At 38.8% G+C, this 57671-nt stretch carries 44 protein-coding genes and 1 riboswitch (1 of these 45 only partly in view); of the genes, 14 read left to right on the plus strand and 30 right to left on the minus strand.

The genetic code is table 11. The features are described 5' to 3' along the window. Positions 1 to 144: 144 nt before the first annotated feature. From ACPF7B_RS06745 to ACPF7B_RS06765, 5 genes are all read right to left on the minus strand, one after another. Positions 145 to 933, minus strand: coding sequence for an ankyrin repeat domain-containing protein (locus ACPF7B_RS06745; protein WP_490505057.1), 789 nt, complete (start codon positions 931 to 933; stop codon positions 145 to 147). 325 nt (positions 934 to 1258) lie between these two features. Then, the gene (locus ACPF7B_RS06750) at positions 1259 to 2290 is read right to left on the minus strand and encodes a ThiF family adenylyltransferase (protein ID WP_490505058.1); all 1032 of its coding nucleotides are present in this window, start codon (positions 2288 to 2290) and stop codon (positions 1259 to 1261) included. A gap of 58 nt (positions 2291 to 2348) precedes the next feature. Continuing rightward, positions 2349 to 3119, minus strand: coding sequence for a thiazole synthase (locus ACPF7B_RS06755; protein WP_490505059.1), 771 nt, complete (start codon positions 3117 to 3119; stop codon positions 2349 to 2351). Then, entirely contained in the window at positions 3120 to 3329 is a 210-nt protein-coding gene (gene thiS / locus ACPF7B_RS06760; RefSeq protein WP_490505060.1) for a sulfur carrier protein ThiS, read from the minus strand. A 25-nt stretch (positions 3330 to 3354) separates the two neighbouring features. Continuing rightward, the gene (locus tag ACPF7B_RS06765; RefSeq protein WP_490505061.1) at positions 3355 to 3984 is read right to left on the minus strand and encodes a thiamine phosphate synthase; all 630 of its coding nucleotides are present in this window, start codon (positions 3982 to 3984) and stop codon (positions 3355 to 3357) included. A 74-nt stretch (positions 3985 to 4058) separates the two neighbouring features. Then, positions 4059 to 4167: riboswitch (TPP riboswitch) on the minus strand. Between the two features lie 182 nt (positions 4168 to 4349). Here ACPF7B_RS06765 and ACPF7B_RS06770 point away from each other — a divergent pair. Genes ACPF7B_RS06770 through ACPF7B_RS06780 form a run of 3 tightly spaced genes read left to right on the plus strand, consistent with a single transcriptional unit; the run spans position 4350 to position 7943 of the window. Then, entirely contained in the window at positions 4350 to 4862 is a 513-nt protein-coding gene (locus ACPF7B_RS06770) for a sugar dehydrogenase complex small subunit (protein WP_490505062.1), read from the plus strand. Positions 4863 to 4886: 24 nt separating this feature from the next. Further along, positions 4887 to 6482: a GMC family oxidoreductase gene (locus ACPF7B_RS06775; protein ID WP_490505063.1), complete on the plus strand. Its 1596-nt coding sequence runs from the start codon at positions 4887 to 4889 to the stop codon at positions 6480 to 6482. 3 nt (positions 6483 to 6485) lie between these two features. Continuing rightward, the gene (locus tag ACPF7B_RS06780; RefSeq protein WP_490505064.1) at positions 6486 to 7943 is read left to right on the plus strand and encodes a c-type cytochrome; all 1458 of its coding nucleotides are present in this window, start codon (positions 6486 to 6488) and stop codon (positions 7941 to 7943) included. A 65-nt stretch (positions 7944 to 8008) separates the two neighbouring features. On the opposite strand, the gene ACPF7B_RS06785 is transcribed toward ACPF7B_RS06780, so the two are convergent. Beyond that, the gene (locus ACPF7B_RS06785; RefSeq protein ID WP_490505065.1) at positions 8009 to 9454 is read right to left on the minus strand and encodes a helix-turn-helix domain-containing protein; all 1446 of its coding nucleotides are present in this window, start codon (positions 9452 to 9454) and stop codon (positions 8009 to 8011) included. Positions 9455 to 9592: 138 nt separating this feature from the next. Here ACPF7B_RS06785 and ACPF7B_RS06790 point away from each other — a divergent pair, with 138 nt between their 5' ends. The 4 genes from ACPF7B_RS06790 to ACPF7B_RS06805 all read left to right on the plus strand — a co-directional run bounded on the left by ACPF7B_RS06790 (position 9593) and on the right by ACPF7B_RS06805 (position 14413). Then, the gene (locus ACPF7B_RS06790; protein WP_490505066.1) at positions 9593 to 10984 is read left to right on the plus strand and encodes an NAD(P)/FAD-dependent oxidoreductase; all 1392 of its coding nucleotides are present in this window, start codon (positions 9593 to 9595) and stop codon (positions 10982 to 10984) included. Positions 10985 to 11014: 30 nt separating this feature from the next. Further along, positions 11015 to 11365 carry a cupin domain-containing protein gene (locus ACPF7B_RS06795; RefSeq protein WP_490505067.1) on the plus strand — a complete coding sequence of 117 codons (351 nt, stop codon included), beginning with the start codon at positions 11015 to 11017 and terminating at the stop codon, positions 11363 to 11365. Positions 11366 to 11423: 58 nt separating this feature from the next. Next, positions 11424 to 12926 (plus strand): CoA-acylating methylmalonate-semialdehyde dehydrogenase, encoded by a 1503-nt coding sequence (locus tag ACPF7B_RS06800; RefSeq protein ID WP_490505068.1) that lies wholly within the window; start codon positions 11424 to 11426, stop codon positions 12924 to 12926. A 98-nt stretch (positions 12927 to 13024) separates the two neighbouring features. Continuing rightward, positions 13025 to 14413 (plus strand): NAD(P)/FAD-dependent oxidoreductase, encoded by a 1389-nt coding sequence (locus tag ACPF7B_RS06805; RefSeq protein WP_490505069.1) that lies wholly within the window; start codon positions 13025 to 13027, stop codon positions 14411 to 14413. A 93-nt stretch (positions 14414 to 14506) separates the two neighbouring features. On the opposite strand, the gene ACPF7B_RS06810 is transcribed toward ACPF7B_RS06805, so the two are convergent. From ACPF7B_RS06810 to ACPF7B_RS06855, 10 genes are all read right to left on the minus strand, one after another. Further along, positions 14507 to 15757: an aromatic amino acid transport family protein gene (locus ACPF7B_RS06810; RefSeq protein WP_490505070.1), complete on the minus strand. Its 1251-nt coding sequence runs from the start codon at positions 15755 to 15757 to the stop codon at positions 14507 to 14509. Between the two features lie 549 nt (positions 15758 to 16306). Further along, positions 16307 to 17434: a calcium:cation antiporter family protein gene (locus tag ACPF7B_RS06815; RefSeq protein WP_490505071.1), complete on the minus strand. Its 1128-nt coding sequence runs from the start codon at positions 17432 to 17434 to the stop codon at positions 16307 to 16309. A 192-nt stretch (positions 17435 to 17626) separates the two neighbouring features. Beyond that, on the minus strand, positions 17627 to 18679 hold the full coding sequence (locus tag ACPF7B_RS06820; RefSeq protein WP_490505072.1) for a double zinc ribbon domain-containing protein: 1053 nt from the start codon (positions 18677 to 18679) through the stop codon (positions 17627 to 17629). 115 nt (positions 18680 to 18794) lie between these two features. Next, positions 18795 to 19769, minus strand: coding sequence for an octaprenyl diphosphate synthase (ispB, locus tag ACPF7B_RS06825; RefSeq protein WP_490505073.1), 975 nt, complete (start codon positions 19767 to 19769; stop codon positions 18795 to 18797). Positions 19770 to 19904: 135 nt separating this feature from the next. After that, positions 19905 to 21284 (minus strand): c-type cytochrome, encoded by a 1380-nt coding sequence (locus ACPF7B_RS06830; RefSeq protein WP_490505074.1) that lies wholly within the window; start codon positions 21282 to 21284, stop codon positions 19905 to 19907. Between the two features lies 1 nt (position 21285). Then, positions 21286 to 22875, minus strand: a complete 1590-nt coding sequence (locus ACPF7B_RS06835; RefSeq protein ID WP_490505075.1) for a GMC family oxidoreductase — start codon at positions 22873 to 22875, stop codon at positions 21286 to 21288. A gap of 1 nt (position 22876) precedes the next feature. After that, positions 22877 to 23581 (minus strand): sugar dehydrogenase complex small subunit, encoded by a 705-nt coding sequence (locus ACPF7B_RS06840; protein ID WP_490505076.1) that lies wholly within the window; start codon positions 23579 to 23581, stop codon positions 22877 to 22879. Between the two features lie 219 nt (positions 23582 to 23800). Next, the gene (gene ypfJ / locus ACPF7B_RS06845) at positions 23801 to 24685 is read right to left on the minus strand and encodes a KPN_02809 family neutral zinc metallopeptidase (protein ID WP_490505077.1); all 885 of its coding nucleotides are present in this window, start codon (positions 24683 to 24685) and stop codon (positions 23801 to 23803) included. A gap of 138 nt (positions 24686 to 24823) precedes the next feature. Next, a complete protein-coding gene (locus ACPF7B_RS06850; RefSeq protein WP_490505078.1) occupies positions 24824 to 28294 on the minus strand; it encodes a YadA-like family protein in 3471 nt (1156 codons plus the stop codon). 152 nt (positions 28295 to 28446) lie between these two features. Further along, on the minus strand, positions 28447 to 29130 hold the full coding sequence (locus ACPF7B_RS06855) for an ankyrin repeat domain-containing protein (protein WP_490505079.1): 684 nt from the start codon (positions 29128 to 29130) through the stop codon (positions 28447 to 28449). Positions 29131 to 29431: 301 nt separating this feature from the next. On the opposite strand from ACPF7B_RS06855, the gene ACPF7B_RS06860 reads away from it, so the two are divergent. Further along, the gene (locus tag ACPF7B_RS06860; RefSeq protein ID WP_490505080.1) at positions 29432 to 30820 is read left to right on the plus strand and encodes an NAD-dependent succinate-semialdehyde dehydrogenase; all 1389 of its coding nucleotides are present in this window, start codon (positions 29432 to 29434) and stop codon (positions 30818 to 30820) included. Between the two features lie 76 nt (positions 30821 to 30896). Here ACPF7B_RS06860 and ACPF7B_RS06865 read toward each other — a convergent pair whose 3' ends face one another. The 5 genes from ACPF7B_RS06865 to nhaC all read right to left on the minus strand — a co-directional run bounded on the left by ACPF7B_RS06865 (position 30897) and on the right by nhaC (position 37981). Next, the gene (locus tag ACPF7B_RS06865) at positions 30897 to 32270 is read right to left on the minus strand and encodes an APC family permease (RefSeq protein WP_490505081.1); all 1374 of its coding nucleotides are present in this window, start codon (positions 32268 to 32270) and stop codon (positions 30897 to 30899) included. A gap of 87 nt (positions 32271 to 32357) precedes the next feature. After that, positions 32358 to 33227: an N-carbamoylputrescine amidase gene (aguB, locus tag ACPF7B_RS06870; protein WP_490505082.1), complete on the minus strand. Its 870-nt coding sequence runs from the start codon at positions 33225 to 33227 to the stop codon at positions 32358 to 32360. Positions 33228 to 33395: 168 nt separating this feature from the next. Next, positions 33396 to 34874, minus strand: coding sequence for an aldehyde dehydrogenase family protein (locus tag ACPF7B_RS06875; protein ID WP_490505083.1), 1479 nt, complete (start codon positions 34872 to 34874; stop codon positions 33396 to 33398). Between the two features lie 76 nt (positions 34875 to 34950). After that, positions 34951 to 36300 carry a putrescine aminotransferase gene (locus tag ACPF7B_RS06880; RefSeq protein ID WP_490505084.1) on the minus strand — a complete coding sequence of 450 codons (1350 nt, stop codon included), beginning with the start codon at positions 36298 to 36300 and terminating at the stop codon, positions 34951 to 34953. Between the two features lie 163 nt (positions 36301 to 36463). Further along, positions 36464 to 37981 carry a Na+/H+ antiporter NhaC gene (nhaC, locus tag ACPF7B_RS06885; protein WP_490505085.1) on the minus strand — a complete coding sequence of 506 codons (1518 nt, stop codon included), beginning with the start codon at positions 37979 to 37981 and terminating at the stop codon, positions 36464 to 36466. 564 nt (positions 37982 to 38545) lie between these two features. Between nhaC and recG the strand changes: the two genes are divergently transcribed. Continuing rightward, on the plus strand, positions 38546 to 40597 hold the full coding sequence (gene recG / locus ACPF7B_RS06890; RefSeq protein ID WP_490505086.1) for an ATP-dependent DNA helicase RecG: 2052 nt from the start codon (positions 38546 to 38548) through the stop codon (positions 40595 to 40597). 22 nt (positions 40598 to 40619) lie between these two features. Here recG and ACPF7B_RS06895 read toward each other — a convergent pair whose 3' ends face one another. The 7 genes from ACPF7B_RS06895 to ACPF7B_RS06925 all read right to left on the minus strand — a co-directional run bounded on the left by ACPF7B_RS06895 (position 40620) and on the right by ACPF7B_RS06925 (position 50607). Further along, a complete protein-coding gene (locus ACPF7B_RS06895) occupies positions 40620 to 41591 on the minus strand; it encodes a hypothetical protein (protein ID WP_490505087.1) in 972 nt (323 codons plus the stop codon). A 95-nt stretch (positions 41592 to 41686) separates the two neighbouring features. Further along, positions 41687 to 44773 (minus strand): type I restriction endonuclease subunit R, encoded by a 3087-nt coding sequence (locus ACPF7B_RS06900; RefSeq protein ID WP_490505088.1) that lies wholly within the window; start codon positions 44771 to 44773, stop codon positions 41687 to 41689. 78 nt (positions 44774 to 44851) lie between these two features. Next, positions 44852 to 46006, minus strand: coding sequence for a hypothetical protein (locus ACPF7B_RS06905; protein ID WP_490505089.1), 1155 nt, complete (start codon positions 46004 to 46006; stop codon positions 44852 to 44854). 59 nt (positions 46007 to 46065) lie between these two features. Next, positions 46066 to 46734: a restriction endonuclease gene (locus tag ACPF7B_RS06910; RefSeq protein ID WP_490505090.1), complete on the minus strand. Its 669-nt coding sequence runs from the start codon at positions 46732 to 46734 to the stop codon at positions 46066 to 46068. A gap of 67 nt (positions 46735 to 46801) precedes the next feature. Next, on the minus strand, positions 46802 to 48007 hold the full coding sequence (locus tag ACPF7B_RS06915; RefSeq protein ID WP_490505091.1) for a restriction endonuclease subunit S: 1206 nt from the start codon (positions 48005 to 48007) through the stop codon (positions 46802 to 46804). Position 48008: 1 nt separating this feature from the next. After that, on the minus strand, positions 48009 to 49658 hold the full coding sequence (locus tag ACPF7B_RS06920; RefSeq protein ID WP_490505092.1) for a type I restriction-modification system subunit M: 1650 nt from the start codon (positions 49656 to 49658) through the stop codon (positions 48009 to 48011). 142 nt (positions 49659 to 49800) lie between these two features. Next, complete coding sequence (locus tag ACPF7B_RS06925; RefSeq protein WP_490505093.1) at positions 49801 to 50607, minus strand: putative hydro-lyase; 807 nt, start codon at positions 50605 to 50607, stop codon at positions 49801 to 49803. A gap of 265 nt (positions 50608 to 50872) precedes the next feature. Between ACPF7B_RS06925 and ACPF7B_RS06930 the strand changes: the two genes are divergently transcribed. Next, positions 50873 to 51607 (plus strand): ion channel, encoded by a 735-nt coding sequence (locus ACPF7B_RS06930; RefSeq protein WP_490505094.1) that lies wholly within the window; start codon positions 50873 to 50875, stop codon positions 51605 to 51607. Between the two features lie 237 nt (positions 51608 to 51844). Beyond that, entirely contained in the window at positions 51845 to 52993 is a 1149-nt protein-coding gene (yiaY, locus tag ACPF7B_RS06935) for an L-threonine dehydrogenase (protein ID WP_490505095.1), read from the plus strand. 257 nt (positions 52994 to 53250) lie between these two features. Here the strand turns inward: yiaY and ACPF7B_RS06940 are convergent, their stop codons facing one another. Both ACPF7B_RS06940 and ACPF7B_RS06945 read right to left on the minus strand, forming a co-directional pair. Beyond that, positions 53251 to 54363, minus strand: coding sequence for a glycerol dehydrogenase (locus tag ACPF7B_RS06940; RefSeq protein WP_490505096.1), 1113 nt, complete (start codon positions 54361 to 54363; stop codon positions 53251 to 53253). 188 nt (positions 54364 to 54551) lie between these two features. Next, entirely contained in the window at positions 54552 to 55472 is a 921-nt protein-coding gene (locus ACPF7B_RS06945; RefSeq protein WP_490505097.1) for a Dyp-type peroxidase, read from the minus strand. Between the two features lie 248 nt (positions 55473 to 55720). Here ACPF7B_RS06945 and ACPF7B_RS06950 point away from each other — a divergent pair, with 248 nt between their 5' ends. The 3 genes in view from ACPF7B_RS06950 to ACPF7B_RS06960 are tightly spaced (at most 38 nt apart) and all read left to right on the plus strand, a layout consistent with a single transcriptional unit that may run on beyond the window. Further along, a complete protein-coding gene (locus ACPF7B_RS06950) occupies positions 55721 to 56185 on the plus strand; it encodes an NUDIX hydrolase (RefSeq protein WP_490505098.1) in 465 nt (154 codons plus the stop codon). Positions 56186 to 56223: 38 nt separating this feature from the next. Then, positions 56224 to 56892 (plus strand): alpha/beta hydrolase, encoded by a 669-nt coding sequence (locus tag ACPF7B_RS06955; protein ID WP_490505099.1) that lies wholly within the window; start codon positions 56224 to 56226, stop codon positions 56890 to 56892. Positions 56893 to 56926: 34 nt separating this feature from the next. After that, positions 56927 to 57671: the 5' portion of a CoA-disulfide reductase gene (locus tag ACPF7B_RS06960; protein WP_490505100.1), read on the plus strand. 605 nt of this gene lie beyond the right edge of the window; 745 of the gene's 1350 nt are visible here — the first part of the coding sequence; its start codon is at positions 56927 to 56929; its stop codon lies beyond the right edge, outside the window.

Here is a 57671-nt window from a genome sequence, read left to right on the forward strand (position 1 = left end):
CAATACTTTACATTATTATTTAATATAAATAACCATTTAGTAATATTTTTTAAATAAGAGTAGTTATTATATGAATGCAAAAAACGCCTATCGATGATAGACGTTTTATTAAAATAGACTTTATTAAAAATTGGTAACTTTAAATTAATGAGCAACCTGACACGATGCATCACCTGTTCGATGATTAATTGCTCCATTTTTAATTAATAGATCTTGCATCTCTTTATAACCATTTTGACATGCATAGCTCAGTGCACTTTGATTATAAGACGGACGTTCAGAATCTTGCACCGTTGTAACCTTATTAAGATCAGCTCCTTGATCGATCAGATATTGCACCACATCTAAACGATTATTACTCGCTGCAACCATTACAAGTGATTCACCATCATCTTCATATGATGTATCGTTAATATCATATTGATCTTTCAAGGCTTCATGTAATTTTTTCACAATATTGACATTTTTACCCAAAACGGCAGATTTTAGCGCATGATAAACATCACCTTTATCCGTTGCCCACAGATCCGCACCTTGATCAATTAAGAAATCAACCATATCTTCATAGCCGATGAATGCAGCCCAACCCAGCGCTGTTTGATCAAGACTACCGACATCTTTCACTTCAATATTTTGACCATTGGCAACCATCGCTTTTACTTTCTCAAGATTTCCCTGTTTAACTGCATCAAACCATTCAGCATCAGGGCCTGTTGAAGGAGTCGTATAAAAAATACGATGTTTTAATTTAGAGTCACTCGCAATATCTTGCATCTCTTCTAGCGTAAAACGGAATGAGCCTGCTTGTGCCTCAAGCGTTGTTGGAGCAACTTCAACAACTTGAATCTCTGTTGTTGTTTCTTGTGCATTTACTACTGATATTAACGACATTACGGCTGTAACAAAAATTGTTTTTACCCCAAACTTCTTCATAGCAATTCTCCCATCAATAGTTTTTATGGAACATTAAATTCTCAAATAGAATATATATGGCAACAATAACATAACTCTTTAAATCTCAAAAATAGCCTTTAGGAATATCTTTTATTCCTCAATGGAATAAATTAAATAAAACGATATAAACAATCATCAATCAAGCCTTTATAGATAATCTTGATTATAATTTCGAATAATAGATAATCCCCTTTTAAATCACTCTATTATTCATCCACTTCAAAGATTAGTTTCGCAATAAATCACCCCAGAATTTTTCCTCACCCCCTATATGTGAATCAATTAATTTTCAAGAATTAAAAAACTAATCTTCGATACACTTTATAAGATCTTGATATATCGCTAATGCTTCCTTAACTTCGTTAACACCATGTACAATCCCTCGACCATCGGCAAATAAAATGACTCTATTCTGGGGAAAATGAATATTAAGGAAATAATTATTAAATTGATGAGGAATATCCGCTATTTCGAGTTTCGATTTAATCTGCATAAGATCAAGTGGAATCACTTCTCGAATCATGATTGAGTCATCACCACAGAGCCTATGTGCTTCCCTATTATTCTCTATTAATGAGGGGTACTGCCGATTTGCGCCACATGTTGGACAATTAGGATCTTTCAACGTATCTAGCTCAATCTTCTGTGTATGATTTCGCCAAAGATCCATAGTAAAAAGTGATCTCCTCAAGGCTAATGGATCGGCAAAAAATTTCATCGCTTCAGTAGTTTGAATACTAGAAATCATCTGCAAAATGGGTTGAATCACTCCCACCGAGCTACACGTATCATCTCTTTCTAAAGGAAGACTGTGTAGTAGGCAACGCAAACAAGGGGCAGTATGATTATTTGGCATATTAAAGTTAAAACTCATGCCATAACTCTCTAACGCCGAACCAAAAATCCATGGGATTTTCAACTTATAACAAGCATCATTGATCAACATTCGTAAAGCAAGATTATCTGTTCCATCGAGTAACAAATCATGACCTACAATTAAAGATTCAATATTATCACCGGAAACATCTGCAATATGGGTCGTAAGAGAAATCGCTTGAGCAATCTGCAAAAGATGATTTTTCAGTGCGACAACTTTTGGTAAGGCAAGCTTTGCATCCTCTTCAGTAAAGAGTGTCTGTCGCTGAAGATTCGAGTATTCAACAAAGTCACGATCAATCAATGTAAGATGACCAAATCCCGAGCGAGCCAGTGTTTCTGCATGTTGAGATCCAAGAGCTCCACAACCTATGATCACTATTTTTGCTTGATGAAATTGAGTAAGACCTTGCTCACCAATTTTATGGAAACGTGCCAAGCGGCTATATCGCCCTTGCATAATGACTCTCCCTCATATTCGATTACTTTAAACAGTCTAGATCTATAAACAGGATTAATTATGATGTAATTATTCCGGTCACTGGACTGCTTGCCGTTGGTGTCAGTTTCATTGGCATTCGTTTGGCTTCATACCCTAAACGCCCTGCTTCTACGGCAAGTCTCATCGCTCTACTCATTTTGATTGGATCTTCACTATAAGCGACTGCACTATTCATTAATACACCATCTGCACCGAGCTCCATCGCATAAGCAACATCCTTGGGGCTTCCTAATCCCGCATCAACAATCACCGGCACAGTTGCTTGCTCGATAATATATTGTAGATTCACAGGATTCATAATTCCCAATCCACTTCCAATCGGCGAAGCCCCCGGCATAATGGCATGACACCCCATCTCTTGCAGTCGTCTTGCTAAAACAACATCATCAGAGGTATAAACTAAAACAGTCATTCCTTCTGCTAATAACATTTCAGTCGCTTTCAACGTTTCAATTGGATCGGGAAGCAATGTCTTTTTACAACCAATCACTTCAACCTTTATCATGTCACAAAGTCCCGATGCATAGGCAAGTTTAGCTGTCCTTACTGCTTCTTCTGCGGTATAAGCGCCAGCAGTATTTGGCAATAATTTATACTTTGAGAGATCAAGCGACTCTAACAAATCTGGCTGCTTGTCATCAAAAATATTCATACGGCGAACTGCAAATGTTAAGACTTCTGTCCCACTCTCTTCCACAGCCCCTTTTTGCTCTTCAAAATTACGATATTTGCCTGTTCCTAAAAATAGACGTGAATTAAACGCAAAATTTCCAATATTTAAAGTCATTTAACCTCCTCCCACAAAATGTACAATTTCAAATTGATCACCCTCGCAAACGGATATCTGCGAATAATCTTCTTTTTTCACCACTTCTCGATTACGCTCAACAATAAAAAAACGACGTTTATCGAGTTTTAAAAATTCGATTAGCTGATGGACTGTTCCAATGGAATCATTAACTATTAGCTCATCACCATTAATAATAATTTTTTTCAAAATATCCTCACTTACAAGCCTAAAACTAGGGGGAGCTCACCATTTTTCGAATATAACGCGCCCGCTCCTGCGCTAAAGATGGATCTAAACGATGACCGACGAGGGGGAAAAAGGCAGACATTATCGCTAACCCCGATACAATAGATGAAACTTTTAACGCTGTTTCTGCATTCATTCCGCCAATTGCAATTAATCGTCCTCTTTTTTCTTTAGCAATACGATATGCTTCCTCCAGACGCTCTATTCCTAATGCGGGATAACTCTTTTCACCCGTTGGAAAAATATGACCTAAATAGAGATAATCATACATAGCGATATTACGTTCAACAGCGCTTACCGAATGTATTGAACGACCAAATTTCATGTCTGGAAATGCCGATTGTAACAGTGCTAAAGAGAGGCTTTTCTCAGTCAGATGTGTTCGAGGTATTTTAAAAGCATGCGCAATATCCGCACGATCATTCACAATTAATTTATCTTTATCAATACCCTGATCTATCATTCCTTCAATTAAACGAGCAAGAGATTTTGCTGAACGTGACTTTTCACGCAATTGGATAAAATCGACAAATGGTAAAATCGCGATAATTGTCTCAATCAGATTCTCATCAGAAATCGCAGATAGGTTAGGAGTGACAGCATGTAACAACACCATATTTACTCAATTCTCCATTGCAGAGAAAAGGGTAATAGAACCATGAAAGTTGCTTCAGCACATTAGAAAAACTCTCCTGTCATTCACCGCTTTCCTCCGCTAGTATTAACTAGATCAGGTTATAAGAGTCCCGAAGTTTCACTTCAATCTCAGCTGTTAACAACAGCACCTCTAGGGGAATATTAATTTCATCAAAGTATAGAAGATCTCCCTAATTAGAGCAACTCTCTTTTCAAGAGTGCTTGATATCTCAGTCACTAAAAATACCTAAATTTACCAAATATTGACAAATGTCAATATTTCTATTGCTAATGTGTAGTGTCAAAGATTTTTTATTTTATCAATTAAACGGAGACTTATAGAATATGGATAAGTATATTCCTAGCGATCCTTCCCGTCGGAAATTTCTGATTGGAAGTTGCGCTATATCAGCATTTATGTTGATGAGCCCCTATACCTTTGCGGCAAACTTTACTGAACAAAATGATGAGGTGAAGTTAGCTAGATTCCTCACAAATAAACAGCTTGATCCTCTACTTGTTGAAAGAGCCTTTGATGCCCTTGCGAAAGTAAATAGTAACTTTCAAGCAGAAGCAAAAGAGCTTTTAACATTTATCAATAATGGTCAGTATTCAAATATCGATACGCTAAAAAATAATCCTATCTTTAAAGAGAAATATCAAAATACGGCAAAAGATATTATTGCCGTATTCTATCTCGGCTACGCTGGTACTCCTCTCCCTCAACGTGCGCATGATGGTGTTCAATTTGTAACTTATACCGAAATTGAAACCTACAAGCTCACTCAGAAATATACCCCAATCCCTGGTTATTCTCGATGGACAACCAATTATTGGGCAACTCTTCCAAAAGCGTAATAGATTTCAATAGAGGACAAAATAATGAGTACAAAAACATATGATGCTGATGTTATCGTCATCGGCTCCGGAGCAGTCGGATCAAATGTCGCCAACGAGCTCGCAATGAAAGGAAAGTCAGTTATTTTATTAGAAGCAGGACCTAGTGTTCCGCGTTGGAAATTATTGGAAAACTTTAAGAACTCCGGCCGTCACTATGACCGTAATAATGCTTATCCCAATAATCCTTGGGCACCAACGAGTAACCAAGAAGGATATTTAGAGAATGAAGGTTCATTTAAAATGATGCCGGGAATGCTCAAACTTGTTGGCGGAACAACTGCTCACTGGGGGGGAGCTACATGGCGTTATACCCCAAGTGACTTTAAAATAAAATCACTCTACGGTGTCGGTCGCGATTGGCCAATGACCTATGAAGATTTAGAACCATATTATGTACGTGCAGAATATGCTATTGGCGTTGCAGGTAATGATGCAGAGGATCAATCAGGTGTCAATCCTGGAAAAGCCTTCCCTCCACGCTCAAAACCATATCCAATTGAGCCTGAAGCAGATATTTATATGACAAAAAAGATCAAAGAAGCTCTTCAGCCCGCAGGTATTGCTGTAATTCATGAGCCAACTGTCCGTATCCCTAAATCATACGATGGGCGACCTGGCTGTCAAGGTAATAATAACTGTGATCAGATCTGCCCGATTGGTACACTCTATAATGGATCCGTTCATGCAATGCGATCTGTACGTAATGGCGCACAACTCATTACAGAAGCAGTTGCCCATAAAATTATTGTTGGAAAAGATAAAAAGATCGAAGCAATCAAATATCTTAAACCTGATGGGAGCGAACATACTTTAACGGCAAAAGCATTTGTTATTGCAGCTCATAGTTTTGAGTCTGCAAAATTACTCATGATGAATGACGTAGCAAACTCATCAGATATGGTAGGACGTAATCTTATGGATCACGTTGGAATCTCTATGAACTTCTTAGCTAAAGAACCAATGTGGATGGGACGAGGTCCTGTTCAACAAGCGACTATTAACCAATGGCGCGAAGGAGATTTTAGATCTCAATACTCTGCCAACAAACATAGCTTTGCAAATAACAATCCACAGGTTGATATTGCAGCAAAACTCATTGCTCAGGGTTATATGGGAACAGAACTCGATGAAAAAATTATGGACTGGTCATCTCGCTGGGTCTCTATTTATACATTCTTTGAACAATTACCTGACCCTCGTAACCGTATTATGCCAAATCCAAATTGGAAAGATAGTATTGGTCTACCAGGCATTAAGATCCATTATGACGTGGATAGTTATGTACAACGTGGCGCTGAAGCAGCAAAAGATCAATATCGCTTAATTACGCGCTTAATGGGCGGTGAATCTCTCACTATTAACACTGATTGGGAAAATCATGACCATCTGATGGGAACTCTGATTATGGGGGATAATCCTAAAGACTCAGTTACAAACCACGAAGGGCGTACATTTGATCATGACAATCTCTTTATTGCTTCTGTAGGATTAATTCCTGCCGGCGGTGTTGTTAACCCAACATTAACAGCGATTGCGCTTGGCATTCGTACTGCAGATATCATTGCAAGGGAGGTATAAGCGATGAAAATCATGAAACTTACACATTTGATAGCAAGTACAGCTCTAATCGGCTTATCAGCTTTTAGCATATCTTTTGCTCAAACAAATAATGGAACAGATGTTGCGCTCATCAAAAAAGGCGAATATCTCTCTATCGCGGGTGACTGCGCCGCCTGCCATACAACATCTCCCGATGAACCTTACGCTGGGGGCCTTGTATTTACAATGCCTATGGGTGAGATTATTTCCACTAACATTACACCTTCTAAAGAATTTGGTATTGGGAATTGGTCATTGGAAGAGTTTGCTGCTGCAGTTCGTAAAGGGGTTCGCCCTGATGGTAGTCATCTCTATCCTGCAATGCCATACACAGCATTTGCAACAGTAACGGACGAAGATATTAAAGCGCTTTATGCTTATTTTATGAATCAAGTAGCAGCTATTGATAAAGCGCCAGCAAAAGAGACTCAACTAAAATTCCCTTTTAATTTGCCCGGTGCAATGACGGTTTGGAATGGTCTTTTTGCAAAAAATCAACCTTTCACTCCGGACCCAAATCTTTCAGAGATTCAAAATCGAGGAAAATATCTCGTAGATGGCCTAATGCACTGTTCAACTTGCCATACTCCCCGTAATCAGATGTTAGCGGAGGATTATAATCAATATCTTTCAGGGGGTGACGCAGGAGGCTGGCATGCACCCAATATCACCGCTGATAAAACAGCGGGTATCGGTAATTGGAGTAAGCAAGAACTCTTTACGTACCTAAAAACAGGGAAAGCTGAAGGGAAATCATCTGCGGCAGGTCCAATGGCAGAAGCGATTGATAAAAGCTTTGCCTTTATGAGTGATAATGATCTTCGTGCAGTTGTAGAATATTTACAAACAACTCCAGCGATTGCGCAAAAATCACAAGAAGCACCCGCTTACTCTTTTGGAGGTAAAAAAGTAGCTACGGCAGATTATGAAATTTACCCTTCCTTTGACAATGTTTCTGATGATTTCCGCGATCACTCAACGCTTGATGGAGCCGTTTTATATAACCAAGCGTGTTCAAGCTGTCACGGTATTAATGGAGAAGGTTCACTCGACAAACACACGCCTGCTTTAACACATAACAGTACTGTTGGACGTGAAAATCGTACTAATTTGGTTATGAAAATCATGCATGGTGTCAGTCGTGAAAATGGAAAAACGCATGAGGTGACAACATTAATGCCTGCTTTTGCCGAAGAATATACAGAAATCTATTCATGGTTAGATAACGCCCAGATTGCTTCTGTTGCGAATTATGTTACCGAAAAATTTGGAGATGGAAAAGCGACTCTCTCTGAAAATGATGTAGCTGTAATTGCGCAAGGAGGTGAGTCACCATTTTTAATCCGACACGCATCTTTACTTGCTGTTATCGGATTCATTATCGGGGCTTTAGTTATTCTATATATCCTTAAGCTTCTTTTCTTCAGAAAGAAAAAATAAGTTGTAATCATTAATTAGTAATAAAAGCTCTTAAGCAGAACTCTTAAGAGCTTTTTTATTAACGGCTATTTTATCTTTTCTAATATACCTAATACTTGAGCCGCTTCGAGAGCAATCCAAAATTTAGCAATACCAATGCTGCTTGTAGGCTTTAATCCTGTTAATTCCTCTATTAATTTCAAGCGATAAACCAGTGTCTGTCGATGAATATTTAAATCGACTGCTGTTAATTTCCAATTACTATCATTTTTTAAAAAAACAAATAATGTCTGCAACAATGGAAGCGACTTTGTTTTTTCATATTCAATCAATACACTAAAATAATAATCAACCAAAGATCTTGCTTCTGCTAAAGTTTTAGGACCTAATGATAAAGCTGTATCTAAATAACGATAATAGGCGACTTTTATATCGCTCTCTATTGCTCTTGACAGCATTAAACTAGCTTGAAAAATACTCTCTTTGAAACCTACTGTGAGGGTTATTGTACTACTCACACCTATTCGAGTTTCTGCCCCGAAATAGTTCATAATATGTTCTAATAGCGCGGAATCCTCGGGCAATATAATTAAAATACGTTGATCATCTTTAAAAAATAATGGACTAATTGATTGTAATTGTGGGATATGATGCGCACTTGCATATTTTTGACTATTTTCAGGAAGACAATTGATAGCAACAGTAACTAATTTCCCATATAACCCTCTTCTCTCTAAAATCATTCGTGCAGCAGCATAATCAATTTCGCCATTTAATAGATCTTGAAATAATTGCTCCCCATCGGCTCTTAATACATCTCTTTCAATAATAAACCTTTCTAACTCAATACTTAAAAGCCCAGCTAACGTTTGGGAAAGCATAGTACTATCAAACTTTTTAGATTGATTATTAGAGACAATTAAAGCAGCCTTAACCCGCCCAGGAATAATCGTTCGAACGACACTTTCTGCATTCACAGGATGAAGATCAGAAGAGAGTATTACCTGTAATGTCTCGCTATTAACGACTTGTAACTTTACAAGCAATTTCTTTCCCAATATTTTGAGTCGCTCTTGTAAACTCGACGATTCCCACAATGTATCGGCATATATTTGAAAAAGTAGGGTATTTGAATTGTATTGATCTTTCTTAGATTGCAGGGCTTCTTCAATCACAATCTGGGCAAGATCTTTAAATTCCAATTCAAAACTCGCCCCTAGAATCGGAAAGTCAAGCTTAGTTGCAGCTGTTAGCATCTCATCCGAGAGTTCGAAGCTTGCATCTCTTGGCGCAAATAAAAGCGCCGCAGCTTCTGTTTGTGCAAGTTTTTTAATCCATACAACCTGCTCACTAGTCGTTTTAGGAACACCCACACCTGTTGTCATAACGAGGGTATCCTTTAGAGTACAGAGCCAAGGATCTGGTAATTCTACGGTATGAGCCCAAGAAATTTTACGATCACTCATTCCTTTCCCGGTTTTAAAAACAAGGCCTAAATCATACTCTTGAACCAATTTATTAACCGTAATCATTCCCTATCCTCTTATTTTTATTATTCATACATATGTACGAAACAAATAGCACATTGTGACAATCTCATCAATGGACTCTTTTGAAAAATCCGAGATATGATTATTCATCATTAAAGATCACTATAATCAAGGCACCCAATGGATAAGAATACTATCAATGCACTAAAAAAATTACCGAATCGTCCTTACTGGTATGAAAAGTCAGATGAGCGATCAACATTGGATAAAAATCTCAAAGTCGATGTCGCTATTATTGGAGCAGGATATACTGGACTTTGGGCGGCCTATTATCTGCTCAAATCTGCTCCGCATATGAATATCATCATTTTAGAAAAAGAGTATGCTGGATTCGGCGCATCAGGCCGTAATGGTGGATGGGCTTCTGCTATTTTTCCAGTGTCATTGAATAAAGTTTCTAAAGACTTTTCTCGAGAAACAGCAATCCACCTACAACAAACAATGAACGAATCAGTGGATGAAATTCAACGTGTGTTAGCAGAAGAAGACATTGATGCCGATTACAGTAAAGAAGGATATATTGCTGTCGCAAGAACACACCCTCAACTGATAAGAGCAAAAGCAGCAATCCAAGAAACAATAGATTTAGGCCTCACAAATCAATGGACCCTATTAGATAAACAAACATCGCTAAAAAAAATAAACATAAATCAATCGCTTGGCGCTATTTATACGCCTCACTGTGCAGTGATTCATCCCGGAAAACTTGTAAGAGCACTTGCTAAATGTGTTGAAAAAATGGGGGCAAAGATTTTTGAAAAAACAAATGTCATCAATATTGAAGATAAGAAAGCTTACACACAAGATTACTGCATAGAAGCTAATACTATTATTCGCGCAACTGAAAGTTATAGTTGTAAACTTGATAAATACAAAAGATACACGATTCCACTCTACTCTCTTGCTCTAGCAACGGAGCCATTAAATATCGATCAAAAGAATATATTAAATTTAAATCATCGAATAGCCTTCAATGATATGCGACATTTACTCGTATATGCTCAAATGACAAAAGATAATCGCTTAGTTATTGGTGGCCGAGGTGCACCGTATCATTTTGGCTCTAAAATTTCACCACAATATGATCTCGTAGATTCTGTTCACATCAAAATAAGAGAAACAATTAATGATTTTTTTCCTTCATTACAAGATCTCAAGATAACACATCGTTGGGGGGGCGCATTAGCGGTCTCAAGAGATTGGTATCCATCTGTTGGAATTACCAAAGATCGATCAATGGCTTGGGCGGGGCAATATACGGGGGATGGCGTCGCAATGAGTAATCTATCTGGACGAATTTTAAGAAACTTAATTCTCGATATCAAAGATGATCCTATCAATACTTTGCCATTTATCAATAATCCTACAAAATTATGGATGCCAGAACCACTCCGTTGGATAGGAGTTAACCTTGGCCTAACAGCAATGGGATTAGGTGATAAAGAAGAAAATATCACTCAACGCCCATCAAAAACGGTCTCGTTATTAGAAAAACTTACTGGAGCTCAATAAAAATAATCATCAATCAAAGGAGTTATCATCATGTCAACAATGACTATAATAAAAAATAATACTATACAAAATAGCACATTAGAACCTGCTGGAATACGTTCTGGAGCAGATAAAGGGTCCCCTGAAATGAGCCTTCTTGAATTCGCAAAAAATGCTAAAGGCGATATTGGTATTTGGGAGTGTGAACCGGGAGGCTGGCCTGTTATCGATCGTCCTAATACTGAGTTTTGCTACATTATTTCTGGAAAAGCGACACTCACAGACGAGCTTTCAAGAGAGATCATATCGGTATCAGCAGGCGACCTAATCATCTTACCGATAGGATGGACTGGTCGATGGGATATTGTTGAAAAAGTTAGAAAAATTTACACCATATACTAATCACTCAAAAATACGCACATCCATCATGTTTTCTATTTCATTACGCAAGGTATAAATTATGACTCAAACCATCGGCCATTTTATTAATGGTGAATTTACGCATCATAATACTCAAATAACTCAACCGATCTACAATCCTGCAACAGGAGATCAATCAAAACACGTGATTATAGGAAATGCTAAAACCGCCAATGAAGCAATTGCAGCGGCAAAATCAGCATTTCCTGCATGGAGCAAAACACCTCCCTTAAAACGTGCTCGAGTAATGTTTAAATTTAAAGAACTTCTCGAAAAAAATACAGAGATGATCTGTCAACTTATTGGAGAAGAGCACGGCAAAATAGGACACGATGCTGCTGGCGAATTACAAAGAGGAATCGAAAATGTTGAATTCGCCTGTGGTATCCCTGAATTACTCAAAGGAGAATATAGTCGTAATGTTGGGCCAAATATCGATAGTTGGAGTGATTTTCAACCTTTAGGTGTTGTTGCGGGTATCACACCTTTTAATTTCCCAGCCATGGTTCCACTTTGGATGTTTCCTATCGCGATTGCTTGTGGCAATACATTTATTTTAAAACCCTCAGAAAAAAACCCTAGTGCATCCTTATTGATGGCTAAACTACTGAAAGAAGCTGGTTTACCAGACGGTGTATTTAACGTGATTAATGGCGGTAAAGAAGTTGTTGATGCGATCTTAATCCATCAAGATATTGAGGCTGTAAGTTTTGTTGGCTCAACCCCTGTTGCTGAATATATTTATCAGACAGCAACTGCTCATGGCAAACGCTGTCAAGCACTTGGAGGAGCTAAAAATCATGCTGTGATTATGCCTGATGCGGATTTAGATAATGTTGTAAACTCCTTATTAGGAGCTGCATTTGGCTCTTCTGGGCAACGTTGTATGGCATTATCTGTCGCTGTTGCAGTAGGTGATGAAATTGCTGATCAAATGATTTCAGCATTGGAAAATTCGATGGCTAATCTCAAATTTGGCCCTTATACAGATAACTCAAATGATTTTGGCCCTGTAATTTCTGCGGAGCATAAACAAAAAATCATGCAACATATAAAGAATGCTGAAGAACAAGGCGCAAAGATATGCATTGATGGTACAAATGCAATAGTTGAGGGCTATGAAAATGGTTTTTTTGTAGGTCCAACGCTCATCGATAATGTTACACTGGACATGGATAGCTACCGCGCTGAAATCTTTGGGCCTGTTCTGCAAGTAATACGTGTTTCAACCCTAGAAGAGGCAATGCAATTAATTAATGATCACGAATATGGAAATGGTACATGTATCTATACACGTGATGGGGAAGCAGCTCGTTACTTTGCAGATAATATCTTAGTCGGGATGGTCGGTATCAATATACCATTACCAGTACCTGTCGCTTTCCATAGTTTTGGGGGATGGAAACGCTCTTTATTTGGTGATCTTTCTATGTATGGCCCTGACGGGGTTAGATTTTTCACACGTCGTAAAACAATCACCCAACGATGGCCAAGTGCTACCATTCGTGAAAATGCACAGTTTTCAATGCCAACACTAAATTAAGTATTGAATAGACTTTTGGTATAAATACAACCTCTGCGCAACATAATTGCGCAGAGGTTGAGCTTTATTAACAATATCGTAGATCTAAGGAGTATTCATTGATTACGCAAGATAATATCTCTTTTTGGATTAAATCGTTAGAAGAATCTCAAAGCTCACTACTCTCAATAACAGGAGCGTTTGCCTTACCTGATAATGATGTTACCGATGTCACTATTATCGGCGGTGGTCTCTCTGGTTTATGGCTTGCTTATTATCTTCAAAAAGCTGATCCAACCCTGCGCATTACTATCTTTGAAAAAAAACAAGTCGGATATGCTGCCTCTGGTCGTAATGGAGGATGGTTATCTAATGAAGTACCCATAGAAAAAATGGCCTTACTAAAAAAAGGCTGTACTGTCTCGGAAATAGATGACTTATACATAGCGATGAAAGATTCTGTTACCGAGGTTCAAAACATCTGTTTAAAAGAACAGATCGATTGCGATCTAGTACAAGGAGGGATTTTAACCATTGCCACGAACCAAGCCCAAAAAGCCAGATTATCACAGATGCCTTTAGATAATGATAGCGACCTTCTATCAGGCGAAAATGCCCAAAAACGCATTAATATCCCTTCAATAATCGGCGCTCACTATAATAAGATAGGATGTAGAATCCATCCATTAAAACTTCTTTTAAATCTAAAAAAAATTCTCATAGAACGTGGCATTAAAATATATGAAAATCACCCTGTATTGAGCATTAAAAAAAATCATGTCACGGTTGCTTCCGGTGGTCAAATAAAGACTATAACTTCAGAGCATATCATTACTTGTACTGAAGCATCTAGCAGCATCTTTCTTAAAAAAAATCGTGTTATCCCCATTAACTCATCCATCATTGTTACAGAAGTAATCTCACCAGAAAGATGGGAAAAAATAGGTTGGGAAGGTAGAGAATTATTAGCCGATGACGCACATCTATTTTTCTACGCACAACGCACATTTGATAATCGTATTCTTATCGGTGGAAGAGGCTCTCCTTATCAATTTGGCTCTAGAGACGCAGGGGATGGATACCTAGATCAAAAAGTTGCACAACTGTTATTAAAACGACTTCATGAGCTATTTCCATTTGAAAAATTTACTATTGCTTATGCATGGAAAGGTTCTATTGGCGTCACTCGAGATTGGTGTGCTACTGTTTCTTATAATGCCATTGAAAAAATAGGGCATATTTATGGTTTTATCGGCAGCGGCATTACAGCAACCAATCTTGCCGCTCGAACAATGCTTGATAAAATTCTAGCAAAGAAAACAGATCTAACATCTCTTCCTTGGAATGATCATGTTAGTCCAAAATGGGAACCAGAACCATTAAGATGGTGCGCAATACAAAGTATGTACGCACTTTTAAAATACGCAGACTATCGAGAAAAAACAAAAAACTTAAAAAACACCTCTATAATTGCTGATTTTTCATACCGTATTACCGGTAAAATATAAAGATAATAACCACATTAAACGGCTCTTCACTATCAGTGTTGAGCCGTTTATTTAAACAATACGGGTTGCAATACTATTTAATCGAGTCAGTAATCACCAACTTGCTGGCAAAAAACCAAATAATTCTGCAATAGCGTAGAATCCAGCCATAATAAACGTCATAACTATTAATATTTGCATAAAAATATTGGATATAAACCCAGCCGTATATTCAGGTATGCGATCTCCATATTTTCGTGCTTTGTATAATAAAAATATCGGGATAATCCCCATTACAAAACCATCTACTGTCCCAGCAAAATAGAGTGCATTTACAAAACTTGCTTTATCGAAAAAAGTTAATATTAATGGCGGAAAAGATACGATAGCCAAAGCAATAACTCTTCTAAATTTATTCTTTTCTGATCCTAATTTAAATTGATCAAATACATTACTAAATAATGCACCTCCCATTCCCCAATAGGATGTTAATAATGCTAGGAGAGCAAAAATACTTGCCGCATAAAATGCCCAAGCTCCCAGATTTCCACCCCAAGTTAATGTTGCAACTTCATCTTTGATATTATCAATACCAACCAGTGCAATCACCGAGGCAGGAATAATTACAACAACTAATAAGACAAGCCCCATACCCACTATAATGAGTTTAGGGATCGCTTTGGGCTTATGCATATTACCCCGAACAATCTCCGGAACGAGAAATTGCGCTGCTAAAATAAAAACAGATACGTTAAATATAGGGACAATGTAAGCCCAATTAGATTCTAGTAAGTTATCAATATTCGTATCATTATGAAATAGTGTAGCGATAATTAAGAGCACGATGACTGCTGTCATCCCAGTACTGATTATTTTCTGACCGACCCCTAGCGCCTTAAATCCTATATACATTGGCAAAATAGCAGGGATTAAAAAAAGAATACTTCCCATCTGACTGGTTAGCCCTAGGTCTCCAAAAAAGGCATGTAAGATATCACCACTGCCTGCAATATAAGCAATTAATGCGCCATAACAACTACCTGCAATACCTAAAAAAACAATCCATGAACCGATCTTACCAAGATAACGATCTGTAAGACCACTTAACTGCCGATTCCCTCTTGTACGTAAACAGACCTCAGCAACATATAACATCGCAATTGTACAGATAATATATGTCACAGATAGACTAATAAGCATCGGAACAAAGCCAGCCTTTCTTGCAGCAAAAGCTAAACCTAAAACGCCCGCACCAATATTTGTGCCCACTATATAACCCAGCGTCTCCACAGTAGTAAATCTCGCCGTTTCCAAACCAGATTCTACAATTTTATCTCCTACGTCCTCTTTTATACTAATAGACATAACTTAACCTCCTACAGATAGTTTTTTATTTTCATTGGAATATGTAGTAGTAAATTTTTTAAGAGGATAATGCTTTAATCAGCAATTCATCAGCATAGGCGTCATTGAAATTACATAGCCCTTTTAATTATTTTTCTTTTTATGGATTTACTACTATCTAGCAATGTAGCCAACTGTATTTTTCATGTCTATGTTACATATGTATGAACTGCTTCTTCGCTTTTATCTTTTTATCAGAGGCTAATAATGGATCCAATGATCCATTTCACAGTAACAACTTATATAAAACAGTCCCCTGAAAAAAACCGTAGATTATATCGAATCATCAATGATATTAATCGCTCTTAGAAAGACTAATTACTAAAATTATCAATAGATCTATTAGCCAATGTCTATCATAGAAATGATTTAGCGAAACCAATAGGTTTGATATTAATGACACAGATAAACTTTAATTAAATTCCCCCTATAAAAAAACGTCTTAGAAATCTTTCTAAGACGTTTTAAGACTCGCTATTTATTAATTAGCACAGGAAGTCATTTCCTCTTTTAACTCCCTCCTAATAACAACATGAGATAAGCAAAGAAAATAACTAAATGAGCAACACCATCTACTTGGTTTGTTCTTCCACTATCAAAGGTTGCCTGACATAGAACAAAAAGGCCACTAAGCAGGACGACATCCGTTACAGGTAAACCAAGAATAATCTGACTGCCTGTAAAGAGTGAGATCAAAGCAACCGCAGGAACGGTTAAAGAGATTGTGGCTAATACCGAACCAAAATAGATATTGACGGCTCTTTGAAGGTTATTATTCAAAACAGCACGAATTGCACCTAATCCTTCTGGTGCAAAAATCAAAATAGCGACAATAAGACCCGTTAGGGCTTTAGGTGCATTGAGATTCGTAAGTAAAGACTCTAAAGGTGCTGAATCTACTTTAGTCACTGCCACAACAGATACTAAATGGACAACTAACCAAATCGCATGCCAAGTATTAGAATAAGGTGATGGCATTCCTTTATGATTCTCATCTTCATCTTCATTGTCATAAATGAAGAGACTTTGATGTGTCTTAGTTTGAATAACTAAAAATACCGCGTATAAAGACGCAGAGAGTAGCGCAACAAAAATTAGTTGCCCTTTAGTATAGCTCCCTCCAGCGAGAAAGCTCGGCAAAATTAATACCACTAAAACTAATGGAATAATCGCTGTTGTATATTGCGTAACACCAGCAAGGTTTACATGCTGAGTTTTATATTTTTTACCGCCGATTAAAAGTGAAACCCCAACAAAGCCACTGATTACTAACATAATCAATGAATAGAGCGTATCGCGCATCAATGTTGCATGAGGATCAATCCCATCAGGACCTGGCCCTGAGCTTGATGACATGACTACCGTAATTAAACTCACTTCTAAAATGACAACTGAAAGGCTCAGAATCAATGAGCCATACGGTTCTCCTAGACGATGCGCAAAGATATCCGCATGACGAACAACACTAAAGGCACTATATAAAATAGCCATTAATGAAACGATATTGATAAAAACAAGGAAAAGTGTCGAATGTGTGGATCCAAAAAATAGGTCAAACGCCACGACAGCTATTGCAACAAGAACCGCATACTCTTTATGCCGCGTTCCTTTATACTTCTGTCCATCTATTAATCCCATTGGAACTCCTTTTAATTTTAAATGATTAAAACGCCGCACTCATCAAAACACGACACCTGTATAATGAGGCATAATTTGTCATTAATTGGACAATTGATAACAATTAATTATCATTATTGTTGTTTATTTTACTTTTTTTATCATAAAATTTCCACGTCTAATAATGTCTTAACGTGATATTCAGCAGATTATCTACTCGTCGAGAACTTGATTTTTTTCCTTCATCCCACAGGTTGGGCAGTAATTCAAAAACGCATTTTTCTTCATGTGGCAAGAGGGACAACGTTTTACTAAATTAATGCCACAATGAGGGCAGAAATCAATCGATGGATCCCGGTAATTAATCCCCCGTTCGCATGATGGGCAGAGAGACTTATCAAGTCTTTGCAATACAAAATTATAACTGAGCATTTTTCGACGCTCTTCCTCTGTCGCATTCTCTTCAACTCGTTGTTTTTCACGATATTTCTGAAAACCTCGAATTGCGTAATACCCGCCTGCGATCGTTAACAAAATTCCCACAGAAAAACGGACATATCCGCCGTAACTCGGAAGATATGGAACCAATTCAAAGAAAAACGCAAATAATGCGAAGAAGATAAAGCCCCAAGTAAATGGCCAATACGGACCTTTACGACGTCTTACAAAGAGCCAAATAGCAATCACAATTAAGGGCAATGTCATTAAAAGGCGGATTAAAAATTCTTGAGTACTTTGCTTTTGAACCGCTTTGTAATACTCCCCTTCTGCAATCGTGTTAATATCTCTATTTTTCTCTTGCAGCGCGATTATTTGGGTACCAATTGCACTTCGCTTCTGTTGAGCTTCTAAACGAAGTTTATCTGTTACCGAAAGAGCTTCCCGCAGTTTTTCTAATCGAGCAGTACGCGCAATAAGCTCAGCATTTTGAGAAGGATTTAATGTCGCTGTACGTGTTTTAAGCCAATTTTCAAATGATTCTTTTTCACTATCATAAGCCGCTTGTTCTATTGACAGTTGATCAGTATATTGCTGATATTGATTATAGATATCTTCGCTACTAACGCGAAGATTTTCGATCGATTCATTGTTTTTATCATATGCATCTTGATCTCTAAAATCCTCATAGACTAAAGGCTCGCTCATCAAAGGGAGATCTTGAATAATCTTTCCCCCCAAACCAATCAAAAATGCTGCAAACAATAGAGCGATAATCCACAATAAACGGTTAAACCACTTTTCCGTACGACGCTTCGATTGCCCCATATAAGATCACCTTTTAATAAGTTAATAATTAAATCAATTAGTAGTTTACCGTCTTTCACAAAAAAGGATGGAAGCATCCCATCCTTCATGAGTCTAGTTATCTATCTACTCATATTTAAAATTTTCGGATAACTGCATAATTTGCTAATGTTTTCAACGCTTCTTTATAAGGAGAATCTGGAAGCGGAGATAATGCTTCAATCGCCATTTCTGCTTGTTTAACAGCCTCTTGATGTGTATAATCGAGCGATTTTGTACGATCGATAATTTTCAAAATTGTATCTAGCTTTGAAATATCAGCATTCACTAATGCGTCATTAATAAGTGCCGCATCTTCTTCTGTACCGGCTCTCATTGCGTAAATGAGTGGCAATGTAGGTTTCCCTTCTGCAAGATCATCACCAGTATTTTTCCCCATCTCTGCTGCTGTTGCCGTGTAGTCTAAGATATCATCCACCAATTGGAATGCAGTTCCAAGATACATGCCATAAGTCGCCAGTGCCTCTTCATAATCTTCACCGCCCGCTTCTCGCGTCAAAATCCCTGCAACTGCGCCTGCCGCTTCAAACAGCTTCGCTGTTTTGGAGTAGATGACGTTCATGTAATTCGCTTCTGTTGTATCGGGATCACCAATATTCATCAGCTGCATCACCTCACCTTCGGCGATAATATTCGTCGCATTAGAGAGAATGCGCATAATTGGCATTGAATCAAGACTTACCATCATCTGAAACGAGCGAGTATAGATAAAGTCACCAACTAGGACCGCGGCTTCATTTCCCCACAGTTCATTCGCTGTTTCACGCCCGCGGCGCATATCTGAATGATCCACGACATCATCATGTAGTAATGTTGCTGTGTGAATAAATTCCACAAGTGTTGCTGCTGTAATATGTCCTTCACCTTTATAGCCTGCAGCTCTTGCCGCTAAAAGGGTGATTAATGGGCGCAAACGTTTCCCACCCGATGACACAATATATTGCCCAACTTGATTAATCAAAACGACATCTGAGTGTAAAGCCTCTAGAATTTTCTGATTAACAGCGGAAAAATCATCTTTTGCGAGCGCTTGTACTGCTTCTATGGACATTATATTGATACCTTTAATTTCTCAAATATAGAAAAAGTCATTAAATAAAAACTCCCTCTATTATAAAGGAAATTACAATAAAGGGAGGAGTTGTTTAAAAGATTATTGAAATTAAGAATTTACTTTCTGCCTCATCTATTTTCTTCTAAAGAGTTTGCTAAAAATTCCCAAAATAATAAGAAATCCTACTAATAAACCAATGATTAATAAACTTGCAGCATGCTTTATCAAAAAACTTACGGCCATCGGTTCAGACAAAGCTTGGTAGTTCTCCATAGTAATATCTGCCACTCCCCTTCCAAAATTTACTCGAACATAATTCGCAATAGACACAATTTGTGCGGGAGTTAATTGTTGCTCACTTGCGGAAGGCATAATCACCTCTTCACCACTTCGTATTTTATCTACTCCATTGATAATGATTTGTAATAAATTTGCAGGATTATCATCACCGACTGTTGAATTATTTGTCAAAGAAGGGAAAAAATGATCTTCAAAACCCTGACCATTTACGCCATGGCAACTCGCACAAACAGCATTATATAAAATAGCGCCATCAGTGGAATCAAATTTTGCTAGCATCTTTTCATCTATCATTCCTCCCCGTTCTATAACATTTAAATCAACAGTTTTTGAGGAAGTATAACTATAACTCGGGCGACTTTCCTCACTCTGATTAATGGCTGGTACCTGTTTTAAGTAAGTGGCAATAGCAACCCGGTCAGTTTCTGTTAAATATCGTAATGAATTCATCACGGCTTCATTCATAGGACCTGTGGCACCACCTTTTCCAATGACATAATCACCTTTAAAATAATCAGCCAATTCTTGAATACTCCAACCACCAATACCGCTTTGCACGCTCGAGGTGATATTAGGAGCCTTCCAACCCTCAACAGAACCTCCCCCTAAATATTGAGAAGAATCTTCCGCCATTAACGCATTTCTTGGCGTATGGCATGCGCCACAATGTCCCATCACATCAACAAGATATCTTCCTCTTTCAAGTACAGGGTTTGATGAGTCAGAGATCGTACCACTAACGCCATCTCTATAAAGAAAATTCCAAACAATCATTACTGATCGAATATTAAATGGAAACTTTAACGTTGTCTTTGTTGCTTGAGTATCGACGGCTGGGACTTCTGACATAAAATAGCGATAAAGACTTTCAATATCTGCATCACTCATATTGTGGTAACTGTTATAGGGCATTGCAGGATAAAGATGGGCTCCATCCTTTCTTATCCCATTCCGCACTGCATTACTAAACTCTTCTAAGCTATAATTCCCTATCCCACTAGTTTTAGATGGAGTGATATTGGGAGCAATAATATTCCCCATAGGCGTTTCGATGGGCGCGCCTCCTGAATAAAGAGTACCATCAGGAGAATTATGACAAGCCGCGCAGTCACTAGCACGCGCTATATACTCACCTTGATCGTCAATCTTCGCGGCTTGAGAATAAGGCAATAGCAAAATTACGACCGATAGAGCCACTTTTAATATCTTCATATTATACCTCTCTCGCGATAATATCTGCCGTACGAATGCCTAAAGCGATACCTGTTAATGTTGGATTAATAACACCTGAAGCAGGAATAACACTTGTCGAAACAATAAAAAGATTCTCATGATCATGCGTACGACATTCACCATTGACTACGGAGTCTCTGGGATTTTCACCCATAATAGTTGTTCCCATAATGTGATCTGAATTTTGAAAATCTTGATCAATATCTATAATTTTGCCATTCATTGCTCTAACAATATTGAGATAATCGTTATGTGCTAATGGCTTAGAATCATTTAGATAATAGTCAACTTCACTAAATATCGAAATTAATGGTAATCCTAGAGAATCTTTTTTATGAGGGTTTAACGTAATTCGATTCTTAGGGTAAGGTAACTGCTCATGCATCGTTGATAATACTGTGAATCGCGATATTTCATTTCGAAGTCGACTATCAAGCTCTGATCCTACTGTACCTTCACCTAAAATACGCTTAGTGTTCATGGCAACAGTTTGATTGTTCCACATAATATGTCTCAATGCTGAAAACTTCTTACGGTGCTCACCATCCCTCCAATTAACAATACTACCAATCTGCCAAGACCCTCGACCAGACCACAATTCCTCATCCGCTAAAAACATAAAATTTGTTGCGGGATGATTCATAATATTTCTACCCACCATATCTGATGAATTTGCTACATCCGACATCAATAAAATTCGCGGAATTTCATAGGCATGAGCAGCCAATACATAGTATTTTGCAGTTAAACGATAATCTTTTCCAGTAGGATCCTTATAATAGACCGCGCTAATTTTACCATCGGAACCTTTTTCAAGCTTATGAACGACTGCATCCGTAATTAATTTAGCACCTTCTTTAAGTGCTTTATCAACATGAATATCTCCGTGATACATCGCTCCTATCGGGCAGACTGGTGTACAGTTATTATTACCCACACATGCAGGCCGGCCATCATAAGCTCGTGTTAACCTTGTATGAGGCTCATTAATCGCCCGATAACCTAAAGGCGCTATTTGGGCTTGTAAGCGCTTAAATGCATAAGTTTTTTCTTCTGGTGGATTAGGATAAGGAACCGAACGATAAGGAAAAGGCGCGCCGCCTTTACCACTTTGATCTTCTTCATCAGATCCACACGATCCCACTGCAATTTCTGCGCGACTATAGTACGGTTCTAGCTCATCATAATCAATAGGCCAATCTCTTCCAACACCATACACAGAATGAAGCTTCATATCATTCGGAAGATATCGCCATGTTGCCCCTGTCCAGTGTCGAGTAGTACCACCAACAATCTTTAACGCTCCAGCACTATACTTAAAACTCCCGGTATTAGTAATATAATTTTTATCATAAGTCGTAGGAGCCCAAGGTTCATTTGGATAAGGCGCATTATAATCATCTTGCTCAGCAGAGTTGCGGAAATTATCAACAATCTTCCAACGAGGAATATTGCTACCAGCCTCCAAAATAATAACTGATTTTCCTACTTTTGCTAATTCATATGCTGTATTCGCACCTAATGCGCCTGAACCTACCACAATTACATCTGCATCAAATTCCTGTCTCATATTACGCTCCTAATCCTGCTGGTTTTTTTATCAATAATTGTGCTAATCCTTCTTCTATTTCATCCATCGAACGTAATAATTCACCACTATCTGTTGTGCCTGGAACGGATACATTAAATTGTGGAAATCCATTGCCCCACTGATCGATCCCAGAGAACATCGGCGGTACTTTCACCCATTCAGGTGGATTCTTCCAATAATTAGGCCGTGCGTGAGAATAACTTGGTAAATTTAGCGCATCCTTAACAGGTCTCCACATTAGCGCATTTGTAAACGTCACAAATCCTGGATGTCCATCCAATAAATTTTCAGTTACCCCTAAGTACCAGGTTGCAATAATCGCTAAAATAAAATCCTGTTGGTCGATATCAAGATTCAAGGCATGAGGGAGAAACTCATCCATATCATTTGTTTTAGATTGCATAATGGATGCATATAATTCGTTAAGCTTGGCATCAAACTCCCTATCAATCAATTGCAATAAACGATGTGCTCGATCTGCAATAGATATATCTAAGTCCTCTTTCATTGTTAAAAATTGGCTAATATATAAAAAGCGTTTTTGGCTTTCATCCGTCAACTTAGGATTATAATCCTGAGAAAAAACAGCTGTTCCTCCTAAACTTACTATTGCCAATGTCATGGCTCCCATTTGTAAAAACTTTCGTTTGGAGCCATCTTGTAAATCAACCTTATTTCTTAACATACTGAATATCCATATTAAATTATTGAATTTAAATATGAATCTAGCATGATGACAGGAATGAGAATAATAGATTTTATCTAATAAAATTTGAGTTTAGATAGAAATACACTATAAATTTTACACAATATGATTTTTTGTTGACCAAACTATTTGAAAATAAATATTATTAATCACCTATCTTAAATGTGACTTAGAGCATTTTATAACGTTTTGAAATACTTAATGATGCTCCGCAAAAGTATTACAAGCACTCATATCACCTGTATTGAAGCCTCGCATAAACCATTTTTGACGATCTTTCGAACTCCCATGCGTGAAACTATCAGGAACAACAACACCTCGAGCTTGCTTTTGCAGACGGTCATCACCGATTGCAGCGGCAGTTTTCATGGCTTTTTCAATATCGCCAGCGTCTAAAAGATTTTGATTCTGTACCGACCGTCCCCAAATTCCGGCAAAACAATCAGCTTGAAGTTCCATTTTTACAGATAACTTATTCGCTTCCACTTTACCAACTCTTGCCTGCTGTTCACGCACTTTTGTAGAGATTCCCAATAAATTTTGAACATGATGCCCAACTTCATGTGCAATCACGTAACCTTGAGCAAAATCACCACCACCGCCGAGATTATGCTTCATATCATTATAAAAACTCAAATCAAGATACACTTTCTCATCTGCTGGGCAGTAAAAGGGCCCCATTGCAGCTTGCCCATAACCACATGCAGTGCCAGTGCTTCCACTATAAATGACTAACGTTGGTTCACGATAGCGCATCCCATTTTCCTGAAAGCGAGCTTTCCAAAGATCTTCTGTTTTAGCAAGTGCAACAGAAGTAAAATCTGCCATCTCTTGCTCTGCGGCAGTCGGGGTATAAGGTTTTCCATCGGTTGTTTGACCCATTGCCGGTAATTGACCATTCAAAATTGGGGTTAAATCAAATCCAAAATAGCCTGCGGCTAAGACAATGACTAAAATCGCTAAGCCCGATTTACCTTTTAGAGGAATGGGAATTCCACCTCGCCCACCAGAAAGCCTTCCACGACTTTTCTGACCTCGACGATCTTCAATATTTTGGCTACGACGTTCATTTTCCCAACGCATTGTAAATTCTCACTTTCATTTAATGACCATTAATGGAGCTAATTATGCCGTTTTTTGTGGTAATAAAAAAGCACCTATTTATGATAGATGCTTTTAACGATAAAAATAATTATTGGCTACTATAAATGTGAAAATCTCTTAAAAATCAATTGAGAAACCTGCACCAAGACCGAGCTTTTTCTGTGTATCATACGCCCCCTGAATTTTAAGACGCGTATCAGAATTAATCTTGAAGATTAATCCCATCGAAATAGCAGATTCCCCATCATAAGTACCGATACCCATTCCGAAAGAATGCTTTGGAGAATCAGTATACGGAATTGAACTCATTGCTATTGCGCCCGAAATACCGGCACTTGCAATCTTACGGTTTTGGTGCACTGTTTTCTCAATATGATTAAGTCGATTACCATAATGATTCAACGTATTATTAATATTAATAATCTCTCGCTGATTCGCCTTAATATCATCTTGCAGATTTTGCGTTACAGCCCAAAGCTGCCCACCATTCACGGCATCGAGAGAGCCCTCTTTAATTTCCCCATTCGCAACGCCTGTTAATTTACGGTTTGCATCAATTGTTCCATCTTTATTCAAAATCGCAATGTTCACAGTGTCTGTTTTTTGGGCAGAGGCATTATCCTTATCGACAATGATCTGATGGCCATCTACCACAAACAATCCTCCGGAAGAATGAGAACCATTGCCGGAGTTTCCACCACCATTGCTCCCATTACCTTCGCCATTTCCACCATTACTTCCACCTTCCTCAGGTTTCTGAGCAAGCGCATCTTCCACATTTTTAATCTCTCTGAAAAGGAAATCAAACGAATCTTGCAATCCACCTCGGGATTCACCGCCAATAATATAGTCGGGCGCAATCAAGATACCTTTCTCATCAAAATAGGCGCCTCCACCAAAGGCTTTCGCAATACTATTGTTTGTTACAAAATATTGAGAGCCATTAATTGCATCGGTGGAGTTTTGCGATATTTCACCGGCGCGAACACCTGTCAATTTTCGTGTTTGCGTGCTTGTAGCAATATTAAAGTTTTCAATATGATCTGCACGATTATGATCAATCACTAATTGATCTTCGACAATCGTTAATAATCCATTATCTTGTTTAACAATGGTTGCGAGCTCATTATTAATGTTATTGATTTCATTCGAATGAATATTGACTCGATTATCCAAATCATACAGCGCATCTCCAACAGTGAAGAAAGTTTTATTAGCCAAACTAAACTTAGGAGACACAAAATTACCCTTTTCATCAATTTTCGCGCCGCCGCCAAGTGCAGTTGCCATAGGGGCAAGTTGAGCAACATTCACGGCGTCATTAAATTCTATCCCGTTCGCAACGCCTGTTAAAGTCCGCAATTGTGCATTATCAGCGGCAATATTAAAACGATCAGCACTGCCTGCGAGCTCCTTATCAATCACGATCGAATTGCTTGCACTATCGAGCTTCACAATGCCGGCAGTTCCTTTTTTAAGGTTGAGGATTGCATCATGATTACTAGTAATGCGCTTGTCATGATCCGCCAATTGACCGCCCACATACTCGAAACCTTCATAAACACTCAAAACCTCGCGATCTTTAACACCTAATGCGAATGTGAAATTTACATTCTCCAATTGACCATTTTCATTAAAATTAGCAGAACCACCAAATGCTTCGGCAATCCCTTTTAAGCTTTGGCTATTTTGATTTTGAATCTTCACGATTGTCTCATAATTATTAGTTACACGATTATCGATAGTAGTGACCTTATTATTGATTGATTCAACTTCTTGGCTGTTGTTATCTGTGCGCTGATCAAGATCCGTTAACGCATCCCCAATAGTCGTAAAAGTATTATTGGAAAACTTATATTGCGGAGCGACAAAATTACCCTTTTCATCAATTTTCGCGCCGCCGCCAAGTGCAGTTGCCATAGGGGAAAGTTGAGCAACATTCACGGCGTCATTAAATTCTATCCCGTTCGCAACGCCTGTTAAAGTCCGCGATTGTGCATTATCAGCGGCAATATTAAAACGATCAGCACTGCCTGCGAGCTCCTTATCAATCACGATCGAATTGCTTGCACTATCAAGCTTCACAATGCCGGAAGTTCCTTTTTTAAGGTTGAGGATTGCATCATGATTATTAGTAATGCGCTTGTCATGATCCGCCAATTGACCGCCCACATACTCGAAACCTTCATAAACACTCAAAACCTCGCGATCTTTAACGCCTAATGCCGTTGTAAAATTCAGATCTTGTAATTGACCATTCTGGTCAAAGAAAGCTGCACCTCCGAAAGCTTCGGCAATGCCTTTTAAACTCTTTTGAGTCGTCAATTCAAGTTTCTGAATATTCTGCGAGTTTTCAGAAGTTCGATTATTAAGTTGAATAGCATCATCGCCTAACTGTTTGATATTTTCAGTGCTTGTCGCAACACGACCGTCAAGATCATACAATGCATTACCAACACTCTTATGGCTTCCTTCTTTGAAAGTATATTGTATCGATTCTAATCGCCCATTCTCATCGTAATGATGGTCTCCACCTAAAATTAACACCATATTACGAATATTATCCTGATTAATCGCAATATTCTGTTGATTAATAGTGATAGCTCCTCTATTTTTTTCGACTTGTTGGTTAATATCAAAAAGCTGACTTCCATTGACTGCATCTGTTGAATCCTTAGAAATCGAACCTTTCTCTATATTCACAAGTTTTCGCTTTAATTGAGCGTTGCCAAATGACACAACATTCTGCTGTTTAGCCTCTGAGTTATCCCCAATCGCAACACTATTATTAGATGCGTTTGATTTGCTACCAAGCGCTATTGATCCATTCCCCTTTGCAGTTGCATTTTCTCCAAGCGCTATTGATCCTTCCTCCTCTGCAGTTGCATTTGCCCCAAGTGATATAGCTCCCCGCTTACTTGCAATAGCGTCTGCACCGAAAGCTAAGGATCGATTACCACTCGCCTTAGACTGATGACCAATTGCTACTGCAAACATATTTTCATATGCTTCAGACTGATATCCAATGGCTATACCATCCCAATCACTTTGCGAAAATGCCCCGATACTAATCGAAACATTCCCTTTGGAAGATGCACTGCCACCAAGGGCTATGGTTGAATTTCCCTTACTTTTAGCATCCTTTCCTATTTCTATGGCAGTTTTAGTTTGCAAAAGAGAATTAACACCATTTATGATGCTTCTAAAATCGATAGGCTTTGCCCAATAATTATATATTGGACCACTCTCCAGAGAATTGAATTGAGGAAGCAATGGTAACTTCTTAGTCTTATTTCCCAAAGATCTGGAGCTAAAAGCAACCTGTTCATCCGAAAAAGTCCGAATATTTTTCCCAATAACAATAGGATTAGTTACATTCTCAATTTCTTCTCTTACCTGTATAAGAGACCTATCTATCTTATCTGATGATCTTTCTATTGATAGTTCTATACCTCTCACAGGAGATTGAACAAACGCTGATAAAAGCGTGATACTTAAAATCGTTTTTTGATACTTCTTTAAAAAAGTATCAATACTGAACAACCCCTTTTTAAACGTAAATCTATCCAAAATCCATTGTTGTTTCATACAGTGCCTTCTATCCTTATTTTTATTGTTAAATAAAAAATATAGGTAGAAGGCTTCTGTAATTTGTACTAACAGATAAAAAAATTATTAATAACTTTCAGGATTAAAAATAGATTTCAAGGCTTTAATTTCTGAAAAAGCCTTTCAAATACTTACTTCGCACCATAACGAGATAAGATTTCAACAATCGTTGTATAACCACTATTTTTTGCATGTGATAGTGCTGTAACACCTTTATTATCTGGAATATTAGGATCTGCACCACCTTCTAAAAGCGTTTCAATAATATCAGCATATAATTGTGAGCCATTACCTAAAATAACGGATTCTAATAATGCAGTCCAACCAAGATTGTTAATATGATTGGGATCTAAACCCGCAGCTAATAAAATTTTAACAGTTTCTAAATGTCCCTTTTCTGCCGCTGGAATAATAGTTGTACCGCCATAACGATTGGTATCTTTAAGATTTGCGCCATGAGCTAACGTCATTTTTAAAATTTCATTATATCCTTGAGCTCCCGCCAATAAATATGGTGTATCTTGGATATTATCTTTCGCGTTCACATTGGCCCCAGCCTCAATTAATCGTTTAGCAATCTCTGGATTATTTTTTTGTGTTGCAATCATTAATGCTGTTCTTGCTTTAGCATCTCTGACCTCGAGATCCACTTTTTTTTCTATAAGTTCCGAAACTTTTTGAAGATCTCCTTTGACGACCGCTTCATGTAACGATTCTCTATTATCAGCAAAACTCATCATTCCCCCTAAAATTAATATGGTAGTACTTACTAATGCTAAATTTTTAACGAAATTTTTTAATTGAACTACTTTCATTGAAATTCCTCCATCTAATGACTCTTTCTCTCAACATATCATTCAAAAGATAAAATTGAGTCAAGAAATCGAATAAAAAAATTTGCTGCATGCAACATGCATATAATCGAAGAAATGCTCGTTTTATATCTTTTAATTAAAAAAATATCTCTTCAATCCGCTGTTCATCGCTACCTTTTTAAACGCCTTTCTTTTATGATGGAGAAAGTAAAAGGAAATTTTTACAATCCATTCTAGTTTATCTGTCATAAGTATAGATATATAAAGAACTAAAATAATAATTCATTAAAGGAGATAAAAGATGAGCGACAAAATTATTGTCACAAATCCTGCAACAGGTGACGTTATTACAACCATTAATGCAGATAATGCAGAAAGCGTTAATACAAAAATTAAGGCCGGTTTTGAAGCATTTAAAACATTTTCTAAAACAACCGCTTATGAGCGAGCTGCTCTACTGAATCGTTGGGCTGAATTAATTCTCGAGCACAAAGAAGAGCTTGCTGAGATCATGACCAAAGAAAATGGTAAACCGTTAGCAGAATCACGTGGTGAGGCTGTCTATACCGCTAGTTATTTAACATGGTTTGCAGAGGAAGCGAAGCGCCTTTACGGACGGACAATTCCTGCGGGAACCAATAGTAAGCGCCTAATGGTCACCCGTCAAGGAATCGGCTTAGTCGCCGCAATTACCCCTTGGAATTTCCCTGCTGCAATGATGACACGTAAAGCAGGCCCTGCATTAGCTGCTGGCTGTACATTTATTGTAAAACCCGCAGAAGATACACCCTTAACGATGATTCGTCTTGTAGAACTCGCTCATGAAGCAGGGATTCCCAAGGATGTTGTGCAAATTGTCAATGGTAAAGGGTCTGAAATTGGTCCACTTTTCACTAGCAGTCCATATGTTCGCAAGATTACTTTTACAGGCTCTACACCCGTTGGAAAGCTCTTAATTCAGCAAAGTGCTGAAACCGTTAAAGGCGTATCGATGGAACTCGGTGGCCATGCGCCTTTTATTGTTTGTGAAGATGCTGATATTGACTATGCAGTCACTCAAGCACTTGCTTCAAAATTCCGTAATGCTGGACAAACCTGTGTCTGTGCTAACCGTTTCCTCGTACATGAATCCGTCATTGCAGAATTTAGTGAAAAATTTGCAGCCGCAGCAAAAGCGCTCAAAGTCGGTAATGGAATGGAAGCTGGCGTTGAAGTTGGACCTGTAATTAATAAGAAAGGTTTCGACAAGATCGTTGCACAAATTGAAGATGCAAAAGCAAAAGGAGCAACCGTTTTAGCAGGTGGTACAACCCATAGCGACGAAAAAGGTTTTTATTTTGTAAACCCTACCGTGCTTGGTAATGTCACGCTCGATATGGATATTATGCAAGAAGAGACTTTTGGGCCTGTGGCACCGATTGTTCCTTTCAAAACAGTTGAAGAAGCAGTTGAAATTGCAAATAGTACGCCTTTTGGATTGGCAGCATATTTCTTCACGAATAATTATAAAACAGGTATTTTCTTCCAAGAAAATCTCGATTTTGGAATTCTTGGTTGGAATGATGGTTTACCAAGTACCGCACAAGCACCATTTGGTGGTATGAAAGAGAGCGGTATCGGTAGCGAAGGTGGAACTGAGGGGATCGAACCATATCTTGAGACTAAGTATCTCTCTATTGGAAATATTTAAACCATTTTTATCTCCATTGATTATACAAAAAGCGGTTCACTTCAAATGTGAACCGCTTTTTATCCCTTAATCGTATTTAAGACTCTTCAGCAAGTATCAAACTTTCCATAATAGGTACGCTCTTTTTAAATCCTCCCGTTAAGAAACAGAGATAAACAACTCCTACTCCAAACCAAATAGAACCAAGTAGCAGTGAATAACTATCAAGATTCATAAATAGCCAGATATCTAAAAGAGCACCGATTAAAGGAATTAAACATAGGGCTATAAAATGACGAATCCCTTGTTTTTTCTCTTTAAAATAGAGAAAAAGAACCGCGATATTCACCATAATAAATGCAATAAATGCACCAAAATTAATAAATGACGCAATAAGTCCCAAACTTAACACAATCGCCAATAATGAGATAATACCAATTAAAAAAATATTAAATACTGGCGTTTTATATTTCGGGTGTAGATGCCCAAAAAAACGCTTAGGCAACTGTCCATCTCGTCCCATTGCGAAGAGAATTCGTGCACCACTTGCCTGAGCTGATATAGCGGATCCCAAAATACTTAATGCAAATATTGTTAAAAATGTCGCATGCAAGACGCTTCCACCCACTAATCGAATCACATCTGCCGCTGCTGAATCGAGATCTGTAAAGAGTGTATAATCTGGCCATGCTTGATGAGCCACATAAGAGACAATAATAAATAGAGTGCCTCCTATTAAAGTTGCCATAAAAATGGCCCGAGGAATAATCTTTTGAGGGTTTTTCACCTCTTCAGAAAAGGTTGTAACAGCATCGAACCCTAAAAATGAAAAACAGAGTAACGATGCTCCTGCAATAATATATTTCCAAGGATTTTCTTCATCAAAGTGAATAATGGGTTCTAAAGAAAGAAGCGTTTGACCAGTCTGTCCTCCGACAATTGTATAAAGTGCTAATAAAGAAAAGATGATCGCAAATAGAATCGATGCCAGCACAATGACTAAATTTACCGTTAATGCAAGTTTTATCCCAATGAGATTAATACCAGTGACGAGCACAATAAGCACCACAATAAAAAGCCACTGAGGCACCATAGGAAAAGCATCATGGAAAAATATACCAAATAGCATAAAATTAACCATTGGGATAAAAAGGTAATCCATCATAATAGCCCATCCTACAAGAAATCCTGAGCTTGGATTAATTGCTCGTTGAACATAACTATAAGCTGAACCCGCGACAGGATATCGCCTCGCCATGACACCATAACTGTAAGCAGTAAATAACATCACAATTAATGCAACAATATACGCGCCCGTTATCATTCCCACTGAAAGCTCTGAAGCAATTCCAAATGTGCTAAAAACGGTTGTCAGTGCCATAAAAGCTAATCCAAAAAGTACCACAGACCAAAGCGATAAGGTCCGTGGTAAATACTCTTGCGCCGGTAGTATATTTCCTTTTTTTGTCATATTAAAATCCTCCAGGTTGTTATCTTGATGATATTTTTATTGTTATAACGCTTTATCATCAAAATATTTATAAACAGTTAAAAGAGCTTAAGTTCGATAATCCATAAAGTTAATAGCCTCATACATTTCAGGGCGTCGATCTCTAAAAATACCCCAATGTTGCCTTTTAAGTGCGATTTTTGCCAAATCAAAACTTGCCATAGCGATGCCTTCAGAATCCCGATCTAACTCCTCAATACGCATGCCTTCCTCATTGCCAATAAAACTCGAGCCATAAAAAGTCATAGAAGAGTTTTCATTAGCTTCAATCTCGGTACCGATTCTATTTGCCGCTAATACCGGCATAATATTAGCCGCTGCATGTCCAAGCATGACATTTTGCCAATGGTTTTTAGAATCATGTGCTAGAACAGGCTCATTGCCGATAGCTGTTGGATACAATAAAATCTCTGCTCCCATCAATGCAAGTGAACGGGCAGTTTCAGGAAACCATTGATCCCAACAAATACCAACACCAATATTGCCAAATCCTGTTTTAAAGACTTTAAAGCCCGTATCCCCTGGTGAAAAATAGAATTTTTCCTGATAACAATGACCATCTGGAATATGTGTTTTACGGTAAAGGTCAACAATCGAACCATCATTGTTAATGACCACAAGCGAGTTAAAAAAGACATTACCCGCTTTTTCAAAAAAGCTAATAGGTATTACGACATTTAATTCTGCTGCAACCAACTGAAATTGTCTGATATAACTACTATCTTCAACATCTTGCGCTAATGCAAAATAATCATAGTTTTGTACCTGCATAAAATAGGGTGATTGAAAAAACTCCGGTAGGAGAATAATATTCGCTCCTTGTGAAGCAGCTGCTCGTACAAAGTTTTCTGCTTTTACAATATTCTCTTCAATATCCCAACTCATCTGCATTTGAACCACTGCAACTTTAACGTTCATAACGCCTCCTTATAGTATTGTTATTATTACGTTGTATATGATACATAAGCTTAAAATAGCTAATTTAACGCCTTTTATAAGGGCAAAAAAAACTAGCAAAAAATTTTGCTAGTTTTCTCCTCTATTATCGAATCGCAAAAGCGATTCTATGTTAGAAAAAAATTTTCATTATTGTGGAAACCAACCTGGCGATTCAGGATTTAAACGCACGTTAATCTGTTTCACTTCTTGGAACTCGTCTAAACCGTATGTTCCTAAGCTATGACCAATCCCACTCTGTTTATATCCTCCCCAAGGTGCCTCATTAAATGTTGGGTGATAATCATTAATCCAAGTAATACCTGAGCGTAGCTTCTTAATCACGCGCATTGCTCGAGAACCATCTTTCGAGAATACCGCACCTGCAAGACCATAATTTGTAGAGTTTGCAAGTTCAATTGCTTCCTCTTCGGTCTTAAACTTCTGCACAACCACAACAGGCCCGAAGATCTCTTCTTGTACGATTCGCATATCATTTTTCACATCAACAAAGATTGTCGGTGCAATAAAGAAGCCTTTTCCAAGCTCACCATCTGTCACGCGCTTACCACCTGTTAATATGCGTGCGCCCTCTTTTTTACCGATTTCGATATATTCAAGTACACGATTCATCTGCTGTTCACTGACAAGTGGCCCCATATTAGAAGTTGGATCAAGTCCAGGACCGACTTTAATCTTCTCTGCTTTTTGTGCAAGAAGCTTAATATAATCATCATAGATCGACTCTTCTACTAGAATTCGACTTCCTGCTGAACAGACTTGCCCTGTACCGTAGAAGATGCCAAAAAGGCCATAATCTACGGCTAAATCTAGATCTGTATCCGCAAAAATGATATTAGGTGATTTTCCACCAAGCTCAAGCGAGATACGTTTTAAATTCCCTGTTGCTGCTTGCATGATCTTCTTACCGACACCAGTACTGCCCGTAAAGGAGACAATATCAACCTCATGGCTTTCGGCGATTGTTTGTCCAACCACTGCGCCTTCACCCATTACAAGATTTGCAACACCTTTCGGCAAATCCTCAATTTCATCAAAAATTTGGAAAAGTACCATCGATGATAATGGTGTAATCTCAGCAGGTTTAAATACAAATGTATTTCCCGCAGCTAATGCCGGCGCAATTTTCCAAACACTCATTAAAAGTGGATAATTCCAAGGAACAATCAATCCTGCGACGCCGATTGGCTCACGCACGATCATTGATTGATAATCACTCGAGGCATTAATAACTTCCCCTTGGGGTCCTTGAATTAATCCTGCATAGTAGCGGAATGCTGCCGCAGCATCACCTACATCGCCTTGCGCTTCCGCGAGCACTTTTCCATTATCAAGTGAATCGAGCTTCGCAAGTTCATCTGCTCTCTCATCGATTTTATCAGCAATCTGATAGAGAACCGATGCACGCTCTTTAGGTGATTTATCAGACCATACACCACTTTCAAAAACACGACGTGCAACCGCAATCGCTTCTTCAGTTTGTTCTTTTGAAGAGTGATAACCTTTTCCAATCACATCTTGCGTTGCGGGATCAATCACAACATTCTCAACTTTTGAATCAGGATTTACCCACTGACCATCAATATAATTCTTTAACTTTCGTACCATATAAACTCCTTTAAAGCGCTAAATACGAGAGGGCTAAAGCTTAACTGATTTAACCTCTCTCTATTCATTATTATTTTTATAGACTCTCTAACACTTCTTTAAACGATTTAATAACATAGTCTACTTCTTCATAGGTAATCGTTAATGGTGGTTCAATACGAATTGTTTTCGAATTGATTAATGTTCCTGCCACAACGATTCCTCGTTGGAAGATTCCTTTTGATGCTTCATAACCGATCTCATCTTTATGAAATTCGATACCAATCATCAAGCCTTGCCCCCGAATTTCCATCACCTTATCTTCATGACCTTTTGCCACCTCTTTCAAGCCTTTTAAGAAATACTCACCCACTTCTGCTGCTCGTTGTGGAAGTTTTTCTTCTAAAAGTACATCAATCGTTGCAAGTGCTGCCGCACAGGCTAATGGATTACCTCCAAAAGTCGTTGTGTGCATAAATGGGTTTTCAAACATTGGCTCAAATATTTTTTCTGAAGCGATTACGGCACCAATTGGCATAACGCCACCACCAAATGCTTTTGCAAGACACATAATATCAGGTGTTACACCATCAAGTTCACATGCGAACATTGCACCTGCACGTCCCATACCTGTTTGAACTTCATCAAAAATTAAGATTGCACCATACTCATCACAAAGCTCACGAACCTGTTTGAGATAACCTTTTGGTGGAATAATAATCCCACCTTCACCTTGAATCGGCTCCAAAATAACCACTGCAACATTCTCTTGCACCGCTGCACACGCTTCAAATGTTTTACGCATCATCTCTATGTCACCATAGATCACATGTCTAAAACCAGGGGAAAGTGGCATAAATGGCTTACGGAATGCTCCACGCGCTGTTCCTGATAAGGATCCTAAACTCTTACCATGGAATGCGCCAACGGTTGAGATAAAAGTTGTACCCCCACCATTTTTATACGCATAAAGTTTTGCAATTTTTAATGCCGCTTCCACACTCTCAGTACCAGAGTTTGTGAAGAAAGAATATTTAAGGTCACCTGGCGCAATTGCTGCAAGTGCTTTAGCGAGCATTGCACGAAGCGGATCGAGTAGATCTTGGCTATGAAGTGCTTGATGTTTTAATTGATCTGTTACAGCTTTTACCACTTTAGGATGCCGGTGACCAACATTATAAATACCGTATCCACCTAAGCAATCGATATAGGTATTGCCATTTACATCAGTAAAAGTATTACCCCCATCAGACCATTCGACTGCCGCAAAACCTTTATCTTCTGTAACAGTTTTACGATACTCCAAGAACCCAGGATTCACATTCTCTCTAAAGCCTTCGAGTGTCTCTTTTGTAACCCAAGCTGCATCATCTTTGGTGAGTGAATCTTTCGCAATAAATCCTAAAACCTTCTCAATATATGCCTTCACTTCCGCATTATGACTCATAGTTGTCTCCTCATTTCCTTAAAATAAAATATTCAAAATATATTGTCGTTATTAACGTTATTGTTATTATTCTGCTGCTTTTCAGCAGTTCCTATGCTGAAGCAATGACTCCCGCTCCAACACAAAAATCGTAAATTTACATCTCAATCTAAAATTCTTCTTGTTATGTATTTCGCACGTGTTCAGAAGTTAGTGCAGGATTAGCATCGATTAAGACAGAACCTGAATCGGGATAATGAACTTCTTCAGGTTCATTCTTAGGGACTCTCGCAATCTTAAAGCCAGTATATCCATAGATAATCGCCACAATAGGGCTAATAAAACCAATAAAGACATAGGGTGCATACTCTATCGTTGCAACGCCCAATGTGGTTGCCATAAATGCCCCACAAGTATTCCACGGCACTAGCGATGATGTCATTGTTCCCGCATCTTCTACCGTTCTTGAGAGGTTTTTTAACTCTAAACCTTGATCTTGGTACGCTTGCACATACATTCTTCCCGGCAGGAGAATCGAAAGATACTGATCGCAAGCAATCACATTGGCGGTAATTGATGATATAACCGTCGTAGTAATCAAACTCCCTGTCGAACGAGCAAAGCGTAATAAGCGATTAACGATGGTCTCTAATGCGCCCGTTAGCTCCAAAATTCCGCCTAAACTCATCGCAAGCATGACTAAACTTACTGTTGGCATCATTGCTTCCATCCCCCCATTATTAAGGAGATAGTCGATCATTTCGTTACCTGTTTTCTTCTCAAAGCCTACCACCATCATATTGAGGATTGAGCTCATACTCTCGCCTTGAACGGTTAACGCGACCAAAGCACCAAGAACCGATCCAATAATCAATCCCGGAATTGCTGGGACTTTAAACATAATCAATCCCAGTACAAATACCGGCACTAAAATTAGCCAAGGAGTAATTGTAAAAATACCTTTTAATTGCACCTGTAATTCTGTGATTTGCGATACATTCCCAACATCTGCTTTAAAAAATATTCCTAAAATAAAGAAGAGGAAAATGGTTAAGAGCCACGATGGAATAGTGGTATATAGCATGTAACGAATATGTTCAAATAAATTAACCCCGATAATGCCTGGTGCCATATTGGTCGTTTCAGACAGTGGGGAGATTTTATCACCAAAATACGCGCCCGAAATAACGGCCCCAGCCACCATTGCAGGATTATAACCCAGTACAATTCCCACACCCATTACCGCGATTCCGATAGTTCCTGCTGCCGTCCACGCATTACCTGCTGTCAAAGCAACAAGGCTCGTAATCACTACCGCAAGTGGTAAAAACCACTCTGGCGAAAGAATATTGAGACCGTAATAGATCATTGTCGGTACGATACCGCTTGCAAGCCAAGTCGCGATCAATGTCCCTAAAATAATTAGGATCAATAATGCCTGAACAGAAAGCGCAACACCCGCCGTAATTCCCTTCTCTATCTCAATCCATGTATAACCAAGATAAAGCGCAACACCGCCAGCAACGACTGCACTCATCAAAATAGGGATATGGGGCTCGGCCCCGAACCAAAATATTCCAAAAAATAGAAATATCACCATGCAAATGATGGGAATTAAAGCAATTTTTAAGCTCGGCAATGGTTTGTCTCGTTTAATAAAGACTTCATCATTGCGCAACTCACCATTATCGCAACAGCTCATGCGCATCCTCCTCTGGTTATTCCGTTATTTTTATCGTTCTGTTTGCTACGTTGTTATATTTTTTTATTTGTAGCATTTGTGGTTTTACCGCCCCTTTATTGTTTGTAATGATTTTCTCCATATCTTTTTCGGGGGAGTGAATTCAGTATATTCACAGCCTAATTTTTAAAGCAAGGTAAGAATTTTGTATCTTTTTTATCTCTCTATTTGTACTTCTATCAGGAGGTACATCGTTTCCCTCTCGATGTTTAGCGATTTCTAATTACTTTGTCGTTCACTCTTTTTTAAGATCCCCTCTTTAAGTTTTGATCATTAATTATACAAAATTAAGGAACTACATTAGGGTTGAAAATAACTTTTTTACCCTAATTTTTTCATAAAAATAGATATTTTCGTTTGTTCATTAAACTTATTTATAACTTCTATTTTCTAAAAGTAATCATTAGTTAAAAAACAAAACCAATTTTTTGATTAGTACACCATTATTGATTTTCTTCGCAATATTTATAAAACATGGCAAAATTAGGTGAACTACTTATTTAATTCAAGAGCAACAATATTCTTGTGGAAACTTTAAAGAATCGTCCGATTACGAAATTGAAAGGCGTAGGCCCGAAGATGGCGGAGACCTTAGAGAAAATTGGGATTAAGAACTATCTTGATCTCCTTTTCCATTTGCCTTTTCGTTATCAGGATAGGACACGCATCACACCAATTGCGGCGCTTCAACCTTCTCAGATTGCGATTATTGAAGGAGAAATCTTTAAAAAAGAGATGACTAAAGGTCGTAAACCGACGTTAGTTGTTTGGTTAAAAGATGATTCTGGCGTGATTGCGGTACGATTTTTTAACTTCTATACCAATATGATTAAGCGCTTCGATGCGCTGAAAACACTTCGTTGCTATGGAGAGGTGCGCTATGGCTTAAATCGTCTTGAAATGAGTCATCCGGAGGTTCTTAATTTTGCTGATCAACATGCCGAGCTTGAAGAACGAATGACTCCCATCTATTCGCTCACTGCCGGCATTACCCAGCGCCAAATGCAAGGATTTATCGACAATCTCCTCAACGAGTTAAAAGATGAATATTTCCCTGCCTATTTAGAAGATCCTTCTGTCAATCTTAAAGATGCTCTCTACTTTCTGCATAAGCCACCGACAGATGTCAATATTGAACGCCTTGAACAGAAGCATTATCCCGTACAAGAAACGCTCGCCCTCGAAGAAATCGTCGCACACCAATTAGCGCTTAAACTCTCTCGAGCACGTTTTAAAACAGAACATGCTCAGCCCATTCATCTTGACCCTAGGGCTATTACCAAATTTCGCGAAAGCCTTCCTTTTACACTCACTAATGCCCAAAATCGCGTGATTAGCGAGATTGAAAACGATCTTCAATCACAATCACCCATGATGCGTTTGGTGCAGGGAGATGTCGGATCGGGAAAGACTGTGGTAGCAGCAGCAGCGCTGATTCATGCAGCAAAAGCAGGTTTCCAGGCAGTATTCATGGCCCCGACCGAACTTCTTGCAGAGCAACATGCGATTAATCTCCAACGCTGGTTTGAACCACTCGGAATCCGTTCACTACTCTTAACCGGCAAACTTACCGAAAAGCAGAAACGCGAAGCACAAGCGAAGATACGCACCGGCGAGGTCTCTATTATTATTGGTACTCATGCCGTATTTCAAGAAAGCGTTGAATACCAATCACTCAATTTAGTCATTATTGATGAGCAGCACCGTTTTGGCGTTGAACAGCGCCTAACACTCCAAAAGAAAGCGCCGGCAGGTTTTACACCACATCAACTGATGATGACCGCAACCCCCATTCCTCGCACACTTGCAATGACACTCTATGCTGATCTATCGAGTTCCGTGATTGATGAATATCCTCCCAATCGTATTCCAATCACGACAACAGTAGTCAGTGATAAAAACCGTGATAAAGTGATTGAACGGATTAATCTCCAATGCCAAGAAGGCACCCAAGTCTATTGGGTTTGTACTCTGATTGAGGAATCGGAAGTTGTGCCGGCAAAAGCGGCAGAAATTACCTATGAAGATCTCTGTAAGCGTCTGCCCCATTTACGTATTGGGCTGATTCATGGGCGACTAAAAGCAGCCGAAAAAGAGGCCATTATGGCGGAATTTAAAGCGCATAATCTCGATATATTAGTCGCGACAACGGTGATTGAAGTCGGCGTTGATGTTCCCAACGCTTCCATCATGATTATTGAAAATGCCGAGCGTCTTGGCTTATCACAATTACATCAATTGCGCGGACGTGTTGGACGGGGATCAAAAGCTTCTTTCTGCCTCTTAATATACTCACCGCCCCTTTCTCATATGACGCGCGAGCGCTTGGAGATTATGCAAGCGACTAATAATGGTTTTGAAATTGCAGAGAAAGATTTTGAACTGCGGGGTGCTGGTGATATTTTTGGTACGCGCCAAACCGGTGAATTCCGCTTTAGAATGGCAGATCTATTTCATCATCAACACCTTATTGAACGCGCGACTGACATCGCTAATAAAACCATCGAAAATCCGGAATTGAGCCAGAAAATTATTGATCGGTGGATCGGCGAGAGTGAAGAATTTGTGTGGTCTTAATCCTAGTAGCAAGTCATTACTACTAGCCTTTTCGCCAAGGCAATTTGGGTGCCAATAACCAATTAAATGGCGGAATACTCGCAAGCCCGGCAGCCGTTAAGATTGTTAAAAACGTAAGAAAAAAGGCCGTTGAGAGATTAAGGACTAACGCATTTTGTTGCAAAAAATAGAGTGCAATCACGCATAAAATGGGGTGAATAAGATAGATCCCTAAAGATCTCGGTGCGATTGTGCCAAAGAAATCGATATAACGCACAAAATAGACCGCAAACGCACCGTAAAGCGCATTAAGAAACATAAAGATCAGATAGGTCGCGCCGGCATCAAGGAGCGATGTGTTATAGAGTGCCATTAGATCCTGCTCAAGCGGCAACTGTGTAAACACAACAATCGTGATCCCGATTGCAATCGCGAAGATCATCATCGGTAATAACGGATTTTTCGCGCGCCATTTTTGGATTTGCGTAGCAGTTAAGTGATGCCCCACAAAAAAGACTGGGAAATAACCCAAGATCAGCGCAAAACTGGTATAAGGTTGCAGCCAATAAAGCCCAATAAAACCGATGAATAGCAAGATTAAAAAAGTGATAAAGGGATGACCAATGATCTCAGCATGTTTTGAGCTTATCCATTGCCAGATCGGCGTTGCCAAAATAAACCACACACCATCGAGCGGAAATCGGAAAAAATTCGCCCATGAAAAATCCCCACGAATCAGGACAGGAATGGTATTGATGAGCTGGAAAGCAGTACAGGTAATAATCGCTGGCAAAAACGCTTGATAAATCGCCTTACGATTCATCCCTTGCGAGAGAACGCCAGCGATAAAGACAAACATCGGGATTAAGGTTGTATTAAAGGCAAATAAAACGCCACTTACACCTTCCCCTTTTGTGATAAGGTTTTCTAAATAGAAGGTGAGCACCATCAAGCTACTTAAAATAAAGCGCAATGTTTGCCAAAAAGGTTTTGAGCTATCCGCCTTGGTCATCATCTTTCCCTTTATAAGTGATCGTCTAAAAATATTTAAAGGATAAACCATCATTATAACGACAATTGCCGGCGAAAGCAGGAATCACACCTCAAACATTATCCCTTTACTCTCAAGGGGAGAATATCGTCTATAATCATCTTTGTGTAGGCTTCTTTTACCGCGCGATTATAGCGCAAGCGCATCACCGGTTTTTCTGTTATTTCTCGATATTGCTCGTAACTACTACTTTTACGGAGATCATCTTCCCCAATTTGGGACTCATCCACTTTACTCGGATTGAAATTATCCACCACAAATTGTAATTGATCGGGTTGGACTGCCCATTTTTTAGCGAAATTCTCGACTAAATGCTCAATTGTATTGTTGATCATCTCATTCAGGAGTTCATTAATATTTTTTCCACGATAGAGCTCGGGTGATTGCTGAATATTGTGCCAGAGCTGTTCCATAAGATCTGCGAGCTTGCCATTTTCAATTCGTAAGCGCGCGATATAATCATCGATCTCTTGTGACTTCACACGACTATTAAATTGCTGTGCCGGCTCATGATTCTCTTGCGGTACAAAGCGTTGAATCAGTGACAAAATATAGTGGTAATTGATCTCATCGCGATGGTGCGTTTGTAGGTCATATTCAATATCGAGCGGCTCAATTTCGGGATCTTCGACAATATTCTCACGCAATTCCTCGAGAACGTTCTGATATTTTCCATGATACTCTTCCATTTCACTGTCGATAATCCCAAAATCATCAGCTAAACTCTCTGGCTTAAATTCATAATAGGTTTTTATCGCACTCAATGCTTTATCGAGCTCTTGAAACGCTTTTGCAAATTTTCGTTTTTCCTCAATCAAGAGTTCATCAACAACTGCCGGCGTTGGTACGATGTTTTTAAGTGCGGCAAAAGCTTCGGCCAAATTCTTCTTTGCCTCTTCAAAACTTGGTGCAAGCAGATAATTCTCACCGCCATTTGAATATAAAACGAGTGCTTCATTCACTGCTTGTCGGAATATTTCCGGCATTTGACACGTGACAATCTGCCCAAACTTTTTCCCTTGATCATAGAGCCGATTAGTACGAGAAAAGGCTTGAATAATATTCGGTGCGCTCATCGGCGGGCGATCGATAAAGAGTGTTGAAATGGCCGGTGCATCGAATCCTGTTAATAAGCGGTCTACAACAATGATAATATCAATCTGCTCATTTCGATGCTGATAGCGTTCCTGTTTGCGTGCAAGGCGTAAGTTCACATTTTGGTTGTACGCGCGAATCGTTTCTAGCGTGTAACTGGTGCCATACATCGCATTATAGTCAGCAATTGAGGCGGCCATCTTTTCCTGATTATCAATAGAGCTCTCCTCATTTTCCGAGATAGAGTACGTAATTGCCACTTTAGGAAAATCGGGTAAAACTGCTTTGGTTCGCTCGCTAATTTTCACCGTTTCATTACCGGCAATCACGCTTTGAAAAAGTGCATAATAATCTTGAGCGGCAGCAATACTAGAAACGGTTAAGATCGCACCATAGGCTTTCCCGATACCATTTTCGGTAGTGAATCCGAGCTTACTACGCGATTGATTTACAATTGAATCGATCACTTTTAAGCGATGCTCTTTCTCTTCGTAAAGTGCTTTAGGAATTAATCGCTCTTTCTCGACTTTTGAAAGTAATTTGAGCTGTTTAGTCGGATGATAATGCTTCACGATATCATCGATCATATCCTCTTTAAATGGATTTTTATATTCAATCTGAAATCCAAGAACCGCGCCATCATTAATCGCTTCTTTTACGGTATATTGATGCAGACACGAGCGATCACTATCGGCTTCTATGGGTCTGTTTTGTGCGCTGCTGTAAAGCATTGCGGTGGTGGTTTTCTTATTCAGTTCCCCAAAAATGGGCGTGCCGGTAAAGCCATACCAAAGTGCATAACGGAAAATTCTATCGAGTTCATGTTTCTTTTGCGGTGTAACCGCTCGATGACACTCATCCACAATAAAAGCCACTTTTAGTGCTTTAATTTTGGCATAACGCTTGGCACTACGTTCACTTATCGCTTCTTCATCCATTCTTTTCATCAGATGATTGAGCTTTTGAATCGTCGTCACAATCACGGTTCGATCATCGCTTGCAAGACGATTGACTAGGTCATTGACATTATCTGTTTCATCGATCGAAATGGGGTCAAACTCAGCATAAGAGGCGAAAGAACTCGTTGTTTGCTGATCTAAATCGACACGATCCACGATAAAGATCGTTTTATCAATCGCCGGTATTTGAAGCAGATTACAAGCAACCTTATAAGATGTTAAGGTCTTTCCGGAGCCGGTTGTATGCCAAACATAGCCCGATTCTTGCAATCTTGAAGCATCTTTTACTGCTTCGATGGCGTGAATTTGATAAGGGCGGAGCAAAATTAATGCCTCCTTATCACGATCGGTAATGGAATATTGGGTCACCATTCTATGTGCTTGCGGAATAGATAACACCTCTTTCGCAAAATCGAGATAATCTGTCACAGGTTGGTTATTGGCATCGACCCATTTACTTAAAAATTTCTCATTAAGATATTTATAATTACTCGAAGCAATGTAGCGGGTATCTGTGCCGTTACTCACCACAAACATCTGGACACTCGAAAAGATCCCTTTAAATTTCTCCTCTTTAAGATACTTTTTAATCTGCCGAAAGCTATCCATATAGGGATGCTGACGATTTTTAAGTTCCACATGAATCATCGGCAATCCATTGATGAGCAGTGAAACATCAAAACGGCGCTCCCGACTCGCTTCTTGCCGGCTCGTATATTGATTAATCACTTCATAAACAGTCGTGCCGCCGGCGATATCCGCACGATTAATAACATTCAGGCGGATAGTGCCGAGCGTTGCATCTTCCCGTTGAACTTGAACTTTTGCAACACCATTTTCCCCCGAAAGCCATATCGCCGCTTCGTAAAAGTTGGGGAATGTGAGCTGTGCTTTAATCTGGTTAAACTCTTGCTCGGTCAGATTCTGACCATCGAGAACCGCACGATTATTACGCTCTAAAATCGTTTTAAAGTTTTCCCAAAGATCTTTTTCGGTCCGCAGATCTTCACGGTAAATCCATTGTGATTCGCCGGAGATCAATTGATTGATGAGATTCTCTTCAAGCTTTGCTTCTTTTGTAAATTTAACCATTATTTTTTCTTCGCTGGCAACGCAAGTTTACATAAATCCTATTCATTTAAGAAAAAATTTTTCAGGGGAATTTCTAAATTAATCACCATTTTTCACCTTAAAATTTGAGGCGTTTTCAAATATTTTTTCATAAGGACCCAATACATCTTTGTGCTTTTTATCTAGAACATCAGAGGCTTTAAAGGCAATTGCGTTAATAGTAGAACTCAACAAATCTTTAAGCATTGTTGTTTCTTCATCAAGAGCATCTATCTTTTCAACTTGTCGTTTAAAACCTTCGTATGACTCTGCAATTGCTTTTTTATGTGCGTATTCTTCTTGCAATCTGAATAAATGTCTATTTTGTAAGGCATTGTACGAAGTGAACCATACAATAGGAGAAATTAGTAATAAACGATAAGATAGATAAACTAAAAAACTATTCACAGTTGAAATGTCAGGCTTATTGCATGCATCCCAGATAATAATTACTAAAGCAACCACAAATAAGAGGCCTATTCCCAAATTAAATCTACAAGTTGTTTTGGATATTTTTGTTGCATATTCATCCTTTGCTGTTTTATAAGAAAAAGCTAATCCAGCACTTGTCGCCCCAGGTAATAGAGATTCTATTTTGTTTTTCAACTCATCAATTTTAGTTTTTTGTAACTCATCGAAAACATGTAGTTCATTTTCTAAATCAGTCAGTCTCTGTTGCAAACCTTCTTCTTTAATATTTCCTTCAGCAGTAAACGTACCTAACATCTCATTTTTAAAAGTTAATAACTCTTTTTGCTCATCTTTAACTTCTAAAATAATACCTTCAAACTCACTATTTTTTTTCTCTATTTCTTCATATAAAACATTAACCTTTTGATCAATAGAAAGCGTCTCTCCATCAAGTGGTTTAAATATTTTTTGATGTGTTGCTTCTATATCTGAAGCTAATTTTTCATACTTTTCTTGAACATCTGCAATATCCTTTTCATATTGAGCTAATATCGCAGCATTCTTAACTTGATTCTCTTCAAATTTTTGTTGTAGATTTTCAAAATATTCTTCCCATGATGGATTATCTTCACTTCCTTCATAGACTTTTTTGTGAAAATCTAAAATTTCAGACTGATAATCCAATATATTTTCTTCAATCTGTTTTATATTATTTTTTATAACAACAATTTGATCAAAAGCTTCCTTCGATTTTTCTTCATACGTTGTAGTTGCTCTATTATCTTCATTCGTCTCGACCGTCATTTAATACTCCTATCCGTCCACACATTCATCAAATGATTCGATGATTTTATCCACAATCATTACTCTTTACGACTTCCGGGAACAGTGCGACACGATTCGCACCAATCGTAGTTACTCTGTTTGTCTCGATATATTTTGAAAAGTTTTCCTTCTTTGCAATTGCGGCAATTAGCTTGATCTTCTAAATTTTGAGTATATGCAATTTTACTCATTGATTGCGGGAAGAAGCGGGTTAAAAGTGCGTAGAGTTGCCGGCGGTCAATTAAGATCAAATTATCATCTGCTGCTTTTAGAGCATAATCATCGAAATAGTGTGTCGTGATAAATATTCCTTGTTCAATTTTTTTACTCGAAAGTGAACCTCGAAAAGCATTAATTTCCTGAGTACTAATGCGCTTATTGAGCTTTTTAGGATTCCACTGTTTACATTGCACGCCGATTTTACGCACATTATTTTGATAGCCAACAACATCAATCCCGCCATCTCTCATTCCATCGACAATCTCGGCGTTATACCCTATTTTTTCCAAAATTGCTTTTGCAATCTCATTTAAATCTTGAGGTGGAACATTCCGATCATATTTCCTCATATCTAAATTCTGAATAGCGGTGATGAGATCTAAAGGTTCATCACTATCACAAGCGAGTAAATCAGCTAACCGGATTTCCGGCATTTTTTGAACATCTTCTACACTATTCTTTTCCTTAAACCAATTTTTAAAAAACACTTTTATTCTCCTCTTTAATCGCATCTAAATGATGAGCACTGATTTTATAGATATCCATATCGCCCCTTTACACAAACATGCGTTGTAACATTGCTTTTTTCAGCTGTTGATAAGTGGCAAGTTTCTGCGCTTGTTGTTCGATCTGTTGGTCGAGCTTTTGAAAGAAATTGCCGATGGCGGTTTGTTCTTCTATTTTTGGTATTCTCATCTTTATCTGCATCATTATATGAGCATTTAGTTTTGCTCTACCTCCTCCAACTAAGAAAGGAATAAAGTTAATTCTTTTCAGAGCATAAGATAAAAATTTTACATCACAGGAAGCTTTAGCAGCTAAAACATGAGCATGGTTATTAACCCAGATTTTTCCTTCTACATATTGAATAGGATAATCTCTTAAGTTATTAGCTCCATCCTCTGCTACCAATATGTGCTCACCTTCATGAGTATAGCCTTGAACATAATCCTGAATACCATTGGCGCCATAGTATGGCGTAGTACCCAAAACTCTCTCTGAAGCTGTTACAGGCTTCCTCAAATTATCTAATCTATTTGTTATTTTATGTAAAGCATAATCCTCCCAATCCCCACTAAATCCGGCAAAGCGCACACGCGGAACTTTTTCCCCTTTTTGTGGAAACATCTTTTGTAACATCGATTGTTTATAAGCACGCGCTGTATCGAGTGCCTTTTGTTGTAGCTCAATCACCTGATCGATCTTTTGGAAAAAATCACCGATTTGGGTTTGTTCCTTTTTATTTGGAAAATAAATACTTACTTTTGCTATATCATTTTGACCAATAGTTGTCATAGTTCCCGTTTTACTAACAGAAATTAATTGCTTCCTAACAAAATTAGATCGAAAATTAAAATGTAAAAATAAAGGGATATATTTAGTTAAATCAGGGGTGAATTTAATAAGATGTCCATCAAAAGTTACATCCTCACTAGAATTCAAATATACGTTACTCCAAGCAATTCCTTCTTTTACTAACGATGATCTTGTAAAAAATAAGTCGCCTTGCTGTACTTTATTCAAATGAAATTCTTTTTCAGACAAATTTAATAAACTCAAATTGTTTTCCTTAATATAAGGATTATCAAACATATTGGTTACATTAATTAATTTGTACCCTTTACCCACCTTTTTAGGGTCATTAAAAACTCCATTACTAAACTTCTTATTGATAGACATATCTATCAGAAGCTTTCCCCTCCACTCACCTTCAAATCCCTTAAACCGAATTTGAGGAATATTCATTTTATCCTTCGCCATCTTATTCCCCTTTTAGTGCTGCTTTAAAGGCGGTAAGCTCAGCTTCGGCTTCGGCAGTTGTGCCGGTTAGCTCATCGAGCATGGCAAAGAGTTCTTGCTCGGCGCTTTGTAGCTCGCTATTAACGGCTAAAAGATCGGCGGAGATGTCGGCAAGTGGAATCTCGGGCTCGGGCTCAAAAGTATCCACATAGCGCGGGATATTGAGGTTAAACTCATTTTCAACAATCTCTTCAAAACTTGCCACATAGCTATATTTATCAATCGTTTTACGCTCCACATAAGTTTGTAAAATCGTATTGATATGCTCGGCGGTGAGAATATTTTGCGTGCGTACCTTTTCAAACTCGTTTGAGGCATCAATAAAGAGTACATCGCGCTGATCATAATCTTTTTTGAGGACAATAATCGTTGTAGGAATGGAAGTATTAAAGAAGATATTCGAAGGCAGACCAATTACGGCATAGATATGGCCATTTTCCAGTAAGACTTTACGGATCTTCTCCTCCGCCCCGCCGCGAAATAGAACACCATGCGGCAAGACAATCGCCATCGTGCCATTGGATTTAAGATGGTAAAAACCATGCAAAAGAAAGGCAAAATCCGCCTTCGACTTCGGTGCTAAGACGCCATAAGGGGCAAAGCGCACATCGTCTAAGAACCCTTTTGCCGCACTCCAATCCGCAGAATAAGGCGGATTCATCAACACCGCATCGAAGTTCGTGGGCTCTTCGGTTGGCCAATCCTCATCGAGTGTGTCGGCATTACTCAAATGTTGATTGGCGATCGGCACACCATGAAGCATCAAATTCATGCGCGCTAAGTTATAAGTAGAGGTATTAATCTCCTGCCCAAAATAGAGTACCGTATTGGGCTCGGTTGTCTCTTTTTTAATATTGAGCATGAGCGAACCTGAGCCCATCGTTGGGTCATAGACACTAAAGCCTTTTTGATCCTCTTTGCCATGAATGACGATTTTCGTCATCAATTCCGCAACGGGCTGCGGCGTGTAGAATTCCCCGGCTTTCTTGCCCGAATCGGAGGCAAACTGCCCAATCATATACTCATACGCATCGCCGAGAATATCGCCCGAATGACCTGCAAAGTCGATCTCGGCAAGGGCTTTCATAATGCCGGAGATAGTTTCATTCTGCTTTTGAGGTGTTGAGCCTAATTTACGGGAGTAGAGATCAATATCTTGGAAGAGATTGGCAAAAGCATCGGATGATTGCTCGATATTCCGAAAGCCTTGTTGTAAACTTTCGAGCTGGAAAGATTGGCTAAACACTGCACTAATCAGTGCGGTAAAGGTATATTCCGGCGCAATCACATAGGAGAACTCCTCCTTTAACGCATCTTTCAGATCGTCTTGAATGTCCGGATTTTCATACGCGGCACGATACACTTCCTGCTTAAAGTTTAATGATTCCCGAGCGTGGCCGGTGAATTTTGCTAATATCTCCGCCGGCAGTAGCATTTCGATCTCATCTTCGAGCTGTGTTGCAGCGTAATGGAGCATTTTATCGGAGAGATATTTATAGAAGATAATGCCTAAAAGATAATTTTTATATTCGTTGGCATCCATTTTTGAGCGCAGAATATCTGCCGATGCCCAAAGTGCGCTATATAAAGTTTTCGAGTTCTGATCAGACATAACTTGCCCCAGTTGTAAAATGTAAGAATACGCATTATGAAATAAAACTCGATTCTAGCAGATTTACAAGATCAATTGGGGCAAATACGGACAATTGTCCGCTTAAATGATGATTTAAAACACCATGTTACTCTTTTGGGAGCTAAGCAAAAAGATCCCCATTTTTAATATCGGTGATAAACATATGTCCCGGCGCATGAGTAATCACAAAATCGAGTTTGGCAGAGATCGCCGTATATTGTGCTGTAATGCCACATGACCAAAACACCGGTACTTCATCAGGACGTAAAATGATCGTATCACCAAAATCGGGATTAAATAGATCGGTAATCCCAAGCATCGAAGGGTCGCCAATATGCACCGGCGCACCATAAACATCAGTCAGCGCGTTCGTTACTGTCACGGCTTTTACTAATTTCTGTCGAGGAACGGGAACCATGCTCACGAGCATTGGTCCACTAAAAATACCCGCGGATTGGGTCGGTTGATTGGTAATATAGATCGGTGCATTCAATCCATCTTCAAGGTGCCGCACATCGATACCCGCATCCATCAATGCCATTTCATAGCTAATGCTGCTCCCTAACAGAAAACTGACAAGATCATCGCGCCAATATTTTTCTACTGATTCCGCTTCACCTTCTAAAACACCATCACGATAAAGACAATAACGAGGAATATCGCGCGCAATATCAGATCCTTTTGCCGAGTGTTTAAACTCCCGTGATCCGACATCACTCACCTCTAATATTGGACATATTTTGGCATTACGCTGAATATAAAGAAGAAAATCATAAGCATGTATCTTAGAAAGAACCACTAAATTACCTTGAGCAAAACCAGCAGAAATGCCAGCCGTTGGTTGACGGATACGTCCTTCACGAATTAATTCTCGTACCTTTTGGGGATGAAGTTGGTAAAGAAGCTCTCGAGTAAATTGATCAGACATCGCGAAATCAATCCTTTGATCATTAGTAAAAACTACTTAAAAATAAGACGACTATATTGAATAATATTATCAAACATCTGTTATTTTTTGTAAAAAAATACCTACCAAGATATTTTTCTGCAACGTAAAAATAAATAAAATGATTAGCAAAACCTTGTAATTACATTTACTGGTCGGCTATCGTCTCGCCGGAGATATGCGTATAATTGATGGAATAACAGATTTTACAAATCATTTAAATTTATGGCATATGGGCTAATTAATCATGAATCGCGCGCTTAATCTTCGCCTCTTTTTAAAAAAACTACTCTACACACTCACGATTATCGCTTCAATTATCCTCATTATCGATATTACAATTGTGGATCTACCAAATATTCAGCGTAATTTAGATGTTACACCGACACGATTGCAGTTTTGGATCTGTATCTATTTTTTAATCGACTTTTCTTTACTAATGCTGATTGCGGATGACAAAGCGCAGTACTTTAAACGCTACTTTCTATTAGTACCGCTATCAATTCCATATCTCAATATTTTAGGCTACTATCAAGTTGATCTCAGTACGAATGTGCTCTATCTCCTTAAATTCCTCCCCATTATTCGCGGCGTTGTAGCACTCATTTTATTAGTCAATCTCCTTATCAGTAATCGGATCACTGGGCTTTTTATCGCTTATCTCTCGATTTTTATCTCTATTGCCTACATTCAAACACTGATCTTTTACCTCTTTGAAGCGCCTGTAAACCCCATGGTGAAAAGCTATTATGATGTGCTGTGGTGGGCATCAATGACCATGACAACATTAGGCTCTAACATTATCCCTGTTACCGGCGTTGGCAAGGTGAGTACTGTGGTATTAGCCATCACCGGCATTACCATCTTCCCGATCTTTACCGTCTATATTACAACGCTTATTCAAGCCTGGAACAATAAAGATAAAGCGCATCATTCAAAGAGTAAATCAGCAACAGCAATTGCTTCTAAATCGGCACAATAATCAATATTTACAAATACTTATAAATATCTATTTTTTAAAAATTGTTAAAAAAAAGCCATACATCAAACTTTGGGCAGATATATCCCTACAAGTTCATATCTAATGGGCTTATAATGATACTATATAATTTACAAATTTATATATAGTAATGACAATAAAAAACATCTTTGTCAGTGCTATATGACCGTGATTTTTTTAAATCAACTTAGCGATACGCTAAAAATAAGGAGTAAAATTATGAGTAGCACTTTCTTTATGCCACCGGTAAACGTGATTGGTGAAAACGCCCTTGCAGATGCTGTTGCAACGTTAAGAGGCTATGGCTTCAAAAAAGGTTTAATCGTCACCGATCATTTTCTCTCTAAATCAGGAATGGCTGATGAAGTCATTAAGCTTTTAAACGAAGTAGATATTCAAGCGGTTGTTTTTGATGGTACAAATCCTAATCCAACAACAAAAAATGTTGCGGATGGTTTAGCAATTTTAAAAACTGAAAAATGTGATTTCGTCATTTCACTTGGTGGTGGTTCACCACATGATTGTGCTAAAGGAATCGCACTTTGTGCGACAAATGGCGATGACATTAGTGCATTTGAAGGGTTAGATAAAACACAAAAACCACAATTACCAATGGTTGCCATTAATACAACTGCGGGTACGGCAAGTGAGATGACCCGTTTTTGCATCATCACCGATGAAGAGCGTCATGTTAAAATGGCCATTGTTGATAAAAATTCAACGCCTATTCTTTCTGTGAACGATCCACACATGATGAAAGGTATGCCAAAAGGCTTAACAGCGGCAACAGGGATGGATGCGTTAACCCACTCAATCGAAGCATATATCTCAACAGCAGCAAATCCTATTACGGATGCTTGTGCCCTTAAAGCGATTACTTTAATCGTAGATAATCTTCAAACAGCGGTCGAAAATGGCGATAATATCGAAGCTCGTGACAATATGGCCTATGCGCAATTCTTAGCGGGTATGGCGTTTAACAACGCTTCTTTAGGTTATGTACATGCAATGGCGCATCAGCTAGGCGGTATGTATGACTTACCACACGGTGTTTGTAACGCTGTACTTCTTCCACACGTTTTAGACTTCAATAAATCAGCAGCGTCAGGTCGTCTGAAAGATGTGGCAAAAGCAATGCACATCAATGTTGAAGGCATGAGCGATATGCAAGCTGCAGATGCAGCAATTGCAAAAATCCGTGAGCTTTCAGCAGCGATCAATATCCCTGCGAACTTAACACTTCTTAATGCAAAAGCAGAAGATATTCCGCTTCTGTCAAAAAATGCGTTACTTGATGTTTGTTCTGCAACAAATCCTGTTCAAGGTACACAAGCAGACGTTGAAAATATCTTTAAGGCTGCAATGTAATTATTAGCAATACCGAACACTTTAAAAAAGTAACAGCATTCTTTTACGAATGCTGTTTTTTATGGGGTTTTATGGGGTTTTTATGGGAGTTTTATGGGGTTTTTATAATAATTTTTATGCCAATCTAATGAAAGGATCTTTTGTAGTAGCAATAAAAAAACCATCGAGATATTGATTCTCGATGGCTCTACCCTGTTATTAGCAATTTGTGTTTATTTTCTATCGGTCAGTTATCGATCGATCCTCAAACATGTTGCCTACTCTTCACTTTGCAACCAAACGCGACCAAGGCGATCTGCTGTGATCATTGCTGCATAAACATCTTCTTCCGTTACTGAAAATGGCATATTATGAATAGTATCAGTATCCGCACAACTCAGTTTCGCGGCTGCTTTGAGTTTTTCATGATAATTCGGTGCATCATCGTTAAAGCCTAGTTCAGCAAATGTCACGGGTAATCCTACCGATGTGGAGAACTCTAAGACTTCTTCAATCTCTTCTAACGGACTATTTTCCAGCACTAGTTGTACCAAAACTCCAAAAGCGACTTTCTCACCATGATACATATTGTGGCATTCTTCAATCACCGTTAAACCATTATGAATCGCATGGCACGCGGCTAATCCCGCACTTTCAAATCCCAAACCGCTTAAAAGTGTATTTGCTTCTACAATATTTTCAACCGCTTTAGTACTGACTTTACTCTCTACGGCAAATTTTGCTTTAAGCCCTTCTTCTAAAAGCGTTTCATAGCAGAGCGTTGCTAGCGTCATCGCCGCACGCGTTGTTAACCCCCCCGCCATCGTTGGTTTTTGGGCATCGGTACAGGCTTTTGCTTCAAAATAGGTTGCTAATGCATCCCCCATTCCCGCAACAAAGAGACGTACCGGCGCATTGGCGATAATTGCGGTATCCATCACAACAACATCAGGATTTTTCGGATAGATAAGATAGCTCTCAAATTCACCTTTATCGGTATAGATCACCGAAAGAGCACTAGTTGGAGCATCTGTTGAAGCAATTGTTGGGGCAATCACAATCGGTACTTCGCCATAATAAGCAACTGCCTTAGCTGCATCTAAGGTTTTACCACCGCCAATACCAACTACAATATCTGCTCCGCTCTTTACAAAGAGTTCACCAAGGCGCTTAATCTCATTTTGCGAGCATTCGCCGTGAAAGATCGCTTTGTGATAGGTCAAGCCACTCGCCTCCATACTTGTTTTGACCATTGACTCAACAAGCCCAAAGACAAACTCATCGGCTATCACGAATGCATTTTTGCCAAGTGGCTTGATATACTCTGCGATCGCTTTAAGTGCATTAGGACCTTGAACGTATTTACCGGGGGATTGCAACACTTTTAACATATAAACTCCTTTGTAAAATTGAGCCAAATTGTAAAACTTGCCAAAACAAGGGATTATCGACCACTATCTATATAAATCCCTACATTCACTATAACAGATTTACACTTATCCCGTAGTTATTAAAAAAGCGCTACTCTTTCGGTAACGCTTTCAATTCTTAAGACTCTTTCTTGATTACGGCGTCTTATTTAAGCCGCACCAATCTCTTCTAACTGATCCAGTGATGGCACATAGAGAAAGCTACCTGTCACTGCATGCGTGTACGACAACATATGGTCAAAATTTTCATCCTCTTCACCAAACATCCGAGCAAGCATCTTCTCATAACGGGTAAGTTCAGCACTATAAGCTAAGAAGTAGAGGCCTTTTTCACCGCTTGCATAACCGTACGGCAAGCTGTGGCGAACAATTTCAAGCTCTTCACCATCTTCGTCAATCACCACACGTTCTGTATGTGCACCAACAGGTTTCTCATCATCATCCATCTCAATGTCATCCACTTTTGTGCGACCAAAAACATTCTCTTGTGTTTTAAGGTCAAAGTGTTCGATCTGTTCAAGAGAGTGCACCCATTTTTGCGCAATCACATAACTACCACCGGCATCAATGCCATCATTAATTACCGCGACATCAATACGATCTTCTGCACCTTTTGGATTCTCAGTACCATCGACAAACCCACTTAAATCACGCGCTTCTAACCATCTAAATCCATGAACTTCCTCTTCAATAGTGACGAGACCTTTAAAGAGTTTTACAAAATCTTGTGCAACTGAAAAATTAATACGATGAGAATGAGAGTTAATATGGACAAACATATCGCGTTGAGTTGCCTTTGCCATGCCGTAACCAAGCTCTCTAAAATCAACAAGCTCAGGGGCACTATTAGCGTTTCCGGAAAGTTTTGTCCAAGCATCGCGTCCAAAAGCCACAACTATTTGCAAGCCACACGTTGAATAACGAGAAATATAGGATCTTTGACGTGCTAATAGACCGGCAATTGCCTCTTTAATCGCTTCTAGATCATCACTTTTAAAATTCACTTCCATAAAAATAGCATGATCACGGTTTTCAACAATTAAACCTTCTTGGAAATTGAGTTCACTCATTGCTGCTCCTTATACTTTTCGATTATTGAAATCACATTGCCGACAATTCCCTGTTTGGTCTTATCAGGATACTATCGATTTATTCAATGCCCTCACTAAAACTTCCTTCATAATACCGCTTTTTACGCAATTTTACATGATTTACGGTGCTATTTTATGCAAAAATATTCTATAAAAAACGGGAATTTCACATCAAATTCCGAAATATCCTACAATGGATCTTTCCCTTTTTAATAATCGAAAAATTTATGACTATTGATGAAAATCGACTCTTTATTCTCGCTGCGGGAATTATTATTGATCCCAAAGGACGTTTACTAGTGGTGCGGAAAAAAAACACCCACAAGTATATGCTTCCCGGTGGAAAAATTGATGCAGGTGAAACACCCATTGAGGCGCTGTTACGAGAATTACAAGAAGAGGTTAATCTCGTAATTCCACCCGCTTTAGCCCATTTTATCCAAACATATGAAGCGCCCGCTGCAAATGAGCCTGGGTACTTTATTCGCTCTAATCTTTTTATGGTACTACTGCCAGAACTCAAAGAGATTATGCCAAGTTCCGAGATTGCCGAAGCAATTTGGATTACCCCAAAAGAGTGCGATCACTATGATTTTGCACCACTTATGACAAGCTTTGTGATTCCTACATGGCTTGAAATGATCAAAAATGTCGGCGATAGTCTAGGATTTGATCCTCATTTTGATGCGTAATTGCCCCAACTTATCATTCAACATAGGAGATGACATTTATGGAAACCCCCATTATTTTAGAACCCAAAGCACACGCTGATTCTGCCGTTATTTGGCTCCATGGCCTAGGTGCTTCAAAAGAGGATTTCTTACCTGTTGCGCAGATATTACAACGCAATATTCTTCCAACAACGCGTTTTATTCTGCCACAAGCGCCGGTAAGACCTGTCTCTTTAAATAATGGTTTCCCGATGCCTTCATGGTATGACATTATCGCACTGACTTCGCCCCGCGAGATTAAGCAGTCGGAACTTGATGAATCGAGCCAATATGTGGTCTCACTCATTGAAACAGAAGTCGCTAAAGGGATTCCGCGCGAACGTATTATTCTTGCAGGATTTTCACAAGGCGGTGCAGTTGTACTTAATACTGCATTTATCGCTGATGAAAAAAATGTTGGTGGTGTGATGGCACTCTCTACTTATAGTGCAACATTTGATGAGTCCCTCAATATCGGGGATGATAAAAAACAGATTCCAACACTTCATCTTCATGGCACAATGGATGATGTCGTGAATATCGAACTTGGACGAGCAGCAGAAACATTCCTGCGTCATCGTGGTGTCAAAACCACTTGGCATGATTATCCGATGCGCCATGAGGTCATCAATGACGAAATACAAGATATTGCAGTTTGGCTGCAAGAACACCTAAATCCATCACTTTAATTCGATTGATCAGCAGAAAATATTGGGAGGAGAGATGCCACAATCATTAAATATCATTATTATTGGTGAAATTGCCGCGGGGATGAGCGTTGCTGCAAAGGCAAAACGTGAAAACCCCGAAGCCAATATTACCGTCATTGAAAAGCAGGACTATATCTCATTTGGTGCTTGTGGATTGCCCTACTATTTGGGAGAGCAGTTTACCAATCCTCAACGAATGTTCGCTCGTACGCCAGAACAAATTATGGCAAGTGGCATAAATCTCCTTCTTGAAACGGAAGCAACTGCGATTGATTTCGACCAACAATTCGTTACGATCAGAGATCTAAAAAGCAACCGTCAAAAAACACTGTCATATGATCGACTGATGATCGCTACGGGTGCCCTGCCCAATCGCCTCAATATCCCAGAAATGAATGCAGAAAATGTCTATCTCCATACATTATTAAAAGATGTGGAAGTACTTAAAAGAAATCTTCACCGCTACCATAAAATCACTGTTGTTGGCGGAGGGTTTATTGGTGTTGAAGTGGCAGATCAATTAGCACAACTTGGCAAAAAAGTGACACTCATCCAAAATAGTGCGGCAATCATGGACGGGCCTTTTGATCATGAATTTTCAGAATATATTGAAAATGCACTGACAGAAGAAAATATCACCATTAAAAAAGACCAGCTTGTTAAAAGCTTTTTAAGCCATAAAAAGACTGTGAATGCCGTTGTTACAGACAAAGAATGTATTGAAACAGATGCGATTGTTGTCGCGATTGGATTTCATC

The organism is Ignatzschineria sp. 22MB058224 (assembly GCF_058188435.1).

Excerpts from the sequence above, each read along its gene's own strand:
- ACPF7B_RS06790 (WP_490505066.1), top strand. The coding sequence starts at position 9,593 with ATGGATAAGAATACTATCAATGCACTAAAAAAATTACCGAATCGTCCT.
- ACPF7B_RS06905 (WP_490505089.1), bottom strand. The coding sequence starts at position 46,006 with ATGACGGTCGAGACGAATGAAGATAATAGAGCAACTACAACGTATGAA.
- ACPF7B_RS06930 (WP_490505094.1), top strand. The coding sequence starts at position 50,873 with ATGAATCGCGCGCTTAATCTTCGCCTCTTTTTAAAAAAACTACTCTAC.
- yiaY (WP_490505095.1), top strand. The coding sequence starts at position 51,845 with ATGAGTAGCACTTTCTTTATGCCACCGGTAAACGTGATTGGTGAAAAC.
- ACPF7B_RS06880 (WP_490505084.1), bottom strand. The coding sequence starts at position 36,300 with ATGAGTCATAATGCGGAAGTGAAGGCATATATTGAGAAGGTTTTAGGA.
- ACPF7B_RS06810 (WP_490505070.1), bottom strand. The coding sequence starts at position 15,757 with ATGTCTATTAGTATAAAAGAGGACGTAGGAGATAAAATTGTAGAATCT.
- ACPF7B_RS06800 (WP_490505068.1), top strand. The coding sequence starts at position 11,424 with ATGACTCAAACCATCGGCCATTTTATTAATGGTGAATTTACGCATCAT.
- ACPF7B_RS06940 (WP_490505096.1), bottom strand. The coding sequence starts at position 54,363 with ATGTTAAAAGTGTTGCAATCCCCCGGTAAATACGTTCAAGGTCCTAAT.
- ACPF7B_RS06850 (WP_490505078.1), bottom strand. The coding sequence starts at position 28,294 with ATGAAACAACAATGGATTTTGGATAGATTTACGTTTAAAAAGGGGTTG.
- ACPF7B_RS06950 (WP_490505098.1), top strand. The coding sequence starts at position 55,721 with ATGACTATTGATGAAAATCGACTCTTTATTCTCGCTGCGGGAATTATT.
- ACPF7B_RS06945 (WP_490505097.1), bottom strand. The coding sequence starts at position 55,472 with ATGAGTGAACTCAATTTCCAAGAAGGTTTAATTGTTGAAAACCGTGAT.
- nhaC (WP_490505085.1), bottom strand. The coding sequence starts at position 37,981 with ATGAGCTGTTGCGATAATGGTGAGTTGCGCAATGATGAAGTCTTTATT.
- ACPF7B_RS06770 (WP_490505062.1), top strand. The coding sequence starts at position 4,350 with ATGGATAAGTATATTCCTAGCGATCCTTCCCGTCGGAAATTTCTGATT.
- ACPF7B_RS06755 (WP_490505059.1), bottom strand. The coding sequence starts at position 3,119 with ATGACTTTAAATATTGGAAATTTTGCGTTTAATTCACGTCTATTTTTA.
- ACPF7B_RS06835 (WP_490505075.1), bottom strand. The coding sequence starts at position 22,875 with ATGAGACAGGAATTTGATGCAGATGTAATTGTGGTAGGTTCAGGCGCA.
- ACPF7B_RS06955 (WP_490505099.1), top strand. The coding sequence starts at position 56,224 with ATGGAAACCCCCATTATTTTAGAACCCAAAGCACACGCTGATTCTGCC.
- ACPF7B_RS06895 (WP_490505087.1), bottom strand. The coding sequence starts at position 41,591 with ATGATGACCAAGGCGGATAGCTCAAAACCTTTTTGGCAAACATTGCGC.
- ACPF7B_RS06815 (WP_490505071.1), bottom strand. The coding sequence starts at position 17,434 with ATGGGATTAATAGATGGACAGAAGTATAAAGGAACGCGGCATAAAGAG.
- ACPF7B_RS06875 (WP_490505083.1), bottom strand. The coding sequence starts at position 34,874 with ATGGTACGAAAGTTAAAGAATTATATTGATGGTCAGTGGGTAAATCCT.
- aguB (WP_490505082.1), bottom strand. The coding sequence starts at position 33,227 with ATGAACGTTAAAGTTGCAGTGGTTCAAATGCAGATGAGTTGGGATATT.
- ACPF7B_RS06795 (WP_490505067.1), top strand. The coding sequence starts at position 11,015 with ATGTCAACAATGACTATAATAAAAAATAATACTATACAAAATAGCACA.
- ACPF7B_RS06900 (WP_490505088.1), bottom strand. The coding sequence starts at position 44,773 with ATGGTTAAATTTACAAAAGAAGCAAAGCTTGAAGAGAATCTCATCAAT.
- ACPF7B_RS06775 (WP_490505063.1), top strand. The coding sequence starts at position 4,887 with ATGAGTACAAAAACATATGATGCTGATGTTATCGTCATCGGCTCCGGA.
- ispB (WP_490505073.1), bottom strand. The coding sequence starts at position 19,769 with ATGTCCATAGAAGCAGTACAAGCGCTCGCAAAAGATGATTTTTCCGCT.
- ACPF7B_RS06925 (WP_490505093.1), bottom strand. The coding sequence starts at position 50,607 with ATGTCTGATCAATTTACTCGAGAGCTTCTTTACCAACTTCATCCCCAA.
- ACPF7B_RS06840 (WP_490505076.1), bottom strand. The coding sequence starts at position 23,581 with ATGTTAAGAAATAAGGTTGATTTACAAGATGGCTCCAAACGAAAGTTT.
- ypfJ (WP_490505077.1), bottom strand. The coding sequence starts at position 24,685 with ATGCGTTGGGAAAATGAACGTCGTAGCCAAAATATTGAAGATCGTCGA.
- ACPF7B_RS06860 (WP_490505080.1), top strand. The coding sequence starts at position 29,432 with ATGAGCGACAAAATTATTGTCACAAATCCTGCAACAGGTGACGTTATT.
- ACPF7B_RS06830 (WP_490505074.1), bottom strand. The coding sequence starts at position 21,284 with ATGAAGATATTAAAAGTGGCTCTATCGGTCGTAATTTTGCTATTGCCT.
- ACPF7B_RS06865 (WP_490505081.1), bottom strand. The coding sequence starts at position 32,270 with ATGACAAAAAAAGGAAATATACTACCGGCGCAAGAGTATTTACCACGG.
- ACPF7B_RS06785 (WP_490505065.1), bottom strand. The coding sequence starts at position 9,454 with ATGATTACGGTTAATAAATTGGTTCAAGAGTATGATTTAGGCCTTGTT.
- ACPF7B_RS06750 (WP_490505058.1), bottom strand. The coding sequence starts at position 2,290 with ATGCAAGGGCGATATAGCCGCTTGGCACGTTTCCATAAAATTGGTGAG.
- ACPF7B_RS06855 (WP_490505079.1), bottom strand. The coding sequence starts at position 29,130 with ATGAAAGTAGTTCAATTAAAAAATTTCGTTAAAAATTTAGCATTAGTA.
- ACPF7B_RS06745 (WP_490505057.1), bottom strand. The coding sequence starts at position 933 with ATGAAGAAGTTTGGGGTAAAAACAATTTTTGTTACAGCCGTAATGTCG.
- ACPF7B_RS06915 (WP_490505091.1), bottom strand. The coding sequence starts at position 48,007 with ATGGCGAAGGATAAAATGAATATTCCTCAAATTCGGTTTAAGGGATTT.
- ACPF7B_RS06765 (WP_490505061.1), bottom strand. The coding sequence starts at position 3,984 with ATGGTGTTGTTACATGCTGTCACTCCTAACCTATCTGCGATTTCTGAT.
- ACPF7B_RS06920 (WP_490505092.1), bottom strand. The coding sequence starts at position 49,658 with ATGTCTGATCAGAACTCGAAAACTTTATATAGCGCACTTTGGGCATCG.
- ACPF7B_RS06780 (WP_490505064.1), top strand. The coding sequence starts at position 6,486 with ATGAAAATCATGAAACTTACACATTTGATAGCAAGTACAGCTCTAATC.
- ACPF7B_RS06820 (WP_490505072.1), bottom strand. The coding sequence starts at position 18,679 with ATGGGGCAATCGAAGCGTCGTACGGAAAAGTGGTTTAACCGTTTATTG.